The organism is Leptolyngbya sp. AN10, from assembly GCF_050565645.1.
Classification (GTDB): Bacteria; Cyanobacteriota; Cyanobacteriia; order Leptolyngbyales; family Leptolyngbyaceae; genus Leptolyngbya.
Map to the genome: position 1 here is coordinate 56,781 of NZ_JBNXVP010000021.1, position 57,671 is coordinate 114,451.

General features: G+C 47.3%; 49 protein-coding genes and 1 other RNA gene (2 of these 50 cut by a window edge). 29 read left to right on the forward strand and 21 right to left on the reverse strand.

Translation table 11 applies throughout. The features are described 5' to 3' along the window. The 7 genes from ACQ4M5_RS25990 to ACQ4M5_RS26020 form a co-directional block, all read left to right on the forward strand. A protein-coding gene (locus tag ACQ4M5_RS25990) for a methyltransferase domain-containing protein (RefSeq protein WP_430678628.1) crosses the window boundary here: on the forward strand, window positions 1–869 show its 3' portion. It extends 364 nt beyond the left edge of the window; 869 of the gene's 1,233 nt are visible here — the last part of the coding sequence; the start codon falls outside the window, past its left edge; the stop codon is at window positions 867–869. A gap of 66 nt (window positions 870–935) precedes the next feature. After that, window positions 936–2,117, forward strand: a complete 1,182-nt coding sequence (locus tag ACQ4M5_RS25995; RefSeq protein WP_430678629.1) for an NAD-dependent epimerase/dehydratase family protein — start codon at window positions 936–938, stop codon at window positions 2,115–2,117. Next, complete coding sequence (locus tag ACQ4M5_RS26000) at window positions 2,118–3,455, forward strand: UDP-glucose dehydrogenase family protein (RefSeq protein WP_430678630.1); 1,338 nt, start codon at window positions 2,118–2,120, stop codon at window positions 3,453–3,455. A gap of 128 nt (window positions 3,456–3,583) precedes the next feature. Beyond that, the gene (locus ACQ4M5_RS26005) at window positions 3,584–4,903 is read left to right on the forward strand and encodes a DUF4910 domain-containing protein (protein ID WP_430678631.1); all 1,320 of its coding nucleotides are present in this window, start codon (window positions 3,584–3,586) and stop codon (window positions 4,901–4,903) included. Window positions 4,904–4,979: 76 nt separating this feature from the next. After that, window positions 4,980–5,768 carry a glucose-1-phosphate cytidylyltransferase gene (locus ACQ4M5_RS26010; RefSeq protein ID WP_430678632.1) on the forward strand — a complete coding sequence of 263 codons (789 nt, stop codon included), beginning with the start codon at window positions 4,980–4,982 and terminating at the stop codon, window positions 5,766–5,768. A 19-nt stretch (window positions 5,769–5,787) separates the two neighbouring features. Next, complete coding sequence (locus ACQ4M5_RS26015; protein WP_430678633.1) at window positions 5,788–6,441, forward strand: PIG-L deacetylase family protein; 654 nt, start codon at window positions 5,788–5,790, stop codon at window positions 6,439–6,441. 225 nt (window positions 6,442–6,666) lie between these two features. After that, on the forward strand, window positions 6,667–6,843 hold the full coding sequence (locus ACQ4M5_RS26020; RefSeq protein WP_430678634.1) for a hypothetical protein: 177 nt from the start codon (window positions 6,667–6,669) through the stop codon (window positions 6,841–6,843). Here the strand turns inward: ACQ4M5_RS26020 and larE are convergent. Both larE and ACQ4M5_RS26030 read right to left on the reverse strand, forming a co-directional pair. Next, a complete protein-coding gene (larE, locus tag ACQ4M5_RS26025; protein WP_430678635.1) occupies window positions 6,835–7,647 on the reverse strand; it encodes an ATP-dependent sacrificial sulfur transferase LarE in 813 nt (270 codons plus the stop codon). The two genes, ACQ4M5_RS26020 and larE, sit on opposite strands and share 9 nt — an antisense overlap. Window positions 7,648–7,748: 101 nt before the next feature. Beyond that, the gene (locus ACQ4M5_RS26030; protein ID WP_430678636.1) at window positions 7,749–7,979 is read right to left on the reverse strand and encodes a Calvin cycle protein CP12; all 231 of its coding nucleotides are present in this window, start codon (window positions 7,977–7,979) and stop codon (window positions 7,749–7,751) included. 317 nt (window positions 7,980–8,296) lie between these two features. Between ACQ4M5_RS26030 and ACQ4M5_RS26035 the strand changes: the two genes are divergently transcribed. Together ACQ4M5_RS26035 and trmB are read left to right on the forward strand one after the other, a co-directional pair. Beyond that, window positions 8,297–9,559, forward strand: coding sequence for an FIST signal transduction protein (locus ACQ4M5_RS26035; RefSeq protein WP_430678637.1), 1,263 nt, complete (start codon window positions 8,297–8,299; stop codon window positions 9,557–9,559). Window positions 9,560–9,562: 3 nt separating this feature from the next. Then, window positions 9,563–10,198 (forward strand): tRNA (guanosine(46)-N7)-methyltransferase TrmB, encoded by a 636-nt coding sequence (trmB, locus tag ACQ4M5_RS26040; protein ID WP_430678638.1) that lies wholly within the window; start codon window positions 9,563–9,565, stop codon window positions 10,196–10,198. Here the strand turns inward: trmB and ACQ4M5_RS26045 are convergent. The 3 genes from ACQ4M5_RS26045 to ACQ4M5_RS26055 all read right to left on the reverse strand — a co-directional run bounded on the left by ACQ4M5_RS26045 (window position 10,195) and on the right by ACQ4M5_RS26055 (window position 14,740). Then, window positions 10,195–10,569 carry a phosphomannose isomerase type II C-terminal cupin domain gene (locus tag ACQ4M5_RS26045; RefSeq protein ID WP_430678639.1) on the reverse strand — a complete coding sequence of 125 codons (375 nt, stop codon included), beginning with the start codon at window positions 10,567–10,569 and terminating at the stop codon, window positions 10,195–10,197. The genes trmB and ACQ4M5_RS26045 overlap by 4 nt on opposite strands. Before the next feature lie 55 nt (window positions 10,570–10,624). Next, window positions 10,625–12,115: an MBOAT family O-acyltransferase gene (locus ACQ4M5_RS26050; RefSeq protein WP_430678640.1), complete on the reverse strand. Its 1,491-nt coding sequence runs from the start codon at window positions 12,113–12,115 to the stop codon at window positions 10,625–10,627. A 342-nt stretch (window positions 12,116–12,457) separates the two neighbouring features. Beyond that, a complete protein-coding gene (locus ACQ4M5_RS26055; protein ID WP_430678641.1) occupies window positions 12,458–14,740 on the reverse strand; it encodes an FG-GAP repeat domain-containing protein in 2,283 nt (760 codons plus the stop codon). Here ACQ4M5_RS26055 and ACQ4M5_RS26060 point away from each other — a divergent pair. Then, window positions 14,739–14,900 carry a hypothetical protein gene (locus ACQ4M5_RS26060; RefSeq protein WP_430678642.1) on the forward strand — a complete coding sequence of 54 codons (162 nt, stop codon included), beginning with the start codon at window positions 14,739–14,741 and terminating at the stop codon, window positions 14,898–14,900. The genes ACQ4M5_RS26055 and ACQ4M5_RS26060 overlap by 2 nt on opposite strands. Window positions 14,901–15,028: 128 nt before the next feature. On the opposite strand, the gene ACQ4M5_RS26065 is transcribed toward ACQ4M5_RS26060, so the two are convergent. Beyond that, window positions 15,029–15,391 (reverse strand): DUF4870 domain-containing protein, encoded by a 363-nt coding sequence (locus ACQ4M5_RS26065; RefSeq protein ID WP_430678643.1) that lies wholly within the window; start codon window positions 15,389–15,391, stop codon window positions 15,029–15,031. Window positions 15,392–15,491: 100 nt separating this feature from the next. Here ACQ4M5_RS26065 and prfC point away from each other — a divergent pair, with 100 nt between their 5' ends. Beyond that, window positions 15,492–17,120 (forward strand): peptide chain release factor 3, encoded by a 1,629-nt coding sequence (gene prfC / locus ACQ4M5_RS26070; RefSeq protein WP_430678644.1) that lies wholly within the window; start codon window positions 15,492–15,494, stop codon window positions 17,118–17,120. Window positions 17,121–17,409: 289 nt separating this feature from the next. Here prfC and ACQ4M5_RS26075 read toward each other — a convergent pair whose 3' ends face one another. Together ACQ4M5_RS26075 and ACQ4M5_RS26080 are read right to left on the reverse strand one after the other, a co-directional pair. Then, window positions 17,410–18,330, reverse strand: a complete 921-nt coding sequence (locus ACQ4M5_RS26075; RefSeq protein ID WP_430678645.1) for a HetZ-related protein 2 — start codon at window positions 18,328–18,330, stop codon at window positions 17,410–17,412. A gap of 154 nt (window positions 18,331–18,484) precedes the next feature. Beyond that, window positions 18,485–18,751 (reverse strand): hypothetical protein, encoded by a 267-nt coding sequence (locus ACQ4M5_RS26080; RefSeq protein WP_430678646.1) that lies wholly within the window; start codon window positions 18,749–18,751, stop codon window positions 18,485–18,487. Window positions 18,752–19,015: 264 nt separating this feature from the next. On the opposite strand from ACQ4M5_RS26080, the gene ACQ4M5_RS26085 reads away from it, so the two are divergent. Then, window positions 19,016–19,687: a sugar transferase gene (locus tag ACQ4M5_RS26085; RefSeq protein WP_430678647.1), complete on the forward strand. Its 672-nt coding sequence runs from the start codon at window positions 19,016–19,018 to the stop codon at window positions 19,685–19,687. Between the two features lie 150 nt (window positions 19,688–19,837). Here the strand turns inward: ACQ4M5_RS26085 and galE are convergent, their stop codons facing one another. Continuing rightward, window positions 19,838–20,836: a UDP-glucose 4-epimerase GalE gene (gene galE / locus ACQ4M5_RS26090; protein ID WP_430678648.1), complete on the reverse strand. Its 999-nt coding sequence runs from the start codon at window positions 20,834–20,836 to the stop codon at window positions 19,838–19,840. Between the two features lie 571 nt (window positions 20,837–21,407). Between galE and ACQ4M5_RS26095 the strand changes: the two genes are divergently transcribed. From ACQ4M5_RS26095 to ACQ4M5_RS26115, 5 genes are all read left to right on the forward strand, one after another. Beyond that, window positions 21,408–22,619: a YdcF family protein gene (locus ACQ4M5_RS26095; RefSeq protein ID WP_430678649.1), complete on the forward strand. Its 1,212-nt coding sequence runs from the start codon at window positions 21,408–21,410 to the stop codon at window positions 22,617–22,619. Between the two features lie 98 nt (window positions 22,620–22,717). Continuing rightward, window positions 22,718–24,472, forward strand: a complete 1,755-nt coding sequence (locus ACQ4M5_RS26100) for an ABC transporter ATP-binding protein (protein WP_430678650.1) — start codon at window positions 22,718–22,720, stop codon at window positions 24,470–24,472. Between the two features lie 46 nt (window positions 24,473–24,518). Further along, on the forward strand, window positions 24,519–26,120 hold the full coding sequence (locus ACQ4M5_RS26105) for an MHYT domain-containing protein (protein ID WP_430678651.1): 1,602 nt from the start codon (window positions 24,519–24,521) through the stop codon (window positions 26,118–26,120). Window positions 26,121–26,166: 46 nt separating this feature from the next. Continuing rightward, a complete protein-coding gene (locus ACQ4M5_RS26110; RefSeq protein ID WP_430678652.1) occupies window positions 26,167–26,505 on the forward strand; it encodes a DUF6883 domain-containing protein in 339 nt (112 codons plus the stop codon). 18 nt (window positions 26,506–26,523) lie between these two features. Then, window positions 26,524–26,853: a DUF4926 domain-containing protein gene (locus tag ACQ4M5_RS26115; protein ID WP_430678653.1), complete on the forward strand. Its 330-nt coding sequence runs from the start codon at window positions 26,524–26,526 to the stop codon at window positions 26,851–26,853. Between the two features lie 37 nt (window positions 26,854–26,890). Here ACQ4M5_RS26115 and ACQ4M5_RS26120 read toward each other — a convergent pair whose 3' ends face one another. From ACQ4M5_RS26120 to ACQ4M5_RS26135, 4 genes are all read right to left on the reverse strand, one after another. Continuing rightward, on the reverse strand, window positions 26,891–28,513 hold the full coding sequence (locus ACQ4M5_RS26120; RefSeq protein WP_430678654.1) for an alpha/beta hydrolase: 1,623 nt from the start codon (window positions 28,511–28,513) through the stop codon (window positions 26,891–26,893). Window positions 28,514–28,640: 127 nt separating this feature from the next. After that, window positions 28,641–29,801: a glycosyltransferase family 2 protein gene (locus ACQ4M5_RS26125; RefSeq protein ID WP_430678655.1), complete on the reverse strand. Its 1,161-nt coding sequence runs from the start codon at window positions 29,799–29,801 to the stop codon at window positions 28,641–28,643. Between the two features lie 169 nt (window positions 29,802–29,970). After that, entirely contained in the window at window positions 29,971–32,187 is a 2,217-nt protein-coding gene (locus ACQ4M5_RS26130) for a GumC family protein (protein ID WP_430678656.1), read from the reverse strand. A gap of 249 nt (window positions 32,188–32,436) precedes the next feature. Next, a complete protein-coding gene (locus ACQ4M5_RS26135) occupies window positions 32,437–33,243 on the reverse strand; it encodes a WecB/TagA/CpsF family glycosyltransferase (protein ID WP_430678657.1) in 807 nt (268 codons plus the stop codon). Window positions 33,244–34,313: 1,070 nt separating this feature from the next. On the opposite strand from ACQ4M5_RS26135, the gene ACQ4M5_RS26140 reads away from it, so the two are divergent. Further along, on the forward strand, window positions 34,314–35,417 hold the full coding sequence (locus ACQ4M5_RS26140; RefSeq protein ID WP_430678658.1) for an acyltransferase family protein: 1,104 nt from the start codon (window positions 34,314–34,316) through the stop codon (window positions 35,415–35,417). A 9-nt stretch (window positions 35,418–35,426) separates the two neighbouring features. Here the strand turns inward: ACQ4M5_RS26140 and ACQ4M5_RS26145 are convergent, their stop codons facing one another. Continuing rightward, window positions 35,427–36,041 (reverse strand): serine O-acetyltransferase, encoded by a 615-nt coding sequence (locus tag ACQ4M5_RS26145; protein WP_430678659.1) that lies wholly within the window; start codon window positions 36,039–36,041, stop codon window positions 35,427–35,429. A 33-nt stretch (window positions 36,042–36,074) separates the two neighbouring features. Then, complete coding sequence (locus ACQ4M5_RS26150; RefSeq protein ID WP_430678661.1) at window positions 36,075–37,340, reverse strand: glycosyltransferase; 1,266 nt, start codon at window positions 37,338–37,340, stop codon at window positions 36,075–36,077. 433 nt (window positions 37,341–37,773) lie between these two features. Here ACQ4M5_RS26150 and ACQ4M5_RS26155 point away from each other — a divergent pair, with 433 nt between their 5' ends. The 3 genes from ACQ4M5_RS26155 to ACQ4M5_RS26165 are packed head-to-tail and all read left to right on the forward strand — an operon-like array spanning window position 37,774 to window position 41,106. Further along, complete coding sequence (locus ACQ4M5_RS26155; RefSeq protein ID WP_430678662.1) at window positions 37,774–38,832, forward strand: Gfo/Idh/MocA family protein; 1,059 nt, start codon at window positions 37,774–37,776, stop codon at window positions 38,830–38,832. After that, window positions 38,829–39,872 (forward strand): NAD-dependent epimerase/dehydratase family protein, encoded by a 1,044-nt coding sequence (locus ACQ4M5_RS26160; protein ID WP_430678663.1) that lies wholly within the window; start codon window positions 38,829–38,831, stop codon window positions 39,870–39,872. Before ACQ4M5_RS26155 ends, ACQ4M5_RS26160 begins: the two co-directional genes overlap by 4 nt. Next, complete coding sequence (locus ACQ4M5_RS26165; RefSeq protein ID WP_430678665.1) at window positions 39,790–41,106, forward strand: glycosyltransferase; 1,317 nt, start codon at window positions 39,790–39,792, stop codon at window positions 41,104–41,106. Before ACQ4M5_RS26160 ends, ACQ4M5_RS26165 begins: the two co-directional genes overlap by 83 nt. A gap of 13 nt (window positions 41,107–41,119) precedes the next feature. On the opposite strand, the gene ACQ4M5_RS26170 is transcribed toward ACQ4M5_RS26165, so the two are convergent. After that, entirely contained in the window at window positions 41,120–42,421 is a 1,302-nt protein-coding gene (locus tag ACQ4M5_RS26170) for an O-antigen ligase family protein (RefSeq protein WP_430678666.1), read from the reverse strand. Between the two features lie 652 nt (window positions 42,422–43,073). On the opposite strand from ACQ4M5_RS26170, the gene ACQ4M5_RS26175 reads away from it, so the two are divergent. From ACQ4M5_RS26175 to ACQ4M5_RS26200, 6 genes are all read left to right on the forward strand, one after another. Then, window positions 43,074–43,331: a DUF7219 family protein gene (locus ACQ4M5_RS26175; protein ID WP_430678667.1), complete on the forward strand. Its 258-nt coding sequence runs from the start codon at window positions 43,074–43,076 to the stop codon at window positions 43,329–43,331. Between the two features lie 132 nt (window positions 43,332–43,463). Beyond that, window positions 43,464–43,886: a DUF1348 family protein gene (locus tag ACQ4M5_RS26180; protein WP_430678668.1), complete on the forward strand. Its 423-nt coding sequence runs from the start codon at window positions 43,464–43,466 to the stop codon at window positions 43,884–43,886. Between the two features lie 127 nt (window positions 43,887–44,013). Further along, window positions 44,014–45,516: a hypothetical protein gene (locus tag ACQ4M5_RS26185; protein ID WP_430678669.1), complete on the forward strand. Its 1,503-nt coding sequence runs from the start codon at window positions 44,014–44,016 to the stop codon at window positions 45,514–45,516. 255 nt (window positions 45,517–45,771) lie between these two features. Next, a non-coding RNA gene (gene ssrS / locus ACQ4M5_RS26190) (6S RNA) lies at window positions 45,772–45,957 on the forward strand. A 308-nt stretch (window positions 45,958–46,265) separates the two neighbouring features. After that, the gene (locus tag ACQ4M5_RS26195; RefSeq protein WP_430678670.1) at window positions 46,266–47,612 is read left to right on the forward strand and encodes a M16 family metallopeptidase; all 1,347 of its coding nucleotides are present in this window, start codon (window positions 46,266–46,268) and stop codon (window positions 47,610–47,612) included. A gap of 29 nt (window positions 47,613–47,641) precedes the next feature. Further along, the gene (locus ACQ4M5_RS26200; RefSeq protein ID WP_430678671.1) at window positions 47,642–48,925 is read left to right on the forward strand and encodes a M16 family metallopeptidase; all 1,284 of its coding nucleotides are present in this window, start codon (window positions 47,642–47,644) and stop codon (window positions 48,923–48,925) included. 37 nt (window positions 48,926–48,962) lie between these two features. On the opposite strand, the gene ACQ4M5_RS26205 is transcribed toward ACQ4M5_RS26200, so the two are convergent. From ACQ4M5_RS26205 to ACQ4M5_RS26220, 4 genes are all read right to left on the reverse strand, one after another. Further along, complete coding sequence (locus ACQ4M5_RS26205) at window positions 48,963–49,652, reverse strand: pentapeptide repeat-containing protein (RefSeq protein ID WP_430678672.1); 690 nt, start codon at window positions 49,650–49,652, stop codon at window positions 48,963–48,965. Between the two features lie 246 nt (window positions 49,653–49,898). Beyond that, the gene (locus ACQ4M5_RS26210; protein ID WP_430678673.1) at window positions 49,899–50,078 is read right to left on the reverse strand and encodes a hypothetical protein; all 180 of its coding nucleotides are present in this window, start codon (window positions 50,076–50,078) and stop codon (window positions 49,899–49,901) included. 239 nt (window positions 50,079–50,317) lie between these two features. Further along, window positions 50,318–52,879 carry a GAF domain-containing protein gene (locus tag ACQ4M5_RS26215; RefSeq protein ID WP_430678674.1) on the reverse strand — a complete coding sequence of 854 codons (2,562 nt, stop codon included), beginning with the start codon at window positions 52,877–52,879 and terminating at the stop codon, window positions 50,318–50,320. A 146-nt stretch (window positions 52,880–53,025) separates the two neighbouring features. Continuing rightward, the gene (locus ACQ4M5_RS26220) at window positions 53,026–54,639 is read right to left on the reverse strand and encodes a cyclic peptide export ABC transporter (protein ID WP_430678675.1); all 1,614 of its coding nucleotides are present in this window, start codon (window positions 54,637–54,639) and stop codon (window positions 53,026–53,028) included. Window positions 54,640–54,721: 82 nt separating this feature from the next. Between ACQ4M5_RS26220 and ACQ4M5_RS26225 the strand changes: the two genes are divergently transcribed. Then, a complete protein-coding gene (locus tag ACQ4M5_RS26225) occupies window positions 54,722–56,059 on the forward strand; it encodes a sensor histidine kinase (RefSeq protein ID WP_430678676.1) in 1,338 nt (445 codons plus the stop codon). A 139-nt stretch (window positions 56,060–56,198) separates the two neighbouring features. Next, complete coding sequence (locus ACQ4M5_RS26230; protein ID WP_430678677.1) at window positions 56,199–56,873, forward strand: carbonic anhydrase; 675 nt, start codon at window positions 56,199–56,201, stop codon at window positions 56,871–56,873. On the opposite strand, the gene glyS is transcribed toward ACQ4M5_RS26230, so the two are convergent. Next, window positions 56,870–57,671, reverse strand: the 3' end of a protein-coding gene (glyS, locus tag ACQ4M5_RS26235) for a glycine--tRNA ligase subunit beta (protein WP_430678678.1). Its footprint extends 1,373 nt past the window's final position; only the last 802 of its 2,175 coding nucleotides appear in the window; its start codon lies beyond the right edge, outside the window; it ends in the stop codon at window positions 56,870–56,872. The genes ACQ4M5_RS26230 and glyS overlap by 4 nt on opposite strands.

Consider the following 57,671-nt stretch of genomic DNA (forward strand, 5'->3'; position numbering starts at 1 on the left):
TTCCGGTACTAGGTGTTGAACCTGCGGTGAATGTTTCCCAAGTTGCAAAAGATAAGGGAATTCCAGTAGTAAATAAGTTCTTTGGAGTGCAGACTGCGACTGAACTAGCAGCCGATGGGAAGGCAGATTTGCTGTTAGGAAACAATGTTCTCGCTCATGTGCCCGACATCAATGATTTCGTCGGCGGCATGAAGATTATGCTGAAACCCGATGGTGTGATCACGATGGAGTTTCCCCATCTGATGCGCCTGATGAAAGAGAATCAGTTTGATACGATTTATCACGAGCATTTCTCTTATCTGTCATTCATGGCTGTGAATCGGATTTTTGCACACCACGGTTTGACACTGTTTGATGTGCAGGAAATTCCAATTCATGGTGGTTCTCTGCGAATCTATGCACGTCACACTGAGGACGAATCGAAAGCAATTAGCGATCGAGTCACTGAGCTTCTAGAGCGAGAAAAGACCGCAGGGTTTGACAAGCTCGAAACCTACGCGAACTTTACTGAGCAAGTGAAAGAAACCAAGCGCAAACTGCTGGAATTCTTGATCACAGCAAAGCAAAAAGGAAAGACGATCGCGGGCTATGGTGCGCCCGGAAAGGGAAACACCTTGCTGAACTACTGTGGAATTCGGACGGATTTTCTCGATTACACCGTCGATCGTAATCCTTACAAGCAAAACAAGTTCACTCCTGGGACTCACATTCCCATCTATTCTCCGGACAAGATCCGAGAAACAAAACCAGACTATCTGTTGATTCTTCCCTGGAACGTCAAAGACGAAATTATGGAGCAAGTCTCCTATATTCGCGAGTGGGGCGGTCAGTTCGTGGTTCCTATCCCTGAAGTTAAAATCTACGCCTAGTGCGTGTGTTGCCAGTCTTGTGTTCTTGATGATGAGCTTTGATCCTGATGTTGTGGAAACGAATCTATGAGTGCAATGAGTAGTGTAGGCGTGAGCCTCAACAATGAGAGTTTAATGACCAATCAAACCAAGACCCAACAACGCGCAAAAGATATCATTGCTGAAGATCTGGACTATATCTGTGGCAATCTTGCTGAAGAGTTTGGCGCGATGGCAGGCAAGAATCTGCTGATTACAGGTGGTGCAGGCTTCTTGGGCTATTACTTTGTACAATCTGTTCTGCATTGGAATCAGAAGAAAGACGCATCCCAGCAAATTCGCCTCACCGTTTACGATAACTATTCGCGGGGTGTTCCGACCTGGTTGACCGATTTGAAAGATGATCCGACTTTGACGCTGTTAAAGCATGACATGACACAGCCGTTGCCTTCGGACATGGGCGACTTTCAGTACATCATTCATGCAGCCTCGATCGCTTCTCCCACGTTCTACCGCAGAGATCCGATCGGCACAATGGATGCCAATGTAAACGGACTGCGTAACTTGCTGGAATACTTCAAAAACCAGCAAGATCAAGGAAAAGAAGTCGGTGGATTCCTCTTCTTTTCTAGCAGTGAAATCTACGGCGATCCGACTCCAGAGAACATTCCCACACCTGAAGACTATCGCGGCAATGTTTCCTGTACGGGACCTCGTGCTTGCTACGACGAAGCAAAGCGCTATGGTGAAACTCTTTGTGTGAACTTCGCGCAGCAATATGGTTTACCGATCAAATCTGCTCGTCCGTTTAATAACTATGGACCTGGATTAAAAATCACCGATCGACGTTTGCTTCCAGATTTTGCTCGTGATGTATTCAGTGGTCGAGACATTACGATGCTGTCTGATGGCTCACCCAAGCGAACATTCTGCTATTCAGCCGATTCGATCACGGGATACTACAAAGTTCTTGTCAAAGGTCATCCAGGCGAAGCTTACAACATCGGCATCGAGACACCAGAAATCTCGGTGGTGGAACTCGCAGATCGAGTAGTTGCAATCTCGAAAGACCTCTTCGGATACACAGGCAGAGTCGTTCGTAAAGTGAGTGAAGACAAAGACTACCTTGTTGATAATCCGAATCGTCGCTGTCCAGTGATTGAGAAAGCGAGAACACATTTGGGCTACAATCCGACGATTTCGATCGAGGAAGGGCTTCGTCGATCGCTGATTTGGTATCAGGACAACCAAGAAGCGGAGGACGCATAAATGCGAGTTTCGATTATTGGAACAGGCTATGTCGGTCTAGTCTCAGGAGTTTGCTTCGCTGAGAAAGGACATGAAGTTGTTTGCGTTGATGTGGATCAATCGAAAGTAGACAAGATCAATCAAGGCATCTCTCCTTTTTATGAACCTGGATTGAATGAACTTTTAGAGCGCAACATTCATTCAGGTCTCAAAGCAACAACTGACTTTAAACAAGCAATCCTAGATACTGAGCTTTCTTTGATTGCTGTTGGAACACCATTTGATGGAAAAGAGGTAGACCTTACCTACGTCAAGCGAGTTGCTCAACAGATTGGTGAAGCACTTAAAGATAAGTCAACTTATCATCTGGTTGTAGTTAAAAGTACGGTGGTTCCTGGAACAACAGATCAGGTTGTACTACCGATTCTCGAAGCTGCTTCCGGCAAAAAAGCAGGCGTTGATTTTGGTGTAGGAATGAACCCGGAATTTCTCACCGAAGGAGAAGCGATCGACGATTTTATGTACCCCGATCGCATTGTGCTAGGCGGTATTGACGATCGCAGCATCGATCAATTAGATGCGCTCTACACCGGATTTGAGGGAGTCGATCGACTCAGAACGAATAACTCAACTGCTGAGATGATCAAGTACACCTCAAATTCATTGTTAGCATTGCTGATCTCTTTCTCGAATGAGGTTGGCAATCTCTGTTCTGCGATCGGCAATACCGACATCGTAGAAGTGATGAAGGGTGTACACAACAGCCGTTACTTGACGACTGTGCTACCAAACGGGGAGCGTATTGTTCCTCCAATTACAAGCTTCCTCGCCGCTGGTTGCGGATTTGGTGGAAGCTGCCTACCCAAAGACGTGAAAGCTTTGATTGCTCATGGTGAGAAACATCAAAGCCCGATGCCCTTGTTAGACGCGGTGATCAAAGTCAATCAATCTCAACCTCAGCAAGTGATTGCTCGGTTAAACAAGCACTTTCCGTCACTTGATGGCGTGAAAGTTGCAATCTTGGGGCTTTCTTTTAGACCCAACACGAATGATATGCGCGAAACGCCAGCAATTCCCTTGATCAAGGCATTGAAGGCGCAGAATGCAACACTCAAAGCTTACGATCCGGTTGCAAATTCAGAAGCAGCAAAGCTACTCAATCCCAATGAAGTAGAACTCTGCAATAGCTTACAGAGCGCGATCGAGGATGTTGAGGCGATCGTACTTGTCACTCGTTGGGATGAGTTTCGCGCTGTTCCTGAACTGATTGCCCAACTCAATTCACAGCCTGTCTTTGTCGATGGTCGTCGGATGTTAGATAAACATTCGATCGAGCGTTACGAAGGTATTGGACTCTAAACAAGACATCGATCAGAGATCAATGATTCTCTTGATGTGCGAAGTCAGTGGCGTAATCTTACTCTCCGCTGCACAGATGCACTCAACTGTCCTCAATACTTCTGTGCTCTAATGTCCTACTAGGAACAATGAACATTACTGATCTCAAGACAGTTCTAGTACCCGAAGCGATCGGTAAAGATCTTCATCGTTTTGCTTCTGAACTTTATCCGATTTGTCGCAGTATCACAGGCGATGGATTTCGGGAAACGCTGCGTCAGATTGAGCGCGTCATTCCACTAAAGCGCTTTGAAGTGCCCACGGGGACACAGGTGTTTGACTGGACAGTGCCGCGTGAGTGGAACATCCGGGATGCGTATGTGAAGAACTCAAACGGCGATCGTATTATCGATTTCCAAAACCACAATCTTCACGTTGTGAATTACAGTATTCCAGTGCATCAGACGATGTTACTGGAAGAGTTAAAGCCGCATCTTTTCAGCTTGCCGGATTATCCTGATTGGATTCCTTATCGCACGTCTTACTACAAAGACACCTGGGGATTCTGCCTCACTCACAAACAGTTGCTAGAACTGCCAGAGGATCAGTATGAAGTTTGCATCGATTCGAGCTTAGAACCTGGATATTTAACTTACGGGGAGTATTACTTGTCCGGTGAGATTGAAGATGAAGTACTGATTTCTTGTCATGCCTGCCATCCATCTTTGGCGAATGATAACTTGTCAGGAATTGCGATCGCAGTTCAACTAGCTAAATTATTAAGCGAGATTGCTCATCGCTATTCGTATCGCTTTATCTTCATTCCAGCGACGATCGGCTCAATTACTTGGCTCAGTCAGAATGAGGATCAAGTACACCGAATCAAGCATGGTTTGGTGTTAAGCTGCTTGGGTGATCCTGGAAAGTCCACTTACAAAAAAAGTCGTCGCGGAGATGCAGAAATCGATCGAGCAGTCAGTCATGTCCTGAAACATTCTGAGCAAGACCATAACATCATTGATTTCTTCCCGTATGGCTACGATGAGCGGCAGTTTTGTTCACCTGGATTTAACTTGCCTGTCGGGTGCTTTATGCGATCGCCAAACAGTAAGTTTCCCGAATATCACACTTCAGCCGATAATCTAGATTTCATTCAACCTGAACATCTCGCTGATTCATTTTTCAAATGCTTGAATGTGTTGTCAGTGTTAGAACATAACCGAACCTACATCAATCAAAATCCGAAGTGTGAACCACAATTGGGACGACGAGGACTTTATCGATCGATTGGAGGAACATCTGGAACCGGATTGAATGAACTTGCACTGTTGTGGACATTGAATCTATCTGATGGACAGCATTCATTGTTAGACATAGCAGAGCGATCGGGGTTTGAATTTGATGCAATTCGGCGAGTTGCAGAAGCATTGATCGACACAGATTTGCTGAAAGAAGCGATCGATTTGTGAAGCTACAGCAAGCAGCGAACATTACCCAGGAAACTAAGGGAAGTCTAAGAGCAATTCATTAAGAGGGATAATCTGCATGAAAGTTGTATTGTTTTGTGGCGGTCTAGGCACCCGACTGAGAGACTATTCGGAAAAGATTCCGAAACCAATGGTTAACATCGGGTATCGTCCAATTTTGTGGCACTTGATGAAGTACTACGCGCACTATGGGCACAAAGACTTTATTCTGTGTCTCGGTTACAAAGCAGATTACATCAAAGAGTACTTTCTGAACTACAACGAATGTCTTTCCAATGACTTTGTACTGTCGGCGGGTGGAAAGCAAGTGCAAATGATTGGCAGTGACATTCACGATTGGAGAATCACTTTTGTTGATACGGGGTTGAACTCCAACATCGGACAACGCCTGAAAGCAGTCGAGAAGTATCTCGAAGGCGAAGAAATGTTTCTGGCAAACTATAGTGATGGATTGAGCAATCTGCCGCTCGATGATTTTATTAATCACTTTATGCGGCATGACAAAATTGCCAGCTTCTTGTCTGTGAAGCCAACCCAAACCTTCCACGTTGTCTCAGCGCAGGAAGATGGTTTAGTGAAGAGCATCGAACACGTTAACAATGCTGACCTTCGCATCAATGGCGGCTTCTTTGCGCTCAAAACCGAGATTTTCAGATACATGAACGCTGGTGAAGAGCTAGTACTAGAACCATTCCAACGATTGATCGAGAAAGAACAATTGGTTGCCTACAACTATGATGGCTTCTGGACTTGCATGGACACATTCCGAGATAAGCAGAACCTTGATGATTTGTACTCTCAAGGAACTCCACCTTGGGAAGTTTGGAAGACTCGCAAAACGACCTAAGTGAACTGAGGAGGTGAAAATGCTGAAGTTGATGTTCGATCGAGGAAAAGATGCAGAATACAAAATTCTGTGTCTTGGCGCTCACTGTGATGATATTGAAATCGGTTGTGGTGGAACCATTCTGCGACTGATTGAAGAGTATCCGAATGCGGTCTTTTACTGGGTTGTGTTTAGCTCTAGTGAAGTTCGATCGAAAGAAGCATTCGAGAGTGCCGATCGATTTCTAGCAGGCGCGAAGATTGAGAATATTGTAGTGAAAAATTTCCGCAATAGTTTCTTTCCGTTTGTTGGTGCTGAAATCAAAGAGTACTTCAACGAACTGAGCCAAGCATTTTCACCGGATTTAATCCTGACGCACTATAAACACGATGCTCACCAAGATCATCGACTGATTTCTGATCTGACTTGGAATAGCTATCGGAATCATCTGGTTTTAGAGTACGAAATTCCGAAATACGATGGCGATATTGGCAATCCAAATTTCTATGTGCCGATCAGTGAAACGATTTGTCAGCGGAAGATTCAAACCCTAATGGAAGTGTTTGAAACGCAGAAAAAACGACAGTGGTTTACTGAGGATACCTTTGAAGCAATTTTGAGATTGCGTGGAATTGAATCGAATTCACCGAGTAAGTTTGCAGAAGCATTTTATAGTCGTAAATTAGTGTTCTAAGTTCTAGCGATCGATTCACACTTCAGGTATAGGTTGCTCTGACAATCGTAGGATCAGGATTCGCGATCGTACCCAGCAGATTTCTTGCTAAAAAGCGACAGTCAAGAGATAGAAAATAAGCCAGAAATTCTCAATCATTAAATCGGCAAAAACGAATACATCGACGAAAATACTTCGCGGTAAACTTACAGGCAAAAATGTAACTCTACCAAACGGAGCAAGTTGATGATGTATCACAACCGCTGTAAGCGGCGAATGCTGATCCGGCTCTTTGCAGTGCTGTCGATCACAGGCATTTTTGCCGCAATTCTTCCCCTACCTCACTTTGATTCGCAAGCTCGTACCGTTGACACCATGTCTCCGTTGCGTAAATCGCTCTCCGGCTTGTACGGATCACAATGACTTGAATTGCAGCACTTGATTGAGTTTTCCGCTGCGATACCCTTCTAGATCGAGGGTGACATACAGAAACCCATAGGACTGAAATGCCTCCGTTAATTTCGGCAGATCCGTATGTACCACAAATTCCTTCACCTGATCCGGCAGCACTTCAATCCGGGCAGTGTCACCTTCCGATCGCACTCGAATATTCTGCCAGCCTAATTTTCTCAAATACACTTCTGCTCGTCCGACACGCTGGAGTTTCGCGATCGTAATCTCTTCACCATACGGAAACCGCGAACTCAAACAAGGTTGAGCAGGCTTATCCCAGTAGGGCAATCCCAAATGTTTCGCGATCGCTCGAACTTCGAGTTTCGTGATCCCCACTTCAGCTAAAGGCGATCGCGCTCCTCGCTCTTTTGCCGCCTGAATTCCCGGACGATAATCGTGCAAATCATCCGCATTCACGCCATCAATCACATACGGATAGCCCCACGATTGAGCTAAAGGCTTTAAAGTGTCATGTAACTCGCTTTTGCAGAAATAGCAGCGGTTTACGGGATTTGAGGCGTAATTAGGATTGTCTAATTCGTGGGTTTGAACGACTTTATGAAGAATGCCGATTTCTGCGGCTTGAATCTTCGCATCTTCGAGGTCTTCAGGTAAGAGTGAAGGCGATTCTGCTGTAACTGCGATCGCGCGATTTCCCAACACATCAAAGGCAACTTTGGCAACTAATGTACTATCGATGCCGCCGGAATAAGCCACCAAAGCTTGATCGAGTTCGACAAACAGCGCTTTTAACCGATCTAATTTCTCGTACATTGCGGGGAAAGGGGGTTGAGGACTGATCTCCGTTATCGCATAAAAAAACAAGCAACGATCGCTGCTTGCTTTTGCTCTAGAAATGAGGCGTTATCGAAGCCTTATTCGTCGTAAACGCGGCACTCCAGTGCATCAGGATTGTCGTCGCAGTACAGCTCAAGCGAATTTTTTGGCTTCACGCTTTGACGTTGGTGAGCCGCTTCAGCCTGCAATTCTTCGACTGCATCCCAAGCCGCAGCACACTCGCCCGAATTTGAACCACTGACATCACAAGTTTCGCGAGCATTCTGACGCTCGACTTCAATCTGCTTTTCAATATCGTTAATCGCCATAGGATTCTGTCCTTTTTTTCAAATCAAAAACAAAACGCTGTGAGAGAGTAGAACCAAAATCTGTAGATCCCGAACGATTTACAGACTTACCCAACATAGCACTCTAGGACATTCATCCCGCTAATTCTGCTAACTAGAAGACATTTCCAGGTGAGTGCTGACTCATTATTTTGTATACCCATCTTAACTCGCGAAGATCGCCCCTGACGATCTACCTGGAGTGCGGTCTTCCGATCCGTCTTTCTTCCGATCCGCAACGGTGTTCTACACTAGAGCTACTGCGAAGTTTCTTTAGTCCTGATACGGAGCGATCGCACATGACAGAAGCCTTAAATTCAATGCAGTGGGCAAGCGCACTCTCGACGCGCCCATTTTTAGAAGCGGCAGTCGAGGAGGTGGTGTCTCAGGCACAATCGTCTCTGCAAGCTTCGGCTGATTTGGGGTTTGTGTTTATTTCGTCGGCGTTTGCCAGTGAGTATTCGCGATTATTGCCGCTCCTGCGGGATAAGTTGCCGGGGGTTGCGATCGTTGGTTGCAGCGGGGGCGGAATTGTGGGAATGACGCAGCGAGGAAAGGCGCGAGAGGTGGAGGAAGAACCCGCGCTTAGTCTGACTTTGGCGCATTTGCCGAATGTGAAGGTGCAGCCGTTTTATGTGTCTGCCACCGATTTACCGGATCTCGATAGTCCGCCAGATACTTGGACAGAGTTGATTGGAGTTTCGCCTCAAGAGTCTCCGAATTTTGTTTTGATGGCGGACTTGCAGCGGGTGAATGATTTGCTGCAAGGATTGGACTTTGCTTATCCAGGAGCGCCCAAGGTTGGAGGATTGGCAAGTTCGGGAATGCTGGGTAGTGGCGCGACGGGGCTATTTTGTGGCGGTCGATTTTATCGAGAAGGAGCCGTCGGAGTTGCGCTGAGCGGGAATATTGTGCTGGATACGATCGTGGCTCAAGGATGTCGCCCGATCGGACAGCCGTATTGGATCACGGAAGGCGAGCGCAATATTTTGTTAGCGATGCAAGAAGACGATGGATCGGGGTTGCCGTCCGATCGCTGTACTGTGAAGCGATCCCCGCTGGAACAATTACAGGAATTAGTTCAAAACTTGAGCGAGGACGATCGACAACTTGCTCAACAAAATCATATTTTCATTGGAGTTGCCCAGAATGGATTTAAGCAAGCTTTGGAGCCAGGAGATTTCTTGATTCGGAATCTGTTGGGAGTTGATCCGAGAGTCGGGGCAATCGCGATCGGGGATTTAATCCGTCCAGGTCAGCGTATCCAATTCCATCTCCGAGATGCGGAAACTTCGGCGGAAGATTTAGATTTATTGCTGCGACGATATGTTCAGGCGAAACCGTCGAATCCGGCTCCCGTTGGTGCTTTAATGTTCTCCTGTCTGGGACGAGGGGAAGGACTGTACGGGGAACCGAACTTTGATTCGCAATTAGTGAACGAATATTTGAAAGAGTTACCGATCGCAGGCTTTTTCTGCAACGGTGAAATCGGTCCGGTCGGTGGCAGTACATTTCTGCATGGTTATACGTCTGTATTTGGAATTTGTAGGGAGAAGCAATAATCTGTGGCACTGGTTCGAGTTCGAGAGCACGTCAATCCGCTGAGTCGAAAATATCAAACGCCTACGGCTCCGCCCGATTGGAGTCAGGTGTTTGCTGATCCGTCGCGTCCGTTGCACCTTGATATTGGGTGCGGTCGGGGAGTCTTTTTGCTGAAAATGGCAGAACAGGAACCCGATTGGAATTATTTGGGTTTGGAGATTCGAGAACCGATCGTTGATCAGGCACTTGAATGGCGCGACGAAGCAGGCTTAAAAAATCTGCACTATATTTTCTGCAATGTTAGTAATTCGCTGCATCCGATTTTGGCATCGTTGCAACTAGGAACATTGGAGCGAGTTTCAATTCAATTTCCCGATCCTTGGTTTAAGCGCAAACATCAGAAACGGCGAGTTGTACAACCGGAAATGGTGGCAACTTTGGCGGAATTTTTGAAACCGAATGCGATCGTATTTTTACAATCGGACATTTTAGAAGTGGCGAAAAAAATGGTCGATCGATTTGCTGAATCGCCCCATTTCACCCGTGAAGGTTCCGACTGGTTGCCAGACAATCCGATGCCTGTTCCAACCGAGCGAGAACTGATGGTGATGTCTTTTGGCGATCCGATTTATCGAGCGGTTTTTCGTAAGAACTCCTAAGCGTTCGGATCTTTCTCAAATCGAACAATGTCATCCTCGCCGAGATATTCACCGTTCTGAACTTCAATCATCACGAGCGGGATTACGCCCGGATTCTCGACTCTATGCGGCGTTCCCATCGGTACATACGTCGATTGTTTCTGCATGACGACCTTTTCTTCGCCGTTGCAGGTGACTTTCGCTGTTCCTGAAACAACGATCCAATGCTCGCTCCGGTGATAGTGCATCTGAGTGCTAATATGCGCTCCGGGCTTAATTTCGATGCGATTAATTCGATAACGTTTCGCATCTTCTAAAAGCGTAACCGTTCCCCAATGCCGAATCTCTGTGACATCAGAAATGCGGGGTTCCTCAGTTTGTTGGTTTTTCATGGCGATTTCAGTGACTCTATAGTTCAATCATGCAAGAAAAAGCGGCTTCGTCCGTCTAAAAATCGAAATAAATGTATCGGCTTCCCGCTTCTGGTGCAAGCAGCCAAACAACGTAGCAAAACAGCGGAACCATTAAGAGTTTCAGATGCCAAGTGAGATTGAGTTTCAGACCGCGTTGAAAGGTATAAGTCAACAACATCACAAAGACGATCGCACTAAATAGCATCAAAATCTGAGGCGGATACAGTCCTATGCCTTCCCCGTAAACTTTCTGGGCATATTGCACATCCGCAGAATAGCCCCACAATCTTTGCAGCACTTTCCAAGCTGAGTCCACATTTGGCAAGCGGAAGAACACCCACGAGACGAATACAAGCGATTGAGTCAGCGCCCATCCGACAATAATTCCGGGCAAACTTGACCAAACCACCTCGATCCACTCGAATCGTTTCGCGATCGCATCATTCAACCGATGAATCGCCAACCCTAACCCGTGAATGCCACCCCACGCGATGAAGCCCCACGCCGCTCCATGCCAGATTCCCGCGATCAGCATGACGATAATCAAATTGATGCAAGTCCGAATTAAGCCTTGGCGCGATCCGCCCAACGGAAAGTAGAGATAGTTCCGCAGCCAATCTCCAAGCGTCATGTGCCAACGTCGCCAGAAATCCGCCAAACTCGTAGTCAAATAAGGAAAATTGAAGTTTTCGGGCAGTTCAATTCCGAGCAGTAAAGCACATCCACGCGCAACATCCACGTAACCGCTGAAATCGAGATAAAGCTGGAACCCGTAAGCGACGATCGCAATCCACAGATCGGTACTTCCGGCTCGTTGAATATTATCGAAACTGAGATTGACCAGACCGTTTAATCGATCGGCAACCAGTCCTTTTTTAATCGCACCACAAGCAATCAGCCACAATCCTTCAGTAATCTGCGGCATTTTCGGAGCTTGAAGCGCGTGAAACTGTCCAATAAACGGGTGATAGCGCGTAATTGGACCCGAAATCAGTTTGGCAAAAAACAACTTATACGCTGCAAAATCGAGAAATCCTTGAGCAGCAGGCGCACCTCGATACACATCCACCAAGTAAGCAATGCACTCAAAAGCAAAGAAACTCAGACCTAAAGGCGCAATTAAGTGAATATCCGCCCAATTTGCACTCTGTTGTAGGGCTGGAAGATTAAACGTTGTGCCGATCGTAGAAAAGATAAACGGCACATACTTAAATCCCAACAGGAGCAACACATTGAGAAAAATCCCGCCACAAAGCACTCTCAACCGTCGCTGATTCCAATCCGCTTGAGCAAACTGCCAGTCCTCAATTCTCCAATCCGGAGGCACACCCAAAGCTTTTCCAAGCCAATAGTTCACCACCGTCGCAACGAGCAGCAGCGGAACGTATTGAGCTTGCAATGAGGAATAGAAAACCAGACTGGTGAGAAAAATCAGCCACGATCGAAGCCAGGTCGATCGAACTGACCAAAACACCCCAACGACACAAAGGAAGAAAACGGCGTACAGCGGGGAAAGAAATTGCATGACGGGGAAAAACTTGATTCCGCGTCTAGTGTACTGGCAAAATTCGATCTCAGTGCCATTGCCAATAAAAAAGCAGCCCGAAAGCTGCTCATCTAAACATACGAAGGGGTTATTTGCACACTGCTCAAATACACGATGAAACTGAGCGAGTATATCTCAGGACTCCAGCCCACACTGGTTTTCCTAGTGTGCGGGGTGAAAGCGCGATCGCACTCATTGAATGGACACTCCAACAACCGTCCCAGACTGATCGCTTGATCTTGAATTTGCCTCGCCATAATGAACATAGCGTTTAACTGTCCCTTGCCCTGTGACTCTTTTGAGTTCAGGGCAGTTTTGTTTTTAGGCAACCAGATCGGTTAGTTGAGGAGAAAGCGTCTCGGTGCGAATTGCGCTCAAACAGCGACCACAGCCACATTTATAAGCCGCGCGACCAGCAGTTTGTGTCGCGTCTCCAGGAACACTCGATAGTGCTGCCGTTCGCACCGCAGGCAGCGTATAAGGTTGGACTGCCCCAAAATTCACATTCCAACCCAGATCGCGCAAGGCTCCGAGCGTTAAACTGCTCATCGGCATTGGAGTGCCCGAAGTTTCCGCAAATGGAGTCATCAGTTCTGTATCAAAGCGGGATTCATCCCAGTGGAAGAAGATCTGAGGCTCGATCGGGATTGCAGTCGGGGTGAAAGTTCCTAACAACTCTCCGTAAGCCCATCCTGCGTAACTGTCCGCTCGATAAGTCGCGTTTGTGCGATTAATCCAATTCTTGCCTGCCAGCAGCGTTGAGCCATCTGTAAACGAGAATTCCAACGGTTGCCAAATCGTCCCAAATCCGAAGACATGGGTGAATTCATGAATCATGATGTCCCGCAGGTAAAGCGGATTCGAGTTGAATTCGGCAATTCTACGGAGATTGAGTGTACTGCGACCGCGTGTAATTACGATATTATCCGCAGCATCTAAAGTCAGCGAAGGACCTGATAACGCGAGCGTTCCGGTATCGGCTGCCCCATCTTGAGCGGTGAAACTCTGACCATCCAGCGCGATCGACAAAATATTCGATCGTGTAATCGCACTCGCCCCCAGAATTACGCCTTCCCAGAATCGTGCGGCTTGAGCGATCGCATCTCTCGCGGCAGAGTTTAATCCGGTGAGAGACTCTGCAAAGGTTAAGTCAATTCTGAACTGCTGAGGATCGCTGGCAGCCGCCGTAAAAGTTGTAGACAGCGTAAAATCAGCAGTCTGATTGTTATGGCTGACGACTTGAATCAAATAAGTTCCAGTCGCTAGAAATCTCCGAATCGATTCGTTTGCGGCTCCGCGCTCCCACTGCCATGCGAGAATTTCACCGTTATCTACCGTACCATTGCCATTCGTATCCTGAATCAGCCGCACATCGGCATCTCCGCTTAATCCGGTGAGTCCTGCGGTGAAAATTCCAGATTGCCCGATCGTAAACCGATAGAAATCGCTGCTATTTCCCGCATCAACGCGATCGCTACGAGTGAAAACAGGCGCTTGAATTTCAGCGGTTGTGATCGTGCCGTTGCTTGTTAGAGTTGCGGGACGAACCGTGATTTGAGTGGGCGTGATTAAAGGAGAGGTCGATCGTTCGAGTGATGCGATCGGTTGCCAATCTAAATCGCGCTCGGTCAGAACCGTTGCAGAACTATTGAGACTGCCATTTTGCACAAACCAGGCTAAAAGTTCTCCAGTCGATGGATTGCGCCAGAGTAAATCTGTTGTGCGATCGCCATTCAAATCAGTCGCGCTGATGGCTTGCCACGAAGATGCGATCGGTGTTCCTGATCGAACCTGCGTTCTTTGTGTCCCGCTGTAGAGCCAGAATTGCGTTTCACCTGTACGATCGTTGCGCCAAAACAAATCGGAACTGTTATCTCCGTTGAAATCTCCAATTCCCGCAATTTTCCAATCGGTGCTTGGAGCCTGATTTAGTAGTGCTCCGTGGAATGGTCTGCCATTGCTAAACAGCCAGTAAACCGTCTCAGCACTGCTTGTGTTGTACCAGACGAGATCAGGATTGCCGTCGTTGTTGAAATCAGTGATGCCTTGAATGTGCCAGTTGCTTGCTCCCGTTGAACCGACGATCGACCCGGAACTGACACTGGTTTGATTCAGAAACCACAGAACGACTTCTCCGCTGCGCCGATTCTGCCACAGAATATCAGACGAGCCATCGTTGTTGAAATCGGCAAGTCCGGTAATCTGCCAGCCTAAATCGCTAACTGTTCCGAGCGAAATTGTCTGAGCCGTATCGTTATTCACCTGCCAGATACGGACGGCTCCCGTTCCGACATTGCGCCATAAAAGGTCTTGCTGTCCGTCGCGATTGAAGTCGGCAATGCCCGCAACTTGCCAGTTTTGATCGGATTCGGTGGGCAAGTCGCGTCGAGTGGCTGAATTGAAGCCATTTACCGACCAGACCTGGGTGGAGCCATCAGAAGCTTTTCGAGCTAGTAGATCAACCGTTGCCGTAGAACTACCGAGTTGAAAGGCTGCGAGGCGAGTTTGTTTACCGATCGCATTTCGGGATGGAAAAGTTTCTAGAGTGCTATCCGGATTCAGTAAAGCGGCTGATTTGTCATTGGGAAACGCAGTCACACTCATGAGTGCCTCCCAACTAATTCAACTCTGTATTCTCCGGACAAAATTCGACCAAAAAGAAGGCAACCGGGTTGCCCAAGACCTGTATCCACTTGTTAATCACGCCTCGCTAGAAAAGACCGCAGTTGCGATCGCTCAGAACCGTCTTTATTTTTGCTGGTAGATTCTGACAAGCACCCAGTCTGAGAGTAGATTTACGTAACCCTCGGCGATCATTTTATGCGGAAAGTTCCGTGATCAGCGATCTCGGCGATAAAGATTTCACAAAGCGTTCACAAATAGTGCGTAAAGTTACAGCAGCCGTAAAATAAATGGGTAACGATACGGTTGACTCGGACGATCGATAACTCTAATGATAGCCACGATCGGCAATAACCAGCTACAAATTGCCAATCCGATCCCGATGACGATCGCAATTGGAATGCCGACCACAGATAAGAAAAAAATCCCTGCTAAAGCCGCATATACGTATAGATTGATATGAAAATTCAGTGCTTCACGGGCGTTATCTTTTATCACCCAATCGTCTGTGAGTAATAAAATCGCGATCGGGATTCCGACCGAAACGAGAGTAGCACTGAAGAAGACTGATCCGTGACACAGCGCAGAAAGAAGTTTTTGCTGTCCAGTATTTTGCATAGCGATCAATTCCATTCGATGCTTCTGAATCTAGCTACAATCCCGCCGAATTTGTCGCTACATTTAAACTAATGTGATGTATTGGAATGTCCCGCAATCTATCTGAGAGAACAGCATGGCGATCGAATTGGAATCTGACTTGCAGCAAGCCGTAGAGCGGCGACGAAATTTTGCGATTATTTCGCACCCGGATGCCGGAAAGACGACTCTGACCGAAAAATTGTTGCTGTACGGGGGTGCGATTCACGAGGCGGGAGCGGTGAAAGCTCGTCGCGCTCAACGTCATGCAACTTCGGACTGGATGGCGATGGAGCAGCAGCGGGGGATTTCGATTACTTCAACGGTGCTGCAATTCGAGTATCAGCAGTGCCAGATTAACCTGCTCGATACGCCCGGACACCAAGACTTTAGTGAAGATACGTATCGGACTCTGGCAGCGGCGGATAATGCCGTGATGCTGATCGATGCTGCGAAAGGTTTGGAGCCGCAAACTCGGAAATTGTTTGAAGTGTGTCGGATGCGATCGCTGCCGATTTTCACGTTTGTCAATAAGCTCGATCGACCCGGACGTAGCCCGATCGAATTGATGGACGAGATCGAGCAAGAATTAGGGCTGCAAACGTATGCGGTGAATTACCCGATCGGGATGGGCGATCAGTTTAAAGGGGTATTCGATCGACGAACTCGCAAAATTCACTTATTCGAGCGGAGTTTGCACGGGAGCCGAGAAGCGCGAGATACCGTAATCGATTTGGGTGATCCGAATATTGAAATGCTGTTGGAAAAAGATCTTTATTACCAGTTCAAAGACGAATTGGAACTAATTGAAGGCATTGGTTCTGAGTTTGATCTTGATGCGATTCATCAGGGTCAAATGACTCCGATTTTCTTTGGGAGTGCGATGACCAATTTCGGGGTCGAATTGTTCTTGAATTCGTTCTTGGACTACGCTTTGAAACCGGGAGCGCACGTCAGCACTAAAGGTGAAATCGATCCGACGTATCCAGAGTTTTCGGGATTTGTGTTCAAACTTCAAGCAAACATGGACCCCAAACACCGCGATCGTGTTGCATTCGTTCGCGTCTGTTCTGGCAAGTTCGAGAAAGATATGGTCGTGAGTCATGCCCGGACTGGGAAAACCGTTCGGCTCTCTCGTCCGCAGAAATTATTTGCTCAAGACCGGGAAGTGATCGAAGAAGCGTATCCAGGCGATGTGATTGGCTTGAATAACCCGGGCGTTTTTGCGATCGGGGATACAATCTACAACGGTCAACGGCTCGAATACGAAGGGATTCCTTGTTTTTCACCTGAACTGTTCGCGTTCTTAAGAAATCCGAACCCGTCGAAGTTCAAGCAGTTCCGCAAAGGTGTCTCCGAATTGCGCGAAGAAGGTGCAGTTCAGATCATGTATTCCGCAGACGAAGCGAAACGCGATCCGATTCTTGCAGCGGTTGGACAGCTTCAAATGGAAGTGGTGCAGTTCCGATTGCAGAACGAGTACGGAGTCGAAACGACGCTGGAATATTTGCCGTATACGGTAGCGCGTTGGGTTGATGGCGGTTGGGAAGCGCTCCAGAAAGTGGGGCGAATTTTCAATACGTTAGCGGTAAAAGATAGCTGGGAGCGTCCGGTTTTACTGTTCCGCAATGAGTGGAATTGTCAGCAGTTGCAAGGGGATCACCCGGAATTGGGACTCAGTGCGATCGCGCCCGTGGTGTCTGGAAAACAACCTGTTGATATTTAACGGACAGTGCATAGAGACGCGAAGTTCAGTCGTTCTAATCGCGTCTCGGCTCTTATGCAATTGGAGAAATGCGATCGAGACTGGTGAATTTTGGTGTACTCGTTCACCCGGCATCCCGCCCGGCGCTAAACCGTCCGGGCTAATTGAGAAAACCCCTCTAAAGAGGGCTGAAACTACTGTCTGAGGGGGCTTCAGCCTCCTTTCTCCCATTAGCCCGGACGGTTTAGCGCCGGGCGGACTGTATCGTAGCGACAGTTCTTCATCGACACAAAGTTTTGAACATACGTACTCAACGACCGAGCCATTCCGTCACCAATTCGGGCTGATTCTTCTGAGCAAACACCCGCACCGCGTGATAATTCACCTTTTCACGCAATCGATACACCTGCTTAATCGGCATATCGAGCATCTGCGCGATCGCTTCTTGGGTCTTGCCCTGTAGATACAGCCGCAACCACTGAGCCGCATCGCTTCCAACCTTCTCGGTAAGATAATCCTCGAACTGTTTGACGATCGCGTTTCGGAGTTCTTGCTGTTGCTGCTGAGTTTGTTCCTCTTGGAATTGCGCGATCGCTTCTCCATCCAGCAAACTCACTGAGCCTTCTGAGTCATCTGGTGCAATTTCTTCTGAAACTAATCGAATGAAATCCGCAGCGGGAACTTGTGTCATTCCGCCGCGCTGACTGCGTTTTTGATAATTCACAAAGCGATACACCAGAAGCGGTTGGTTGCGAATTGGACGCAGGCAATACTCTTCTGTTGCGGTGAGTACGATCGCATTGCGTAATCTCGCATCGTCCGTACATTGAGCAATCCAGCCGACTTGCTCCTGCATATATTTATCGTTTTGCATTAAGTCCTGGATGACTTCTTGTAACACATCGATCACCGTCGTTTGACGATCGCGGGATAACGCAATCCAGGTACTAATTTTGTTTCTTATGACAAACATACTGCCCAAGCGCTGAATTAAATTCTTATATGCACGTTGGGGCGGCGTTTCAAAATAGCGCTGTATGAGAATGCGATAGCGGTAATCCATCGCCTGCACTTCGATATCGAGGCGTTCAGGCGTGTACTCGTCAAATCGGGTTAAATCTTCGCCCAGCAACCATCGGACAATACTCTCGCGGGTTGTGTCACTACTCCGTGAAAGTTCGGTCTTTAGCCGCGATCGCCAATCGGCTGCAATTTGTTCTGCTCGTGTCATGGTTGCCGTCCTCATTACCCTGATATAGAGTGTGCCGCAGAGTTGACGAGAAAATCACTTACCCGTTCGGGTAAGAGTGCAAGTCATAATCCTCAACTCCTGCCCGACTCGGCTGAGGATTTAGTATAAAACGTTTCTCAGGGTTTTCCACTGCTTAGGAAACACTGCGGTTGCTCGTCTCCAAAGACGCTGCGATGCGCTCTAGGGTTTCGGTCAGGTGAGCAATGTGAGAAACCAGTGTGGACTGATTATCGGTCAAGGTTTGCAGCGCGTCTGTTAATGCAAAGATTTGTTGCCCTTGCTGATCAACTTGAGTGGTGATCGTCTCGACACGATCGCTCAATTGCTCGATCGTTTCCGATGCCGCGATCGTTGTTTCTGCCAGTTCCTGCACGATTTCCGCCAAAGCTTGCGATTCCACAAATCTCTCCTCACATAGGGTCTTTACTTACATTTTACGATTTATTTCTAACGAGCGTTTCCGTGGCTTTCCGGGCAAATTTTGCTTTTTTTGAAAATAAGCTTCATCAAAACTTTATAAAAGTGGGGATCGAGCAGACGAGTAAAAAGTTTTGAGGAAATCTCGGTAGAAAGACTATTAGAGTATTCGCGGTTTCGATAGGCTTACAGTGAAAATGCACGACTTGACTCGGTGAAAACCCAGTCCTGGTCTTTGATTTAAGCTATGTTTAATCCTGCGGTTGACTCGTCGATTTCCGATTCTCAGATTGCATCTTCTTTTAAAGTTCCACATCGATCGACGACTTCAGTTTTGAAGCGCTTTATTGATATTTTCGGCAGTTTAATTGGCTTGCTGATTGCTGCGATCGTGTTTATTCCGATTGCGATCGCGATTCAGTTGGACAGTCCTGGACCGATTTTTTATAGCCAAGAACGGCATGGACTATTGGGCAAAACGTTTCGCATGTACAAGTTTCGATCGATGGTCGATGGGGCGGACGCGCTCAAATCCCAGGTCGAGAATGAAGCGGACGGTCTGATTTTTAAGAATAGCCGAGACCCGCGTGTGACTCGGATCGGGCACTTCTTACGCAGAACGAGCCTGGATGAATTGCCTCAGTTTTGGAATGTGCTGCGGGGCGATATGAGCTTGGTCGGAACTCGTCCACCGACCTCGGATGAAGTGGCGCAGTATGCGGATCATCACTGGCAGCGACTAAATGTGAAACCCGGATTGACTGGGGAATGGCAGGTTAATGGTCGATCGACCGTGAAGGATTTTGAGGATATCGTGCAGATGGATTTGCGATATCAAGCGATCTGGTCACCGATCTATGATGTGGTGCTGATCTTCAAAACGATTTATGTGATTTTGATAAGACGAGGGGCGTTTTAGGGAAGTCGATCGTACTTCCTACAATTCAGGGGCGAATGTGACAGGGGTGAATGTGACAGGGGCGAATGTGATCGGGCTTGCATTCATTCCGCTCGGAGAGACGCGAATAAGAGCAGTCGTCTAATCGCGTCTCTACAGGGTTCACGATAATTATCCGTGTCGTTTTTGATGCCACGCCCACGCATGAGTGAGAATCTTTTCGAGATCCGCATACTGAGGATTCCAGCCCAAAATTGATCGCGCTTTTTCCGCACTTCCGACTAATGCAGGGGGATCACCCGGACGACGATCGCATTCGACAGCGTTAATCGATCGACCTGTAATTTTTCGTGCCATCTCGATCACTTCCCGCACCGAGAACCCGTTGCCGTTGCCTAAATTAAAGCGATCGGAATCGCCTCCTTTCAGCAAATAATTCAAGCCGAGAACATGCGCCTCTGCTAAGTCGGTCACGTGAATATAATCTCGAATACAAGTCCCATCTGGGGTTGGGTAATCGGTTCCGTAAATTGAAATCGAGTCCCGTTTGCCGAGCGCCACCATTAACACCAATGGAATCAGATGCGTTTCCGGTTGGTGGTCTTCGCCCAGTCGTCCTTCGGGATCGGCTCCCGCTGCATTGAAATAACGGAAAGCCACGGATTTGAAATCATAAGCTCGATCGAAGTCTGCCAAAATCCGCTCCACCATCAACTTCGTTGCGCCGTAGGGATTAATCGGATCTTGCGGATGATCTTCAGGAATTGGAACGGTTTTCGGAACGCCATAGGTCGCGCAAGTTGAAGAAAACACGAATTTCTGAATACCAGCCGCCACCATCGCTTCGAGTAAGGTCAACGTTCCGGTCACGTTATTGCGGTAATACTTATCCGGTTGACTCACCGATTCGCCCACATACGCATACGCCGCAAAGTGCATCACCGCGCTAAAAGGACGAGATGCAAACACTCGATCGAGCAATTCACGATCGTTCGTATCTCCCTCGATCAGTTCCACCTTCAGCACCGACTCGACGATATCGCGATGCCCGTACACTAAATTATCGAAAACAACGACTTCATACCCTGCCTGTTGCAGTGCCAGAACAGCATGAGAACCGATATATCCGGCTCCACCTGTGACTAAAACGATCGGCTTTTCAGATGACACAATAAATCCTCACCCAGCAGTGGACAATTCCCATTTCAGAAGCGGACTTTGCAATTCAGGAACCTTTTTGAATGCGATCGCGCTACTTAACAAACAGACTGCGGGTCAACATAAATAGGATCACAGCAAATACGATTCCTGCCAAAATCAATTCCACGGTTGATTCCTCCAATACACCCGATCGACAAATTAGAAACTCTAATCTTGCATTTTGCCTGATTTTTGATTGCCAAAACGGGTCTAATCGAATTCATTTTAGAAAAAATGGTTTTAAGACCCCTAAATTTCAGGAAAAATTTGAAATTCGTCATCAAAAACGCCCTACGACCGATGAATTTTCGGTACAATCCTAGTCTTGAAACAGGTTATTTCTAAGTGCAAGACAAAGTTTAGGGAGTTCGATCGTCATGCACCAAGTTGTTCATAATTTGAACAACTTCCGTGTGCAAAACTGATACCTGCGGGTAATCTTGAAGCGATGAAGTTTCACCTCCAATTGAATCAAAATGCGATCAAATACGATCGCATTTATGTGGTGAGGAGGATAAGCGCGAGACAAGGGATTGAATAAATGGTTTTATTAGTAACTGACGTATTCGTTCTATTAACCCAAGTATTGCTCTGGGTTGTAGTCGGTTTATTTGCCTGGTATGTTCTATTACGGCTACTACCGAGACCGTTTTTAGGGGGATTAGTTTTGCTGCTCTTTCTAGGAGTAGCAGCCTTTACCTTCTACACCGGGTCGCCGGATCAAGGCATTATCGGTAATATTTTCCGAGTGATTGCCATACCGTTTAGCCCACTCGGTATTATTTTGATTCTGCTGCTGATTGCGTTTTCTCAATTGCTCAGGGGCGGCAAATTATCTGGAACAGGAGTTTTGGTACTGCGAATTGCGATTCCTGCACTCCTGATTCTCAGTATTCCAGCCGTATCTTACTTCTTGGCACAACGAGCGGAGGCAGAAGCGATCGAGATTGCGCGTCCGGTTGGGGCAGACACGCTTCCCGCTGGAGCACGACGAGTGATTGTCACTTTGGCACAGGATACGACTCGATTACAATTGCGACCGAGAACGCAACCTGCTCCTGCTGCTCCTGCTCCCACGGCTCCTCAACTGATTCCGCCTCCTTCTCCGATTCCGCCTGGTTCATTTGCGCTCTTAACCGATCAGCCCGTTCAACTCACCGAAAATGGCGACATTTTGACTTATACACGGCAGGTGTACGAAGAGGAACGGGCACGGGGAACGGCTCCACTGATTATTGTGAGCGCGGGCGATCGACCAGAGCGATTACGTCGGCAGGGAGAATCTATCAACGATGTCTCTGAGGCGGCAGATGCAAGACGGTTTCTGCAAGATATGGGAATTCCTGAAGGCGATATCATTGGCGATTCCAATAGTCCTACGATGCAGCAAAGTGCCGTGAATGTGCGCCAGGAATTGCAGCGTCGAGGAATCAATTTCGGCAATCAGCTAGTCTTGATCGAGTCTGCAATTCAGATGAATCGAGCTGCTCTGACGTTCCGGCGAGAATTTACGAATAACAACGTTCCGGTCACGATCATTCCACGTCCGACGAATTTCTTTACGCTGCCGCCACGGGAGGCGCTACGGGGTCGGGCACAAGGACGAGATTTGGTGGAACGGAATGTGCAAATCGCGGATCTCATTCCCAGTATTGATGCGTTGGCGCTGAGTTCCAGAGTGGTTAACGAGTACCTGGCATCGATCTATTACTTCTTGAGGGGATGGATTCGACCCGTTCGTACAACACTCTAAAGGCAGAAGGGTAGAAGCTTTTCACTTCTACCCTTTTCGTTTGGAATTAACTTTTTCTTTCGCGCTACCATGAGAGGGTTTCGATAGTAGGGATAGTCATGGCTCGATCGCGGGGGCAGCTTCAAAAACTAGGGTCTTATCTTCGTCCACATTGGCGGAGTACAACTTTAGGGGTTTTGGCGTTGCTGGTGGTGAACTCGATCGGCATTTATATTCCGCTGCAAATTCGTGATGCGATCGATAAACTCAGCGTTACGTTTAGCGTTAACGAAATTCTGCTAGATGCGCTTCTGATTCTAGTATTGGCATCGGTGATGTGGGGGATGCGGATGGTATCTCGCACTCTACTCTTTGGCGTGGGTCGTCAAGTTGAATTTGATCTAAAACAAAAGATTTTTAATCATTTACTCAAGTTAGAACCTGCGTATTTTGCAGCGAATACTGTTGGTGATTTGATTAATCGTGCCACAAGTGATGTAGATAACATTCGCCGCTTGTTAGGGTTTGCGGTTCTCAGTTTGGCAAACACAGTATTCGCGTATGCGTTGACTTTACCTGCGATGACGGCGATCGATGCTCGATTGAGCTTGATGGCATTATCGGTTTATCCGTTCATGTTGATTCTAGTCAGTCTGTTTAGTAACCGACTGCGATCGCAACAATTAACCGTTCAAGAAGAACTCTCGACTTTGAGCGAATTGGTGCAAGAAGATATGAGCGGAATTGCCCTGATTAAGATCTACGGTCAGGAAGAAAACGAACGACAGGCGTTTCGTGGCTATAATCGATCGCTTTTGAATGCGAATCTCAAACTCGCTCTCACTCGGAATATTCTTTTCCCGATCTTGCAAGGAATTGCTTACGGAAGTGCATTAATTTTGCTCTGGTTTGGAGGCGGATCGATCGCACGGGGTGAAATTACAGTCGGAGATTTTATTGCACTTTTGCTGTTTGTGGAACGATTAGCGTTTCCGACTGCATTACTCGGATTCACGATCACGGCATATCAGCGTGGAGAAGTGAGTATCGATCGGATTGAGGCAATCTTATCGGTTGAACCAAAAATTAAAGATGCTAAAGACACGATTCCGTTACCAGTAGCGCAAGTGCATGGAAAATTGAGCGCTAAGGATTTAACGTTTCATTATCCCGGTAGTTCTCAACCGAATCTCGATCGGATTAATTTTGCGATTTCTCCCGGTGAAACCGTTGCGATCGTCGGTGCGATCGGTTCTGGTAAATCTACACTCGCGAACGCATTACCGCGACTATTAGATATTGATCCAAACCAACTCTTTCTGGATGGTTATGACATTACGAATTTGCGATTAGAAGATTTGAGAGGCGCGATCGCGTATGTGCCACAAGAAAGTTTTCTCTTCAGCACTACGATCCGAAACAACATTCGATACGGTAAACCTCTGGCTGAACAAGATGAGGTCGAACTGGCTGCAAAGATTGCTCAAATTCACGGAGAAATTCTGAACTTTCCGCAGCACTATGACACGATCGTGGGTGAGCGCGGAATTACGCTATCCGGTGGACAACGCCAGCGAACCGCATTAGCGAGAGCGCTTTTAGTGGATAGTCCGATTCTGATTTTGGATGACGCGTTGTCGAGTGTGGATAATCAAACGGCAACTCGAATTTTGAAGAATTTATCTGAAGGAACTGTTCGCAAAACGGTTGTATTTATCTCACATCAACTTTCAGCAGCGGCAATGGCGGATCGAATCTTTGTGATGGATCAAGGGCGAATCGTGCAAATGGGTTCACATGGAGAATTGTTAGATTACCCTGGACTGTATCGATCGCTCTGGGATCAGAACAAGCTGGAAGAAGCCCTGCAATAGATCTACCGTCTTAGGAAGATGTCGATCGCGCCTGATTTGTCCTTCGATGAATAAGGCTGCATCTGCGATCGAGATCCTGCCGCGCTTATTTATCTTTTATAGAATGCCTGCCATTGACATTATTGCGACCTCAGACTTTCGCCTGATCGTTTTGTCGGTTCTGATTTCTTTTATTGGTTCTTACACGGCGCTTGATATTGCTGAACAAGTCCAGGTCACGCAGGCAAAGCCGCGTCAATACTGGCTAATTGGCAGTGGAATTGTCCTGGGATTAACGATCTGGGCAATGCACTTTACAGGAATGCTGGCGCATATTTTACCGATCCCAGTTGGATATGATTTTCGGATCGTTCTGCTTTCGATCGCGGTTTCGCTCAGCGGCTCGATCGTCGGAATTTGGCTGGCTTATCAACTCGATGACGTGTGGTGGACGATTGGCGGACTTTGTATCGGCTGCACCATTATTGCAATGCACTACATCTCAATGGCAGCACTGCAAATTGCAGCCCGTCAAATTTATGATCTGCCGATCGTGTCGCTGTCTGGTGCGATCGCGATCGTGGCTTCATGGGGGGCACTTTGGCTATTGCGATTTCGCGATCGCACGACGATTGTGGCTCAGTGTCGGAAAGTGATTGATAGCGCTGGATTAATGGGAGTTGCTATCTCTGGAATGCACTATATGGCAATGAGCGCAACTCACATTCGAGTCGCCGCGATCGCACCTCCACCGATCGAGCCGATTTCTAGTCGAGTTTTAGCGATCGTGATCGGAGTTGCGGCACTGCTGATTTTGACAGCGGCACTCCTTGCCTCATTTGCTGGGCGGCAATTGAGCGCGGAACGAGCTAGAGTTGAAGCGTTACAACTTGCAGAAGCTCGACTAGAAGAACTGGTACGACAACGAACCCAAGAATTAGAACAGGAGAAACTGGCATCGGAAACTGCCAATCAAGCAAAAAGTGCGTTTCTCTCTAACACAAGTCACGAACTGAGAACTCCATTAACAGCAATTATCGGGTTTTCGAGTGTACTGCTGGAACAGGTATTTGGAGCCTTAACGCCTCGACAGCTTGACTATGTTCAAAGAATCTCTGTTGCAGGGCATCAACTTTTAGAACTGATTAATGATTTATTGGATTTAGCCAAAATTGAAGCTGGGCGTGAAGAGCTTGAGATTCGTCTGGTTTCGGTGGAAGCCGTTTGTGAAACCTGTATTTCTACGCTTCGAGACCAAGCAAGGCATCGAGGATTGGAGTTTTCTTACTCGATCGATTCTGAGATTACGACTTGTACCGCTGACGATCGGCGTTTGAGCCAAATTTTACTGAACTTACTCTCAAACGCAATCAAATTCACGGAGTCAGGGTCGGTCACACTCACCGTTCGACAAGTTGAAGACGGAATTGATTTTGAGGTTCGTGATACGGGAATTGGAATTACTCCAGCGGATCAGGAGAAACTTTTTCAACCGTTTCAGCAGCTTGATCCAGGCTTGACGCGCAGATATCAAGGGACGGGATTAGGATTAGCACTGTCGCAGAAACTAGCTCAGCTTCAAGGCGGCAATATTACGGTGAAATCAAAGCAGGGTGAGGGAAGTTGCTTTACGCTGCATTTACCACGGGGCGCGGGTGGTGCGGGTTAGTCGATCGACGAAATGCTAAAGTAGCTCATCCAGAATAGAGAGCCGAATGAAGCTTCGAGATGTTGTCAGTCAAATTGAAATTGACCCTCGCAAACTGACAAATTATGCCCTGAATTTAGACAGTCCCAAGGGAGCAGACAAAGCGATTGTCTTTCGCTCTGCACTTGGCTTTACAGGGGAGAACTACACACTTTTAATGCAGCAAATTGTTGCAATGGCGTTGGACGCGGAGGCGAGTATCAGAGAACTTGATGAACATGGACAGCGCTATCGTGTTGATTTAGAGATAATTGGAGTAGAAGGACAACGTGAAATAGTCCGTACAGGTTGGATTGTGGCAGAAGGAAGTGATATTGCTAGATTGACGACGCTATACGTACCGTAAGGACGAGGAAAGTAGGAGATGAAACCAGAAGTATTTGACGTGGTGGAGCTTCTTGAAGATATGCCAGCAAGAAATCTGAAATCGGGAATGCAGGGCACGATTTTAGAAGATTACGGAACGGCGTATGAAGTTGAGTTTGCGGATGATCAAGGAGCCACGATCGAGATGTTGGCACTTAAGCCGGATCAATTTGTTGTAGTTTGGCGATCAACAACTCAGTCTTGGCTCCCGGTGTCTGATCAAGTGGCTGCGATCGTGGAACAACTCCCGGACGATCGACGCAAGCAAGTTTTAGAATTTGCACGATCGCTATGGAGTCAAAACAAATTAGAGGAAGCTTTACAGTGATTCTCTATGACTTGATTCCATCGCGATCGCCCTTAACTCAAAACATGGTTGCCAAACTCAACCAACGAGTCACATTCTCAGGCAGTTCGGTGTTGAGCCGCAAAGGTAAATCCGGTTTCGAGAGCGATCGTGCATATCCCGGAGTCAAAAACGGCTGATAGGTTTTCGCCTCGGAGGTCGTTTGCTGAATAAACGCCAAACTTACACCCTGCAACAATCGACGTAGTGGTTCAACTTCTGCTCCCCTACGCTCTTTCACCAGTGTGCCTTGCGCGATCGCACCTGTGAAATTTCCTGGATCGCTCACGCTCAAATGAGTCGTCCCGATCGCCGTTAACAGATACTTCGGAGTCGGCAACTGCAAGAATGGCTGGAGTTGTTGACTAAAAGCAGGCGCTAACGTGTCATCAGTGCTGGTCAAAATCAGAGTGGGGGTGGCAACCGATTTCAAGCCTGACTTCCCAAAGATTTGTCCGATCGCTGGATTGAGCGCGACTGCTTGCACCACTCTTGAATCACGCAAACTCAAACGATTCTTCGGTTGCTCGATCGCGGCGCACTGGAGCCAATCGGCTGGAACTCGATCGAGTAATCCACTGGCGCGACAAAACTCTCGCAGTTCATCAAACCGGAGTTCTGCACCCGCTAATGCCAACGCTTCATACCCGCCCAGAGAATGTCCGATGACTGAGACTTTCCGCGCATTCAGCTTGCCTTGAAGGTCTCCAGGCTGTTGATTTAATCGCTCAAATTGATCCAGCAGATAACTAATGTCTTTCGGTCGATCGATAAACTCACTTGCTGGAATCAATCGATCCAGATTCAAGGACGATAGCGAACTGTTTCGGGCGACAAACGGATGCTCGATCGCGGCGACCGTCACTCCATGCGAAGCTAAGTGTCGCGCTAAATATGCCAAAAATTTCCGATTTGCTTCAAATCCAGGAACTAGAACAACTAGAGGCGCATCCGGTTTGGTCGTCGCACTCCAGTAGAAATCGACTGGTAATCGTCGATCGCGCTGAGCATCGTAAAACGAATAGAACGATTCTTGAACTGTTTGCGATCCGGCGATCGACGGATCAAACGAAGCTCGAAACGTGGAATTGCCAGAACTCAAACTACGCTCTAACAGCGATCGAATTCCTTGCGTTTTCCAATTCGAGAAATTCAATTGCGAGGCGATCCCAACCGCTTGCGTCACATCGATCGTCACCGTATCTTGAGGAATCGCTCGAATTACCGCGATCGCATCGAGTCCATTTGCCTGCCGCGCTGCTAACCAAAACCCTGCCTGCAACGTTTCCAAACTCAATTCCGGTGCAGCTTGCCGAATCGAATTCAAAACTTGCTGACCCGATGGCGATTTCAGCAAATCCTCGACAATCTGCGTTCCCAAATTTGGATCAAGCTGTAAACGACTCGTCAATGCTCGTCGCAATTCCGGGGTTAGCACTGCCGAATAGAGTTGAAGTGCAGGAGGAACGTTCCCCGTTTTCGCAAATTGTTCTAAATCCGAAACCGCGATCGATTGTTCAAAAGGTCCAAGCCGCAAATTTAATCGCTCTGCTGCGGCACTCGGAGACGCGCCTGAAAAAGCAAGCGCCACCCCAGTCAAAAATCCGCAGCCGATCGTTTTCCAAGAAATATCTCGCTTCACCGTAAAAAATTCCCGTAAAACTCTCAATCAAAACGAGGTGCGACATTGCGTTGCACCCCGTATTCCGTCTACTCCAATTGTAAATATGACGTAAATTCTCTACCTGAGTTCCCCAGTAAATTTACCGTTAATCTCGTGCTGTCCGAATCCAAGCTTTCTGCGGGCGAATTAAAAACCGCAAATAAACCGGAATTTTCCACAATATATAGAGTGGGATAGCCAGCAACTCTCTCAAAGGTAAATCTTCGCGCCCGAATTTGCTCCAAGCTGCGAGCACTGTCGTGATTAAACACACTCCAGCAACGATCGCTAAAATTCCCGCCGTCCAGAATCCAGTCAAAATCCCCCAAAGAATTGCGATCGCGCTGACTCCCATCCAACTCATCACAAATAAAGACAGCGGCGGCACACTCAATTCGATCGCAAGTACGATCGCGGCAACATTGAACGTCTCGATCGCAGATTTAATCAGAGCAGGCACATACATCAAGATCGATTGTAAATGCCCATGTTCCCATCGAGTTCGCTGGCTCTGAGCCGCACTACTTTGTTGCGGTAAAGTTCCAATCACACGCACCGCTGGACAGTAAACAGGCGGATATCCTGCGATCGTCAAATCCACACTCAGCTTCATATCCTCAACTAAATGCCCGCTGGCAAAATTCACCGCTTGAATCGCCGCCCAAGGAAACGCCATTCCTGTCCCAGTCAACAAACACGGCAGTCCCAATCGCCAAAGTCCCAACGGTCGCACCAAATTCTTCACGGTGAACGCGAATGCCGAAACGGAATCTTTCGCGCTCGGTTGGGCAGGTTTCTTCATTAAATAAGTCGCTTGTGCGGGTCGATTCTGCTCGATCGCGGTTTCGGTCAAGATCGCGATCGCATCTTTCTCGACTCGACAATCCGCATCAATCACAATCACTACATCCGGCGGCTCATCTGCCAAATATCGCAAGCCGTAATCCAAAGCGTATCCTTTCCCTTGATGCGTCAAATCTTCGCGTTCGAGAACGATCACGCCGTGCTGTCGCGCAATGTCCGCCGTTGCATCCGTACAATTATCCGCGACCACAATTAAGCGATCGCCGGATCGCAACTGTGTCGTCACATCTGACAACGTGATGCCTAGTCCAGTTTCCTCATTGTGAGCCGGAATGAGTATTGCCACCCGTTCCCCTGCTCTGGTCGCACGGCGAGGCTCTGGACAATTAGAAATTAGCGCAAAACTCGTTTCTGCTCCAGTCCAAACACTCCATCCAAGAAGAACTCCGATCAGTCCAATCAAAGATGCACTCAATATCCACATAACAATCTGAATCGCTTAGTGTGGTCTGTGAGCAATTTTTTCACAGTTCCTTAATTTGTAACAGTGTCTTAAGACAGGTGTTGGCGCGAAAAAACGCGATCGCACTAAGCACGATCGCGCAATTTCCTCTTTATTTCACGAACTGAAGCTATTTCGTCAACAGCGATCGCGTCCGTTCGCCCCGTTCACTCCGATCTGCGACTGGTTCACGGTTAGTGTAGTAGAAGTAGCTGTCCGGTTCGTACCGCACATTCACACCGTTTGCCACGAGTCCAAGAATGTTCGGCTCTGAGCGAGCGAGCAGTGATTTTGCTGCCGCGACACTTGCTGCATCTGCCACACCCGGACGAACCGCAATCAAGACCCCATCTGCCATCTTGCCCAACACTGCTGCATCTGCGGTTCCTGCCAGCGGTGGTGTGTCAAACACGATGTAATCGTAGTCTTTCGACACCGTTTCCAAGAAGATGGTCATCGCTTCCGAATCCAGAATCGATAATGGGTTCGGCGGCATCACGCCTGCGGTCAATACTGAGAGATTGCTGGTAATCGGTTTCACAGCTTGACGCAGTTCGCTTTGATCCACGACCACGTTACTCAAACCAACCGAGTTGACTAATCCCCAGAGGTGATGCTGCGACGGATTTCGCATATCAGCATCAACTAGCAGCACTTTTCGACCAGATTGTGCCATCGTTGCCGCCAAGTTTGCAGCCACTTCAGACTTGCCTTCCCGTGGAACGGCGCTACTGATGACGATCGTTTTGACTTTCTTATCGAGGCTCATGAACTTCAGATTGGCTTGAAGCATCTGATAGGCTTCATGAATCATCGATCGAGGTGAAGTCATCGCGATCACCCGTGGCGAAATATCGTCCGCGCCAGGGGACAGAATCGTTGGCGTGTCGCTGGTTTCAAAGCGTGGCACCAAGCCCAATAGCGTGTAACCGTATTGCGCTTCGGCATCTTTGACCGTCTTAAGCGATTTGTCGATCGAATCCACCAAGAAAGCTGCTGCAATTCCCAACAGCAATCCGACCATCGCTCCCGCTGCCAGAAGAATCAACCGCATCCGACTGGCAGGACGAGTTGGAACCATTGCGCTTTGCAGGACTCGTGCGTTACCTACCTGCTGGTTCTTCGCCACTTCAATCTCTTGTTTTCGAGCATTGAGGTTTTGATAAGCGGTGAGCGCAATTTCTTGTTTGCGTTGCAGTTCGCTTTCTTGTTGAATCAGGGCTGGTGTTTGCGCCGCCCGACTACGATAGTTCGCAAGTAGTCCAGAAAGTGTAGAAATCCGACCTTCAAGACCGACACGCTGAGATTGCAGAGTGGATAATGCTGCTGCTAGGCTTCGCTTGATATCGCCAACTTGCAGCGCTCCAGGCGCAACCGAGACATTCGCACCGACTGCATCGCTGACTCGCGCTTGCAACAAAGCATTCAGGTCATCGCGCTGCTGCTTCAAGGTTTGAATCTGCGGAGTCGTGTCTTTAAATCGAGCTTGCTCTGTGACCAACCGCGACTCCACCGATTGCAGTTGAGCGAGTGCATCTTGAACACCTGCGGATTGACTCAAAGATGCCAGGTCGATCGCTTGTCCGAGTTCAAGTCCCAACTGATCTGCAACAGCTCTTTCTTGACGACCTACATCTGACAATTGTGCACGGGTTTGGCTCAACTGATCTTGTAGAAGGGCGGCTGAGTTAATATTTGCTGCTGATTCCCGCTCCAAGTCAACAATGCCATTCCGTGCCCGGAAGTTCCGTAGCTCCTCAGAGGCTTTGTTCAGCGCTTCTTCTGCGGCTGGAATTTGGCTGTCGATGAAGCGTCCTGCTTTGTTCGCTTCTTCCTGATTGGTGTTCAGATTGTTGTTGATGTACGCTTTGATGATCTGATTGATCACGTTCGCTGCCATTTCTGGATCATCGTCTGCGTACTTCAGTTCCAGAATGTCCGTAGTAGGAACCGCTTCAACTTTGATCTGGCGGCTCAACTCTTCTGGCTCCATCGGTCGCCCTTGAGTGTTCTTCAATTGCAGCGTATCAATCACGCGCTGCAAAATCGGATAGGAAGTCACCACGGCTGCTTGGGTATCGAGCGGGTTACCTTCGCGTCTTAAGGCTTCAAGGGTTCCAACTCGTTCTCCAACTCCCGTCAGCGATGTGGTGCGATTGGATTGAACGAGCACTCGTCCGGTAGCTTCGTAGTTGGGGCGTTGCAGAGAGGTGGCAAGTCCAGCAAGTCCAACGGTTGCGGCAAAGACACCCGCAGCAACGAGCCAACGACGTTTCAGGACGAGCCAATAGCTTTGAAGATCGAAATCTTCAGAGTAGCGCTTTGTCTCAATGTTCATGCTTGTCATAAAGAGGAATCTCAGAGAATGGGTTGCTCAATACCTTGGAACATACGAAACCGGGAGTTGAGAGCGTTCGGATCGGTCAAAACTAGATGCAGCCCCTGGGTACGTTCTTCTGTACAGTTCGCTAGATGGTATCTTGATCGCACTCTGTTGTCAGTAGATCTTCCCATCACTATGCCATATCTTGTACTTGAAGAAGTTCGTATGAAGGCTCAACTAGACGAAATCTTTAAAAAAGCATCCGTAATCTTGCTAGATTGTTTTCATTAGCGATCGCGGCTTCTTTGGCGAAGTTTGTGCAAGTTCGGCTGCCCAGGGATTGTGATAGGCGTGGAACCGCTGCTGCAAGATGAGCCAGAAGAAAGGCAGATCGTGGATGAGATAGCGCTTCCAAAGCCGTTTTGGTTCACAGATCATTCGGTACAGCCACTCTAGCCCGACCTCGCTCATCCAGCGTGGTGCACGCTGGACAGTCCCCGCTTCAAAATCGATCGTCGCGCCGATCGCGAGAAAGGTTTTGACGTTGGGGAGTTGGTCTTTGTACCGAGCAATCCAGAGTTCTTGCTTAGGTGCGCCGACTCCGATGGCGAGAACGGTTGCTCCAGAGCGATTAATCATTTCGACGATCGCTTCACACTCTGCTTCGTTCTTCTCGAATCCGAAGGAGGGAGAGTGAGCAGCGACAACGATTTCGCGTCCGACTTTGGCGTTGATCCGGCTCCGGGCTGCTTCTGCAATTCCGGGGGCAGATCCTAATAAAAATATTTTTACGCTGGGGTCATTGCGGTAATACGTATAAAACGCTGGAAATAGGTCAGATCCAGAAATTTTTTCTTGAACCGGAGTTCCTAAAAAATACGAAGCATAGACTAACAATCGACTGTCACAGACCTTGAAATCCACACCTTGGTATGCCCTGTAAAATTCAGGGTCGTGCTGCAACTTCATCAAGTGATCCACGTTGGGCGTGAAAACGGTTCCTCCGAGTCTCAGCTTTTCGAGTAGCTCGATCATCGTAAGGTTGTGAATTCCAATGTTAAGAAGGTGAACCTGTCTCATTACTTTGCCCGAAAATCTCTACTACGGCTCCCTCTCAATAGAGCCAAAGCCCTGATACGTACGATCGTCTAAACCAGACAATCTATTCCACTGTTGTTGGCTCATGCTGCACCCAATCGTCTTTCAGTTGATTTAAGAAACTGCGTCCGCTCTGTCTAACTTCGAGGTGGCTTAATACGTAATCTAAGTGGCTTACCGGAGGCGCGTCTACCTGCTTCACTGAATCTTTACGCCATCATCAAGGGATTTCCTGAGTGAAAACCGTGGAACTACGGAAAATACTACCAGAAGATCTAGGAAAAGATCGGTGGTTTGTTGCAAAGTGCTGACAAGATGAAACTGATGTTTAGTACTCAGGATAATCGATCAGAGAGTGATTAAGAGATTAAATTGATTTGAATTTTGTATGAAACAACCAGTTCAGAAAATGTCAGTTGAAAAATTGACATTTTTCTTTGTACCTTTGCTTATAGTAGGTTCTGTTTCTTTGATGCTCTAGATAGGCTCGAATCAGCAGAAAGAAGTCAGTGTCTTTGCAATTAGAAATTCTGTTGACTCTTGTTTTGATTCAATACTGGTATTGTAATTTCCATTGAACCTATAAATTAATTATTTCAACTAGCAAAGGATACACTAATCTATCGCTTTTTTTGTGAGGTAGAACGTGAAAAGCTTCTTCTACAAGCTTTATGCGTTTTACACTCTTGTTATTAAAACTATAAGTACAAGGAAACAATTAGTTATTTCTCAGTACTTTCTCACGGTAATTCTTTAATAATTAAGTTCAGATAAAACTTGCTCCTGATTTTAGAAATATGGCAAGTGTGAGTAAACTTACGCCCTTGTTCGGTAAGTTCTCTGAAATTACGATCGCACCTTCCAATGAAGTTAGGGTCCCATGATTTAGAGTGGTGAATTTTGTAAAAATCCATGGTAGATTTTAGGGTGAAAAACGAATGTGAAATAAGCGAAGGTTGAAACTGAATCTAATTACTTCTTGTGGCGAAGTTGAGATTTCTACAAGCTGAAATTTGCAGATTGATTAACCCTATCAGTGAATATATGGAAGGATGACTCAGACCCTGATTTCATCGTCAAAAGTACGGTTCTACTTCATCGACGCTTTACGCGGATTGGCTGCACTTTGGGTTGTCTTGTTCCATGCTCACCTTGATGAGCGTCTGGATTCTCTAGAACAGCTTTTACGTGGCTGGGTAGATACCGTTCTGTTTACCTGGGGGAGTTTGGGTGTTGCAGTCTTCTTTGTGCTTAGCGGGTTTGTGATTGCCCATTCACTGAGAAATGCAACGATCGATTTTCCCTACTTGCGTCAGTTCACACTGCGTCGATTGATTCGCTTAACGCCGCCGTACTATGTTTCGATCGTGATTACGCTTGCGTTTGCGCTTCTAGCGGCTTACGCGAAGAATGAACCGTTTCAACCAATGGGACAAGCCTTTTCCACAGAGCGATTCATTACTCACTTGTTTTATGTTCAAGAACTGATTGGATTTACTAATTTTAATGATGTCTACTGGACATTGGGATTAGAGATCCAATCTTATTTACTTTTGTGTCTATTAATTGGATTTGCTCAGCGACTACTTTATCAATATCGAATTCAATCCGCTTTCGCGATCGTATTTGTTCCCACTGCGTTAATTGCAGCGATATTCCCGATTGCGATCGCACCGAATTTAGGACGTTCGATCGTGATTCTTCCTCTGCTTTACAGCTTTCTACTTGGCGTATTTGCTCACTGGTGCTGGCAGCGAAAATTTTCGCGTCTCTGGTTCTACCTCTACAGCGGAGTTCTACTCACGGCTGGCATCATCCATCAAGCAGAATTCACGATCGTTAGTGTCGCGATCGCGCTATTACTTCTAGAAGTCGGACGCGCAGGAAAATTGGCTGAACTATTGAAAGGTTCAGTCTTGAGGTTTTTTGGAGATGTATCGTACAGCTTATTTTTGACTCACACTCCAGTGATGGGAGTTGTGTTCTTTATTGGACAGCGGATTTTAGGCATCTCTGCGGTTTCGGATGCCCTATGTTTAGTTGCAAGTATTCTGGTTAGTTTGGGATTTGCGACGATCGTATGGATTAGCGTTGAAAAACCTGCGATCGCGTGGAGCCAGTCCGTTAAATTGCCAACGACCGCAAAGGCTGTTTAGAAAATTTTTCTACTCTTCGACGGGAGCCGCAGGAGCCGCCATTGCGACCTCTAAGCTCAAAACATCGCTGCTAGAAATCATGTGCTCAAGGGCGGACTTGCGTTTGAGAATTTTTGCGGGAATCCCGATCGCAGTTTCTCTCGCACCAACATCTGACAGCACGACCGCATTCGCGCCAATGCAAGCATCATCCCCAATGTGAACGCGACCGAGAATTTTTGCACCCGCACCAATATTGACACGATTTCCTAAGATGGGAGCCTCTTCTAATCGATCGAGATAGCGATTTCCCAATGTGCAGCCTTGACGAATGACGCAATCATCGCCGATCACACAGTTGCCGTGAATGACGATCGCGCTTTGATGCTCGATGATCACTCTGCGTCCGACTTTAGCGCTGTAAGGCAACTCAATTCCGTAAGTGTTACGGACTTTGCGGAACATCATGCGATACAAAACGCTGAAGGGTGCACGTAAGATTAGCGGCTGAATTCCCATGCGCCAGACTCCAAAGCGATAAACCGCGATCGCTCTAAATCCAGGCTTTGTCCAGTCGCGTCCATGAGCGTTCCAATCTTCGACAATTTGCTGCCACAAGTTGAGGGAATGGGTTCTGTCGTTCACTGTTTGAGTCCTTTGTCTATCACCAGAGTTGAGTTATTGCGCGATCGAGACGGCGGCAGGTTGCACCTCGGTCAAAACTGATTCGACGATCGTGGGCTGAATCACTTCCATGAACAGCGCTGCAAGTTTTTGTGCTTCGGTAGCAGCATCGTGATGTCGAACAACCCGCTCCGCACCTGTTCTTCCCATTTGTTCGAGAACTTCAGGCGGGAGTGTAATTGCGCTCTTAATGGCTTCAGTTAGATCCGCGATCGAGCCTGATGGCACAAGCCAACCGGATTGATTGGGAGTGACTAGCTCAGGGATGCCCGCGATGTAGGTGCTGATGACGGGACGATGCAGCGCGAGAGATTCCATCAGCGCAACGGGTAAGCCTTCAGCAAAACTTGGAAGCACGAGGGCACGAGCAGCGAGAATCTGTTTGCGAACTTCCTCGTTACTCGCCCATCCAGTGATTTCGACGTGATCTTGCAAGTCTGCGGCAGCAATCATCGCCTCGATTTGAGGGCGGATTACACCATCTCCAACCAGAACGAGTTTGATTGGAATGCCTGCGGCGACGAGCGGTTTAATGGCTTCGATTAGGAGTAGTTGCCCTTTCGCTTCGCAGAGTCGCCCGACACAGACGATTTGGGGTTCTGCGGGAATGGGGGTGATTTCGGTGAAAAAGCTTCGATCGACTCCACAGTGAACGATTTTTACTTTGTTCCACTGGGATTGGTCGCACCAGCGATACAGTTGGCTTTTGCTAAAGGAACTAACGGTGGCGACGAAAGACGATCGCTCAACTTTTTCGACGATCGATAAAGCTTGAATCGTGTCAAACTCTTCCGGTCCGTGAATTGTAAAGCTGTAAGTGGGTCCACCTAAAGCCGTACACAGCATTGCGACTGTCGTGGAATTCGTGCCGAAGTGGGCGTGAATGTGCTGAATGCCGTCTTCTTTGAACCAATCATTGAGAATACAAGCTTCCGCAAGATAGATCAAATGATGGAACACGCCGCGATCGGAACGTCGCCCAGATTTCACAGCCAGCTTGAGTGCCTGAAACACTTGAATTGGGCGCGTCAGAACTGCTTTTGTCAGACTTTTTAAGAGTGTCCCAGCACCGCTTTCTAAAACGGTTCGAGTTAACGCTAATTCTTTTTGGTCTGCTTCATCGACTAATTCGGATCGGCACGATCGAATGGCATACCGTCCAACCGGGAGACCACATTTTTCGATCGCATGAATTTCACGACGAATAAAACTATGACTAACCTTCGGGTATTGATTAATCAGATATGCAATCTTAGGCACATCTTTCTTCATAAAGCGCGTACTATTACTTACGTATGAATGCTGAAATTAGTATAGGAATTTGTTGTTAAAGAGCAAAAACTTTTGAACAGTCTTCTCGATTCTTTTTCGCAACCCGCTGAAATATAAAGCCTTTATGAAAAAATAGAATTAATATCGAGATATTACTGGAATCGTGCGTGGCGCGTATTCAGACGAATAAGCAGATTGAATCTTCTCTATGATGAAATAGATTTGTTACAACTTGCTCGATCGAGCACCTAATTCATTTGGCACACAAAGGCTTGTAGCTCTCACTACATAAAGCTCTTCATCTGTCCGGAGGGAGAGAAACAATCTTAACAATTTTGGTAGTTATAGATTGTTTTAGGAAAACGTCATTTTTCTGACTAGACCTAACAAACTCGGCTCACGGATTTGGTGGAGGATCGGCATGGCAACCGCGTTGAAAGCTGCGGTCATCGGAACGGGTGTGATTTCTAAAGAGCATTTGAGTTTTTTAGAGCGATCGCAAAATGCGAGATTAGTTGGGGTTTGCGATCTTTCCAAAATTTCAGCGCGATATGCGGCAGAACGGTTTCACGCTGAGGCAGCTTACACAGACTATCGGCAACTTCTAGCGGAAACCCAGCCCGATGTCGTTCATGTGCTGACTCCTCCTCAAACGCATTCGTGGATTGCGAAAGATTGCCTCGAATCGGGGGCACACGTCATTTGTGAAAAACCAATCGCGCCAACGTATGAAGAATTCAAGCAGCTTTGGTCGATCGCTCAAGCGAATCAGCGTTATTTGATCGAGGACCAGAACTACCGATTTAATCAGCCGATTTTAGCGATCGAACAGTTAATTGCTCAAGGTCGCCTTGGTGAAGTGGAAGAAGTCGAGGTGCGAATCTCGCTGGCGGTGCGGAAAATGGCGGCATTTGCGGACGAGAATCTACCGAATCCCGTTCACAAACTGCCTGGAGGTGTGATTCACGATACGATTACGCATCTGGCGTATTTGGTGCTGCGATTTTTGCCTGTAGAGTTCGATCGGATTCGTGCAAGCTGGAGCAACTACGGCGGCGGTGAACTGTTCAAATATGATGACCTGGATGCTTTGTTAGTTAGCGGCTCGAAGCACGCTCGAATTCGATTTAGCTCTACAACCTTGCCAGAATGCTTTGAAATCATTGTACGTGGCTCTAAGGGCTATGTTCAGACTGATTTATTTCAACCTTATCTCCGCGCAGTTTTACCTCGAAAAGTTGGGAAGCAGCTATCGCCCTTAGCTAATCACTTCATCAATGGTGCGGAACTGATGCGCTGTAGTGTGCGGAACTTTAGCTGGAAAATCATGCAGCGAACGCCCTACGAAGGATTACATGGATTGCTCGATCGAACCTATACCGCATTGCTCAAGGGTGATCCCCCTCCGATTTCTTATGAAGATATGGAGCGCACGAGTCGATTGGTAGAAGCATTGTTGGCAGAGGAGAATCAGTTATGAAGCTATTGATCACAGGTGCGTCCGGTTTTTTGGGGCAGTATGTTGTCGCGGAAGCATTGAGACGAGGACATCAAGTTCGTGCGATCGTGCGTCCAGTGACAAACATCGAGAAGCTCTCCTGGCATGGTCACCCGAATTTAGAGCTAGTTCGATTGGATCTGCGGCGTAAGGATGGATTAGTTGAAGCACTCGACGGAATTAGTGCCGTGATCCATTTAGCTGCGGCGAAATCGGGTGACTTCTATGCTCAGTTTGCAGGAACTGTGCTGGCAACTGAGAACTTGCTTGAGGCAATGAAAGCGGCGAATATGCTGAGATTGATTGCAATTAGTACATTCTCGGTTTATGACTATTGGAATTTACCGATCGGGTCTGTGTTGACTGAAGATTCAGCGGTCGAGAAAAATCCCCTAGAACGCGACGAATATGCCCAAACGAAACTGCTTCAAGAACGATTGGTGCGCGAGTTCGAGCAGGAAAATCAGGCTCCAGTGACGATTCTTCGACCTGGAATGATTTACGGGCGCGATGCTCTCTGGAATCCTTGTCTCGGCGCAGAGTTGACTGATACTCTGTGGCTGCGAATTGGGGCACGAGCACAGATGCCATTGAACTATGTTGAAAACTGTGCAGAAGCGATTTTGCTTGCTGCTGAGAAAGAAACCGCGATCGGGCAAACCATCAATCTTGTTGATGACAATCTCCCCACTCAGCGCGAATTTGCGAAGAAACTGTTTGCTCGACAGAAAGATTTCCCGCCGATTGTTCCGCTCAATTGGACATTCATGCGGGGAATGACTTGGATTCTATGGTTATATAACAAAAAAGTGCTGAAAGGACAGGCAAAGTTTCCGGGCATTTTTGTGCCTGCAAAACTTCATGCTAGATTCAAGCCTTTGATCTATCAGAACGATCGAGCGAAAGAACTCTTGCAGTGGATTCCGCGATATAGCTTAGATGAAGCTTTCGATCGCAGTTGTAGCTCGATCGATTTGCTATCGGTTCCCGCTCCCAGTCCTGCACTCTCCAACGCTCGATAGCTTTATGCGAATTGCGTATCTCACTGGCGAATATCCCAGAGCAACGGACACGTTTATTCAGCGAGAAGTGGCTGGATTAAGAGCTTTAGGCGTGGATGTGCAAACCTTTTCAGTGCGTCGTCCAGGCATCGAACAATTAGTGGGAGAAGAACAGAAAGCAGAATTCGATCGTACAACTTATTTATTGCCGCCCAATCTACCACAACTGATTAGTTCACATCTAAAGTTGATAAAGAGTGGACGATATTGGCGATCGCTAAAACTAGCTTGGAAAACTCGACAGCCCGGATTGCGCGGCTCCCTCTATCAATTGTTCTACTTTCTAGAAGCAGGCATCTTAGCTCGACAGATTCAAATCCGTCAGATTCAGCATCTACACAATCATCTTGCGACTTCTAGCGGCACAGTTGCAATGTTGGCGGCAGAACTCGGAGATTTCACCTTTAGCTTTACGCTACATGGACCTTACATCTTTTTTGAGCCGTATCAGTGGCACTTAGCAGAAAAAATCGATCGAGCTTTGTTCGTGTGCTGCATTAGTCACTATTGTCGCAGTCAGGGAATGGTGTTTGCATCGATCGGGGCTTGGAATCGAATGCACATCATTCACTGTGGGATTGATCCAGCATTGTTTCAACCTGTGTCGCATCAGGGTAGTGGAAATCGGTTGCTTTATGTTGGACGATTAGCAGCGGTAAAAGGCTTACCGATTCTGCTGGAAAGCTTAGCGAAATTAGTCTCAAGCTATCCCGATTTAGAATTAACGGTCGTCGGAGATGGCAGCGATCGAGAACCGCTCGAAACGTTGACCGATTCGCTCAATCTACGATCGCAAGTCAAATTCGTGGGCTATCAATCTCAAACCGAAGTTCGTCACCATCTTCAGCAAACAGATATCTTTGTGATGGCAAGTTTCGCAGAAGGAGTTCCCGTTGTTTTAATGGAAGCAATGGCAGCAGGAGTTCCGGTCGTTGCGACCCAAATTGCTGGCGTAAGTGAACTCGTAGAACATGAGATCAACGGCTATCTCGTTCCAGCCGGAGATGCGGAAACATTAGCCGATCGCATTGGAACTTTAGTTGAAGATTCAGAACTACGATCGCGTTTTGGACTAGCTGGACGAGCAAAAGTCGCCGCAGAATTTAACATTAAAACAGAAGCGGCGCGACTCCACCAATTGATGAGCCGCGCCCTAGAAGGAAAATCTGAAGCGATTCGTCCAGCGATCGATTAAAAGTCTGAAAGTTCTAAACCTGCTCCCTAACTTTCCCGACTTGAGGCAGTTCCCGATACGATCGCGTCAACAGCGGCAACTCTGGCTCATCCTCAAAGATGGGCATTCGCTGTTTCACCGTTAACAATGTTGCAATAAACAGCACCCAATAGATATTTGCCAACCGCAGCATATAGCTCTCGGTCATGTTATTGAGCGCGAGAAACGTCAAAAATCCGAGTGACCAGATGTGCTCTGGATGCTTAGAGCTATAAGCCCGCATCAAAGCTTTAATAAAGCCCGACACATAGCAAATCAAGAACAGCGTTAATCCCACCAAGCCGACATCTAATGCAATCTCAATAAATCCATTGTGGGCATGTGGCGCTCTAAAAGCTTGAGATAGGTACGAGCTAATCGCTCTCGGATAAGGACTATCCGGAGACCAGTATGCGCTTCGACCAAATCCAAACAAGGGTCGATCGAGTAAATGATGGAGCGAAACTTGCCAGATATAAGTTCGTCCAGTCAGGGTTGGATCTCTTCCTAATGCGGTTAGCAGTGCCACCCAATTCGTCAGAACCGCAACAACCGCTGCACCTCCCGCTAGAACTCCTAAGCTTCCCAAGACAATCGATCGCTTTCCTTGCCAACGGTAGTTCCGGTAGAACCACATCAGTGCCAACAAAGTAAACGCCAACACTAGAGCAGTTCTAGAAGTCGAGAGCAAGATCAATGCGGCTGCACTGCCAATTCCAATTCGCTTAATCCAGCGATCGAGGGGTCGTTCTACAGGCAGCGCGAAAAAGGCAAGAAACGCCATCACCATCATGCTGCCAAAGGTATTCTTGTGTCCGTAGACTCCCCGCCACGCCCCCTCGTGATCAACATCCAACCCGACCGAAGGTAGCCCGATCGCAAACGCCGCACTCGCGATTCCACCGATCGCAAACGTCAGAGCATAGAGCTTGATCTGTTCTCTGAGAGAAAATCGAGTCGCAATATATAGCCCAAAGCACGTCATTTGCGCCATTTCACGATTTGCCAGCAGCGTCCATTCGGGGAAATCTGACCAGGCGAACGAGAACAGAACCAGGAACGTCAGAATCCACAGAACCCAATCTCGCCGCATCGTGATCAGCGTTCGCTTTCCATTTAGAAGCAGCAAGAGAGCACTGACAAACCAAATAAAGTATCGGATTGTCGTCACGATAATCTCTGGGACGAGACCCGTATCTACTCCGTCCGTACTCGCACCAGGCGTAAGACCCCCACTAAAGAAGATCAAACCGAAGATGGCAAAACAAGTTTCAGCAAATAAAAGCAGCTTTTTCACACTAATCCGCCCCTGAGTTAAGTGCAAGGGTTCGATCGCAACACGTTCATGCCATGCAGTTTAAACGGTTATTGCTCTTTCTATCGCGGTCTGCCTGCGAAAATCCGCAGAATCTTGATATTTGGATCTCAAATTGTGAGGAAATTGACAGCCGTAGAACTCAGGAAATTTAGATCCTGAACTCCGGATTTTTACGAACAGTACTGATCGCGAGCCTTTATAGACTCCGGATTATTTATTGCGGGTAGCTCGGTTTTTCCGACAGCGGGCTATGCGAATCCGACTCTGATGATTTTGGCAATATCACTGCGACTCGCTGACTGATTGAAGTCCAACTACTTGCCGGAGAAGACGACAGGACAAGTTGTGAAATTGCAGCAATCCGTAGCTTAGATTGCAAGGTTAAAAGGAATTTATCCCAAAGGGTGATGTGTAGCAACGCGACTCTGTCTAATCTAGGCAAAGTCGTGTTTTTCATTACAGCTTTTTCCGAAAGCCTAGGTTAACATTTGGTTAAGGTAGGTTAAAGTAAGAATTCGCTCCGCTCGAATTTCCTTCCTCTTACACAGGAGAAAAATTGCACCGTGCAACCCAGTGATTGACACCCACTGAAGCGCAAACACCAACACCGTTTTTAGCAGGAGATCCAAAGATGGCAGACCAACACAATTTCTTATACCCGCGCAGCCGCTACCGGGGGCAAGTCAAACCAGAGAACTTGGTGTTTAATGCGAATTTGCAGGAGTTTTCTCAGCGAGTGACGTATATTTGCTGTCTTGAAACAGGCGGTAAGATCACCCCAGAAGAATCGTTTCAAGAAATTCGATCGTTATGGAAGCAACTGAAGAAAAGTCACAAACAGCTTGGAATCTCCCCAGGACAGAATCCCCCTGAGGATCTCGTCGGCTAATTTCGGAACTTTGAAGCGCATCGGGTTGAGTTTCGACTGGTGCGCTTTGTGCTGTTTAAACTTAAGAATTTCGTCCATTGTTCGATCGACTTTGCCACCTAGAATAAGCGATCGATTGTCTGGTTCGATGTGATGGAAACGAAACCTCCTTTACCGCCGTTTACGCTTGAGACGGCAAAGATCAAAGTTCAAGCGGCTGAAGATGCTTGGAATACTCGCGATCCAGAGCGGGTTTCCCTGGCATATACGGAAGATTCTGAATGGCGAAACCGCTCAGAATTTCTAAGTGGACGCGAAGCAGTTCGGGAATTTCTCAAGCGCAAATGGAATAAGGAACTCGATTATCGACTCAGAAAAGAGTTGTGGAGTTTTACGGATAATCGGATTTCTGTGAAGTTTGAGTACGAATGGCACGACGATTCAGGCAACTGGTTTCGCTCTTATGGAAATGAGCAGTGGGAATTTGCTGAAAACGGCTTGATGCGGCGACGAGAAGCGAGTATCAATGATTTGCCGATTCAGGAATCAGAGCGCAAGTTCCGCTGGGAGCGCTAAAAAGTTTTGAGCGATCTCTACTCACAGAGCTTTTATATCAGTGAAGACACGATCTCCACGGTTCAGATCCTTGGACAAGAGCGCTAAACTCTGACTCTGAACCTGTCGAGTTCATCAATGTGAAAGTATGAGAGTAATCTCTTTTCGGAATGGCTTCGTTTTCGCGATCGTGACTGCCAGTCTCATTGCTCAAGGCGTGTGGCGCAATGTGGCAAAGGCAGATTTTCTTCCGTACTGCCAGCAAACTTCGGACATGATCCGCCAGAAGGATGCTGCCCGTCGTGAAGCGCTCAAGGGTGGAGCGGAAGCGCAACAAAATTATCAAACTCTGATTCGTCAACACTCGGAGCAATTGCGGCAATGTCGGAACCAAAACTGGCTGAAAACTCAGGGACTTTGGCTACGACTGTATGCGTGTGATGCGCGACCAGGCGCGATCGAGGAAGTGTTGGATCGGATTGTCGATCGCGGCTACAACGAAGTTTATGTCGAGACTTTCTATAACGGACAGGTGCTTCTGCCAGCAAATGATAATCCAACCGCATGGCAATCGGTAATTCAGTCAAGCAACGTCGATCTGCTGGCTCAAGTGATTCAGAAGGGACGCGATCGCGGTTTGAAAGTTTACGCCTGGATGTTCAGCATGAATTTTGGCTACACCTACGCGAACAAGCCAGAAAAGCAGGTTTCTCTCCTGCGGAATGGGCGCGGACAGACTAGCTTAAATGCCAATACGATCGCGGGATTGAGTACGGATTTGGGCGCATTGAACCCGGATGAAGCATTTATTGATCCCTACAGTTTGGCGGCGAAACAGGACTATTACCGCATGGTGAAGGAAGTTTTAAAACGCCGACCGGATGGACTGTTGTTCGATTACATCCGCTATCCGCGTAGTCGGGGAAAAGGATCAGTTGCAACGAACGTTCAAGATCTATGGATCTTTGGAGAGGCATCGAGAAAGGCACTCATCGATCGAGGATTGAATAATAAAGGACGGGAATTGATTAAGCGGTATATCGATCGGGGTTCGATCAGTGCCAATGATGTCGCAGCAGTCGATAAACTGTTTCCGCGTGAGAAAGTTCCGATGTGGCAGGGACGAATTCCGAGTGCGATCGACACTCGTGGAACGGCTGGACAACGGGCGAGAGTGCTGCAATCGGATTTATGGCGATTGAGTGTGGCTCATGCGATGCAAGGCGTTGTCGATTTTCTCAACGTCGCGATTTATCCGGTGCAACAGGCGGGATTACCAGCGGGAGCCGTATTTTTTCCAGAAGGCAATCAAGCGATCGGACGGGGCTTTGATTCGCGCTTGCAGCCTTGGGATCGTTTTCCCAAGAATATTTCCTGGCATCCGATGTCTTATGCGACTTGTGGGAATGCGGATTGTGTGGTGAAACAAGTTCAGCGAGTCTTGGCGCAAGCTCCTCAAGGAACTGAAGTCAGACCTGTTTTGGCGGGAATTTGGCAAGAACCGATTAGCAATCGTCCGCCGCTTGAGGTGCAAATGGAAGCCTTGAAATCTCTTTCACCGAGAATTTCTTCGGTGAGTCACTTTGCTTATTCTTGGCAGGAACCTCGATCGGATCAAGACCGGAAAGGCTGTGTGGCAAGGCGATTGTAGAATTAACCTAAGAGCATGTTTGAGCAGTATAAGAAGCAGCTTTACTCCGTTGCTAGTCCGCCCGGAAATGAATCTCCGGGCTAATGGGAGAAAGGAGGCTGAAGCCCCCTCAGAACAAGATGTTAGCCCACTTCAGTGGGGTTCCCTCAATTAGCCCGGAGATTCATTTCCGGGCGAGATAGCGGGTAAACCAACACACTAAAGCACTCTCCAAAAACTTCCCAACTCTAAATAGAACCGCTACAATGATTGAAGGATTTGCTGCGGCGTTGGTGACTGCCAACAATGTTTTATGATCTATGTTTTTTGAATCTGGGAGTCCAACAAGGCTGATGGCAGTAGACCGAGCTTGTACTCGGAAACTTTAAATCCGCCACTATCGACACCCACCTGGTTTTAACCAGGTCAAAAGCTGAGGTAAGACGGCGCTGCGGTATCCTACTTCTTGATCCCTTGCTAGTTTAGTGAGGGAATTTTTATTGCCAAAATAGTGAGTGTTAATAATTATTGTAGAAACGAATTTCCGAGCAAGCTTTGTGTAGAGAATGTTTCAATCAAGAACTTAGTAAAGATCTCTCGATCGAGTCACCTAATTTCTGCATTTTGGCGCAAGAAATCCAGGATAAATTATTACAACAATGAATTACTCGTGCTAATTCTGTCACACTTATCTTTGTCTTGTAAGTTAACAGGATTACATTCGATTTTTCTGCAAGAATTACCCCCACATTCGTCTTTCAGTTAATCCCTTGAATATTCATCGATCGCCCCAACTTTCTTTCCCGCTCCCTGCGACTGTGCATCGATTAGACAATGGTTTGACGCTGATTCACCATCATCTTCCCGCGACAGGTGTGAGCGCGATCGATGTCTGGGTGAATGCAGGCGCGATCGTCGAACCCGATGACTGGATGGGGATGGCGCATTTCCTCGAACACATGATTTTCAAGGGAACGCACCAGATTGCACCCGGCGAATTTGATAGTGCGATCGAGAATCGGGGCGGAATGACGAATGCTGCTACAAGTTACGATTACGCTCATTTCTACATGACCACGGCATCGAAGGATTTTTCGGAAACGCTGCCTTATTTGAGCGAGTTACTGTTGAATGCAGCGATCCCCGACGAGGAATTTGATCGGGAACGGGATGTTGTTCTGGAAGAAATTTCGCAAACGTATGATGATCCCGATTCGATCGCGTTTCAGTTTCTTTCGGAATTAGTTTATCAGCGGCATCCTTACGGGCGACCGATTTTGGGGACCGAAGAGAGTTTGATGCCACGATCGGCTGACGAAATGCGATCGTTCCATCGTGCTCATTATCAGCCAGAAAATATGACGGTTGTTATTGCAGGTGATGTCGATCTTGATCAGGCAAAACTTCAGGTAGAGAAAGCGTTTGGTAAGTTTCCTAATCCCGGTTCCTGTGTACGTCATGAAGCCGAAGCAGAACCGCCAATTACCAGTATTCGCCGCGAAGAAGTGTACCTTCCGAGACTCGAACAAGCCCGATTATTAATGGCTTGGATCGCTCCAGGAGTTGAACCCTTGATCTGGCAAAACGAAGAAGAGTTATTGCCTTGGCAACGAGTGGAGCGATCGAATCAACAAGATCCGATCAAATCTGCTTGCGGACTTGATTTGCTCTCAGCCGTTCTTGCTTCTGGGAGGACTTCTCGCTTTGTTCAGGAATTTCGTGAAGAACGGCAAATTGTCCAAGCGATCGACTGTAGTTTCTCACTTCAACGTGATTCGAGCTTATTTACGATCGCCGCTTGGCTTGATCCAAAAGATCTAGAACGAGTCGAGGCTTTAATCTGCGATCGCCTTTCTCATTTAATGACGACTCCGATTTCTCAGGCAGAACTCGATCGAGCAAAACGATTACTTTGTAACGATTACGCTTTCTCAACCGAGACTCCGGGACAGCTTGCAGGGCTATACGGCTATTATCATTCGCTGGCAGAAATTGAAGCTGCGATCGCATATCCTCATTGGATTCAGTCTTTCACGACCGAAGACTTGCGGGATTTAGCCAGTCATTATCTTTCGCCGTATCACTACGCCGCGATCGTGGTGAAGCCAGATTGCTAGAATCAACAGATGTATTTTTAAGAACGATCGTGACCTCTTCAATTGCCTCGCCCCAAAATCGAAAGATTCATCGGACTGTGTTGAACAATGGCATCACAGTGCTAGTGACTGAAAATCCATCTGCGGATATTATTGCTGCACGTCTCTTTTTCAAAGCTGGAACTCGCTGGGAGCCATACGATAAAGCGGGTCTGTCACATCTGGTTGCAGCGGTGATGACAAAGGGAACGGAACGGCATTCGTCGCTGGAAATTGCAGAACGAGTGGAATCGATCGGGGCAAGTGTCAGTACGGATGCGGCATCGGATTACTTCTTAGTCAGCTTGAAAACAGTTTCGGCGGATTTCCCTGAAATGCTGATGTTGGCAGGGGAACTTTTACGATCGGCAACTTTTCCAGAATCCGAAGTTGAGCTAGAACGCCGTTTGACACTTCAAGCAATTCGATCACAGCAAGAACAGCCGTTTACAGTGGCACTCGATCGCTTACGTCAGGCAATGTACGGTCAGCATCCTTACGCGCTCTCAGGATTGGGAACGATCGAAACCGTTGAGAAATTAACTCGCGAAGATTTGCAAACTTACTATAAAACTCATTTTCGCCCGGATAATTTGACGATTAGCATTGCGGGTCGAATTACTCCAGAGCAAGCCGTATCGCAAGTTGAGGAAGTTTTAGGAGATTGGAAAGCGCCACTTACGCCGCGAGTTGAGTTAGATTTACCGATCGTCACTCCGAATCCGATCCGAAGTGCAGTTCCACAAGATACCCAGCAATCGATCGTCATTCTCGGCTATCACGCTCCCTCGATTCAATCGAATTCGATGGAAGATTATGCAGTACTCAAATTACTAAATACTTATTTGGGAAATGGATTATCGAGTCGTTTGTTTGTGGAATTGCGAGAAAAACGGGGATTAGCTTATGAAGTCTCAGCGTTTTATCCGACTCGATTAGATACGTCTTATTTTGTCACTTACATGGGAACGGCTCCGAGCAATACCTCGATCGCGCTTTCGGGCTTGAAAACCGAAGTCGATCGTCTGTGTGCCGCACCTTTGAGCCAAGAAGAAATCCAAACCGCGAAAAACAAACTCCTCGGACAATACGCGCTTGGAAAACAAACAAATTCGCAACTGGCACAAATCTTCGGATGGTATGAAACGCTTGGATTAGGAGTCGAATTCGATACGCAATTTCAGGACGCGATCGCTCAAGTCGCAGCCGAAACCGCTCAAGAAATCGCTTGTCGATATTTTGGCGAACCGTATATTTCTTTGTTGGGACCTGCGGACGCGATCGAGCACGAATAGAAAAAAGGAGACGCAATCCCGTCTCCCCTTGCATCTTTTAGACTTCAAAAATTGCGCCTCGTTGAGTCAGATCCCGCTTCGCTTCTCTTGAAAACCAGCGAGGCTCATTGAAGCGTGTTCTTTCAACGTTCGCACCCGCAAAATCAGTGTCAGACAGAATCGCACCTCTCAAATCTGCGCCCGTTAAATCTGCACCACAGAGACTTGCACCACTCAAGTCGGCATTGATCAGATGGGCGCGTTTTAGGTTGGTATAGCTCAAATTCGTTTCGCTCAGTTTCGTACCGTTCAAATCGGCGCTTGTGAGGATCGATCGACGAACATCGGCATAGCTCAATTTCGCATCGGTCAAGATGGCTCCTGTGAGGTTTGCACTATCGACAGTTGCATTCACCAAGACCGCACTTGAGAGATTGGCATTAATTAAGGTAGCTCCGGTCAGCGTGGCATCAGTCAGGTTTGCATGAGTCAAATTGCTGCTGATCAGTCGTGCTTCGGTGAAATCGGCACTGATCAAACTGGCTCCAATCAAGGTGGCTTCGATCAGATCTGCTTTTGCCATGTTTTTCGATCGCAGATCGATGCCTGTCAGATTGGATTCTGAAAAGTCCCGAAGCGGATTCAGTCCAGCGATATTTGCGAGTGCAAAGAAGTCGTCGGTATCAGCGGTCTTGACTTGTTCGATTAAGTCTAGGAGAGTTTGAAGAGTTTGATCTTTGGTCATCATATTTGCCTTGCCTAACTGAGACCAGGTGGGGACACAGGACGCTGCACAGTTAGGAATACAAAACGGCTCTGACGCATTTCGCAAATCGTCAGAAAAACCGATGATGATTTTGCAGAGGGTTGTCTGTCTCAGTTCGTTTAACGACAACCCCAAACCCGTCCAGGAGCTAGGAACTACATTGTAGTATACTGGCAAGGCAAACTTGTCTTGTTTTTGACAAGACTCACTCTAAAGGCATAGAGCGATTTAGCGATCGCTGTTGTTTTGTTGATACAGTCTTACCAGTCGCTCGATCACGGCTTTTTTGTTCGGGCTGAGATTTTTCGAGATCAGCGTTTCGAGTTTTGCCAAATCGATCGATCCTTCCGGTAACTGCTCGTTGTGGATGGCAGTCGCAGCTTGACCGTTGTGGTTAGAAGAGGACATGATAAGACTGGGGTGAAAAACTACAAATTGAATGTCGGTCAATGAGGCTCAATTGAGTCATTGACAGTATGAAAGTCATACTTCCGATAGTTCCACTATAGCCTGTGCAATGGTAAAGTCGCACCCCTAATCGGGTAGTGGTATCTGGAAATATGTACCCTGCTGATTCCTTGCCCAAGGATAGCATCGTCGTTCCGAGTGCGCGTCGGTTATATGAAATTTTAATCTCGATGTGAAGTTTACTTTTCAGTCAGCGACCAAGATCCGTCCCAATGGTCTGGCGGAGGTGTTCTTAACCAGTGTTGGCAGCGCTCCATGTGTAAAGAGGCGGCTTTGTCAGTGTGATCAATTTCGAGAACGGTGGCGAATTCTGCGACCGCAAAAGCAAATTTTCGATTCAAATAATGCTGGCGAGCGTTGTGATAATGTTCGATCACGCGCTTTTTCTCATCCGGGATTTTGTTCGATCGCAGTCCCACAAGTTCGTAAACCGCGACGGGCTTGTTTTTGCCTTTGACTTTAATAAAATCGAGTTCCCGCGCCCAAATTCGATCGGCACAAGGTCGATACGTACTTTCGCTCATCACAATGTCAGTCCCGTAGAGCTTGCTTGCACCTTCAAGCCGAGAACCCAGATTGACTCCATCCCCGATCGCAGTAAATTCCATCCGCTTACTGCATCCAATATTTCCGCTGATTACGGTATCTGAATTAATCCCGATTCCGATCGCGATCGTTTTTTCATTCCGACTCGATCGCGCTTGATTAAATGCCGCTAGTCGATGCCGCATTTCTAGCGCCGTTTGAACTGCCATCCATTCGTGATCATCTAACGGCAACGGTGATCCAAACACTGCCATGATTGCATCCCCAATATATTTATCGAGAATACCTTTGTGCATGAATACCGCTTCGACCATTGATTCAAAATACTGATTCAGCATTTCGACGACTTCTTCAGCTTTGAGTGTTTCAGTCAAGGTCGTATAGCTGCGAATGTCCGAGAACAGAACGGAAACATCTTTGCGATCGCCACCCATTTTCGCGGCATCCGGATTTTCAAGTAGCTGTTCTGCCAATTCCTGAGTCATGTAGCGGTACATCGTACTCTTGAGCCGCTTTTCGTCGCTGATATCATCCATCACGATCAGCGCTCCGGATACCCGGTGACTATCATTCGCATCTGCGATCGTATTAATCGATAAGTTAATACTATGTTGCTCTTCGCCGCGAATCGGTTGCAGCGTTTGATCGGGATAGTACTGTTCGCGGTTACGAGCAGTAATCGCTTGGTTAAACCAGTTATAAAAGCTGCCTTTTTCGAGCTTGATTAATTGAGTAATTGGATGACCTTCGATCGCATCTTCTTCGCTCAGTCCCAGTAGCTTTTTCGCGCTTTCATTCGCAGCGATAATATTGCCTTCTTTATCGGTCGAAATTACGCCATTGGTCAGCGATCGTAAAATATCGCGCTGCATTTGTTCTTGTTGCTTCACGGTTTCAAACAATCGCGCATTCTGAAGGGCAACCCCAGCCTGAATGTTGAAGGTTTCCATGAATTCTTGATCGCTGCGGTTGAAACTCGCTCTCCAGCGTTCGGGAGCTTGGGGAAAATCTTGGGGATCATAAGGCGGAAAATCACCTTGCTTGGTTTTATTGACTAACTGAGTTACACCAATGAGTTCCCCATCTGCGTTCCGAACAGGCATACACAGCAAGCTACAGGTTCGATAGCCGTTCGCTTGATCGGTTTTTTTGGCGGTTTCGGCTCCTTCTTGTTCGTAGAGATCAAATGAAATATTAATCACTTCTCCAGAAGCCGCAACCTGTCCCGCGAATCCGACTCCGATCGGTAAACGCAATTCTTTCATCGTGCCTTCTGCGGTTGAAATCCGAGTCCAGATCTCATTGCGATCGCGATCGATCAACCAAAGCGTACTGCGATCGGCATTCATCAGCTTCTTTGCTTCATCCATTACCCGCTTCAGCGTGTCGTCCAGATCCAAACTGCTTTGGCTTAAGGATTGAGTTGCTTTGATCAGGGCGTTTGCTGCTCGTTGTTTCTGAGTGGCAATGTAGAACGATCGAGAAGATTCCAGAATTAATCGGATCGAGGGCGCAAATTCTCGGAATAGTTCTTCGTCTTGGAGAGTGAAGCCTTCGATCGCGATCCGTTCATTGAGGGGAAGAGATCGATCACACCTTGGCTGAAGTTTATTAATTAATTGCACCACTGCAACTAAGTCGCCTTCGTCATTCAACAGAGGCATTGTCAGCATCGTATACGTGCGATAGCCTGTCTTGTTGAACTGGATTTTGGCTTGAGTCGATCGAGGATCATTGAAAAAATCGTAGGGAATGTTAACCGGACGCTTGAAAGTCGCGACTTCTCCAGCGATCCCTTGATCCGCTGGAAAGCGAATCTCGATCGAGCGTCCTGATCCCTCGGTGACAGTCGTATAGAGTTCGTTCTTCTCTTCGTCTAGGAGATAGATTGTTGTGCGATCGGCATTCAGTAACTCTCCAGTTTTTGCTGTAATCGAGTTCAGCATCTCCTCCAAGATCGTGTCAAACCCTTGCATATCGAGCATCGATAGAGTTTGATTTACGATTTTGAGCTTGTGTTCGACTTCGTGAACGACTTCTTTAAATTTCTCCTGGGTCAGCGGCGCGAGAAACGAGGAGAACTTGCCCTTGGTCGCGAGTGCATGATTGGATGCAACTGCGAGATTTGAAGAGGGTTTAGCATTGAGGGTAATCGTTTGGGGCGGGTCGGGCAGATGCGAGGAGAGAGAAGTCATATCGGCATCAAGTTCAGTTAAGAGGACTTATAACCAGGTCGATCGGCTGTAAACCGACGCAAAAGCACAGTAAAAAACGTACTTTCAGGATTCCCCAAAGCTGAAGATTTGATGCGGTTGTGATGAAGTTTTCTTGAAAGGTGGGTCTAGCGTGTTAAGCGATCGAATTCAATTCGCCCATAGTCGAGTTTGATCACGCGATCGCTGTATTGAAAATAATGATCATCGTGGCTGATTACCCAAACCGTTTTGCCCCGGTGCTTCAATTTCGGCAAAAACTCGGTGTAGAACAATTCCCGGAAGGTTGGATCTTGATCCGATGCCCATTCATCGAATAGATAGATCGGACGATCTTCAAGATACGCGGTTAACAATGCTAATCGCTTTCTTTGTCCTTGTGATAGTTCAGTTGTTGAGAACTGACCATCTTTGATTTTAACTTTGTGGTCTAGCTGTAATTGGTGCAGATAGTTGAATGCGTCTTGGTCAGTTGCATCTAGTCCGAGTAAGCGATCGAATAAATAAAAGTCTGCAAACACAGTCGAAAAGTGCTGTCGATACCATTCTCGGTTGGCATCTGTGATCCGAGTTCCATCGAGTGTGAGTGTCCCCGATTCAGGTGCGTACAATCCAGTGAGTAGCTTTGCAAGTGTCGATTTACCACTTCCATTACCACCCACAATAAACACAATTTCGCCTGCATTCAGTGTGAGATTGATTTCACCGAGTGTGAACTGCGTATCTTCGGATTGATGATAGCTGTGAGCAACATGACGAAGCTCAATACTTTGCCAATTTTGGTGAATGTTATTGGGAAGGCTCGAAGCTTCTGCACGACTTTGTAAAGATAGTCCCAAGGTTTCGATCTTTTGTAGTGAAACACTTGCCTGACTGAGAATCGGGAGCTTTAACACTAATTTATCTAATGGCAACATCAAATAAGTGAAGGTTAGAACATAGCCTGACAGGGTTTCGAGCGGAATTGAGAGTAGATTCGGCAGCGCGAACAACACAAAGCCGATCGCAAAAAAGAAAATTAGCTTTCCCCAACTTCCAGCCGCAGCAAAAAGAATCAGCGCATCCACGTTATGACGACGATAGGATGCTGATGTCGTTTCTAGTTCTTGAGTCAAAAACACCTGACGACGCGGATAGTGCAGTTTCATTTCCTTGATGCCATCGGTAATCGATCGAAAATGTCGGAACAAACTATCTTGATCTTCCCGCGCATAGACCATTCGCCGACGAGCTTGATTTAGCATCCATTGACAGGTCGAGAATGCAAACACAAACAAGCCCATCACCATCGCAAACACGATCCAAGACAGCGATCCAATATAGATAAAGCAACCGACAACCGTTGCTAAATCAATGCAGAGAAATGGAAATGAAGAAACCGCATTCGCGACAGCTTGCACATCTTCAGTTAAAGTTGCCATCATCCGAGCATTTCCAAGCTGTTCTAGATGGCGCAACTCAGAAGAGAGAATCTGTCGGCTCAACTGTAATCGCAAGTTAAACACAGCATCTTGAGCAAGGCGAATCAGGACGACTTGAGAAATCACACTGGTGACGAGTGATAGCACTGCAAGCCCAATGAATGCTCCTGCAATTTGTCCGATCGCTGAATTTGGATTGCCCAATCCTCGACTGATTAGTGCAATCAATCCGGCGCTGCTAATCCCGCTTAAGAAACCTGTGAAAATAGCGATCGCGACGAGTTTGCGGGACGAGCGGAGCAGGAAAGAAATCAATTGCATATCAGGGTACAGGTGGTGTCTGGTAAGATAGACGCAAATTTGGGCAGTGTAGATTCAGCAAGTAACCTGGACGACTGCCCTTGTGTTTACAAAATCTGAGTCTCGATCGCAACTAAGCATCCCCGTTTTGAGCAGCGGAAACGCGCAATCGATTCAGCTTGAATCGACTCTAAAAGATTTGCCTCTGTATGATTTTGCGGCAGAGTTGGACGTTTTGGGAACGGAAATTGCCCAAATCTTTGAGCAGTATTCGCTACTTCCGGGAGTGATCTTGAAAGAACAGGGACGATTTTTGGGGATGTTGCCGCGCCATCGGTTGCTTGAATATTTGCTACGTCCGTATGGAATTGACTTATTTCTCGATAAACCGCTGCGGATTTTGTACAGCTACGATCGAACTTCTCCCTTAATTCTCAGCGGTAATACTCCGATTCTCAGTGCCGCACAACAGGCATTACGTCGTCCCTTTGAGCGGTTGAGTGATCCGATCGTCGTCCAGATCGATTCGGATCAATACCGAATTCTCGATCCGCATGAGTTGAATATTGCTTATTGGCAACTGCGCGGGATTGAGACTCAGGTGAGAGTGGAACGGCTCCAACTTCAAATGGTTCAGACCGAAAAGATGGCAAGCCTAGGGCGGCTCGTCGATGGTGTGTCTCATGAAATTCTTGATCCGGTGAGTTTTATCTGGGGAAATTTGAGCCACATTGCGGAATATAGCAGGAGTTTGCTTGAGATTATCCATGTGTATGAAAAGTGCATCGTGCAAGAGCCGCAAAAAGTTACGGATTTGAAAGATGCGATCGAGTTCGATTACATCCGCGAAGATTTGCCCAAAACCCTCGACAGTATTAGAACGGGAGCCGAACGCTTATCTCGATTGGCAAATAGTCTGCAAAATTTCTGCCATATTGATGAAGTTTATCCGCGTCCGGCAAATTTGCACGAATGCTTAGATTCGGTCTTGTTGCTATTGAAAAGTCGCCTTTCGAGCGAGATTCAAGTGGTGAAAAACTACGGGCATTTACCGCCTGTGCCTTGTTTTATCAGCCAATTGAGTCAGGTCTTTATGAATATTTTGAACCGATCGATTGATTCTCTATTGAGTCAAGCGGCGCGTTCAGAAATTCGATCATGCGAGGCTCCGAAAATTACGATCGCGACTGAAGTTTGCTCGATCGATGGAACAGGAAAGCGCTGGGTCTCGATTCAGATTGCGGATAATAATACGGAAATGTCGATCGAGACTCAGAATCAATTAATGCAAGCCTTCTCAACGGATTTGGTTCGCGAAACCAGTCTTGCCATGAGTTATCGAATCGTGACCGGAAGACACAGCGGCAAATTCCGCGTCTATTCCAATATCGACTCCGATTCGCGTGGAACCGTGTTCGAGATTCTACTGCCGTTGAACTAGAGAAATACGAAATTTGGCGGAAGAGAATTTCTTTACAAAAATTCGGAAAGTGTTACATTAACCTTGTAGAAACGGAAGAATAGAATCGATTGTTAATCCTGAGTTGGCTCTATCGTTCACCACATCCAGGGACAGAATCATGTCGTTAACCGGACTTGTTCAAGGCGTAAACTCATTTCACACGAATTACTTCAACGATCACCGCGAATTATTTGAACGGCTTTCTGGTGGACAATCGCCTGATGTGTTGTTTATTACTTGTTCCGATTCCCGGATCGATCCCTGTCTGATCACTCAAGCTCAACCCGGTGAATTGTTCGTGATGCGGAATGTGGGCAATATCATTCCATCGTATGGGGCTGCAAGTAGCGCAGAATCAGCAGGCATTGAATATGCAGTACAGGCTTTGGGAATCAAAGACATCATTGTTTGTGGTCATTCCCACTGTGGAGCCATGAAAGGATTGCTGCAAATTGGAACATTGGCGGAACAAATGCCCGCAGTGTATGACTGGCTAAAGCGACATGGGGAAGCGACTCGACGAGTGGTGCAAGATAACTATGCAGGACTTGATCCGGATCGCTTGCTGAAAATTGCGATCGAACAAAATGTCCTCACTCAAATCGAGAACTTAGAAACCTATCCTGCTATTCGATCAAAGCTCCACGGCGGACAGCTTAATCTTCATGCTTGGATGTACGAGATCGAAACGGGAACTGTGTTTGCGTTCAATGCCGCGAAACGATGCTTCATGCTGATGGAAAAGCGATCGTTCCCCGTTCCCGATCCACTGATTACAACAATGGTGAGTTAGCTTTTCACGATTGCTCCAAAATCCGCTAGTACTCTTGCATGATTTCGCAATACGCCTAAGAGATTGAGTCGGTTTTGCTTGATCTCAGGGTTAGAATCCATCACTAACACACTGTCTTCACCATCAAAGAAAGCACTAACAGTTGGTGCAATTTGGCTTAGAGCTTCGACTAGCTTGGTGTAGTCCGCTTGTCCTTGCATCGTTTGATTTAATTGTTGAAGCGCAGCAAAGAACGCTTTCTCTGAGTTCTTCTCGAACAGTTCAGGGCGAATCACTGGAACAGGATCAAGTTGTTGTTTATCTAAGCTTCCTTGAACAGCTAGGCGAGAGGCACGATTCACAGTTTCATAGATAGTTGCAAGGCGTTGATCGTTGCGAATGGTTTTGAGAAATTCTGCTCGATCGCGTACATTCAACAAGTTCTGCAAAGCTCTCGCTGTATAGTCTGGATCGTTCTCACCCAAGACAGCATTAACTAAATCATAATCAATAGAGCGTTCATCTTTTAGCAATGTTTCAACGCGCTGCAAGAAGAAGTCTTTTAGCTGTTTAAGCAAATCGGGTGCTGCTAATTTCTGAACTTGTGCATAGTTCGCACTGAAGCTCGAAACAGTCTGTTCTAGAAGTTGATTGAGATCAAGTTGTAGATTAGCTGCCCAAGTAATGTTGACGATCGCGGTTGCTGCCCGTCTGAGTGCAAAGGGATCAGAGGAACCAGAGGGAATCAATCCTAAGCCAAAAATGCAGACTAAAGTATCTAAGCGATCGCTAATTCCGACAATCTGCCCTGCTAAGGTT

Excerpts from the sequence above, each read along its gene's own strand:
- ACQ4M5_RS25995 (WP_430678629.1), top strand. The coding sequence starts at position 936 with ATGAGTGCAATGAGTAGTGTAGGCGTGAGCCTCAACAATGAGAGTTTA.
- ACQ4M5_RS26000 (WP_430678630.1), top strand. The coding sequence starts at position 2,118 with ATGCGAGTTTCGATTATTGGAACAGGCTATGTCGGTCTAGTCTCAGGA.
- ACQ4M5_RS26005 (WP_430678631.1), top strand. The coding sequence starts at position 3,584 with ATGAACATTACTGATCTCAAGACAGTTCTAGTACCCGAAGCGATCGGT.
- ACQ4M5_RS26010 (WP_430678632.1), top strand. The coding sequence starts at position 4,980 with ATGAAAGTTGTATTGTTTTGTGGCGGTCTAGGCACCCGACTGAGAGAC.
- ACQ4M5_RS26015 (WP_430678633.1), top strand. The coding sequence starts at position 5,788 with ATGCTGAAGTTGATGTTCGATCGAGGAAAAGATGCAGAATACAAAATT.
- ACQ4M5_RS26020 (WP_430678634.1), top strand. The coding sequence starts at position 6,667 with ATGATGTATCACAACCGCTGTAAGCGGCGAATGCTGATCCGGCTCTTT.
- larE (WP_430678635.1), bottom strand. The coding sequence starts at position 7,647 with ATGTACGAGAAATTAGATCGGTTAAAAGCGCTGTTTGTCGAACTCGAT.
- ACQ4M5_RS26030 (WP_430678636.1), bottom strand. The coding sequence starts at position 7,979 with ATGGCGATTAACGATATTGAAAAGCAGATTGAAGTCGAGCGTCAGAAT.
- ACQ4M5_RS26035 (WP_430678637.1), top strand. The coding sequence starts at position 8,297 with ATGACAGAAGCCTTAAATTCAATGCAGTGGGCAAGCGCACTCTCGACG.
- ACQ4M5_RS26045 (WP_430678639.1), bottom strand. The coding sequence starts at position 10,569 with ATGAAAAACCAACAAACTGAGGAACCCCGCATTTCTGATGTCACAGAG.
- ACQ4M5_RS26050 (WP_430678640.1), bottom strand. The coding sequence starts at position 12,115 with ATGCAATTTCTTTCCCCGCTGTACGCCGTTTTCTTCCTTTGTGTCGTT.
- ACQ4M5_RS26060 (WP_430678642.1), top strand. The coding sequence starts at position 14,739 with ATGAGTGCCTCCCAACTAATTCAACTCTGTATTCTCCGGACAAAATTC.
- ACQ4M5_RS26055 (WP_430678641.1), bottom strand. The coding sequence starts at position 14,740 with ATGAGTGTGACTGCGTTTCCCAATGACAAATCAGCCGCTTTACTGAAT.
- ACQ4M5_RS26065 (WP_430678643.1), bottom strand. The coding sequence starts at position 15,391 with ATGGAATTGATCGCTATGCAAAATACTGGACAGCAAAAACTTCTTTCT.
- prfC (WP_430678644.1), top strand. The coding sequence starts at position 15,492 with ATGGCGATCGAATTGGAATCTGACTTGCAGCAAGCCGTAGAGCGGCGA.
- ACQ4M5_RS26075 (WP_430678645.1), bottom strand. The coding sequence starts at position 18,330 with ATGACACGAGCAGAACAAATTGCAGCCGATTGGCGATCGCGGCTAAAG.
- ACQ4M5_RS26085 (WP_430678647.1), top strand. The coding sequence starts at position 19,016 with ATGTTTAATCCTGCGGTTGACTCGTCGATTTCCGATTCTCAGATTGCA.
- ACQ4M5_RS26095 (WP_430678649.1), top strand. The coding sequence starts at position 21,408 with ATGGTTTTATTAGTAACTGACGTATTCGTTCTATTAACCCAAGTATTG.
- ACQ4M5_RS26100 (WP_430678650.1), top strand. The coding sequence starts at position 22,718 with ATGGCTCGATCGCGGGGGCAGCTTCAAAAACTAGGGTCTTATCTTCGT.
- ACQ4M5_RS26105 (WP_430678651.1), top strand. The coding sequence starts at position 24,519 with ATGAATAAGGCTGCATCTGCGATCGAGATCCTGCCGCGCTTATTTATC.
- ACQ4M5_RS26110 (WP_430678652.1), top strand. The coding sequence starts at position 26,167 with ATGAAGCTTCGAGATGTTGTCAGTCAAATTGAAATTGACCCTCGCAAA.
- ACQ4M5_RS26115 (WP_430678653.1), top strand. The coding sequence starts at position 26,524 with ATGAAACCAGAAGTATTTGACGTGGTGGAGCTTCTTGAAGATATGCCA.
- ACQ4M5_RS26130 (WP_430678656.1), bottom strand. The coding sequence starts at position 32,187 with ATGACAAGCATGAACATTGAGACAAAGCGCTACTCTGAAGATTTCGAT.
- ACQ4M5_RS26135 (WP_430678657.1), bottom strand. The coding sequence starts at position 33,243 with ATGAGACAGGTTCACCTTCTTAACATTGGAATTCACAACCTTACGATG.
- ACQ4M5_RS26140 (WP_430678658.1), top strand. The coding sequence starts at position 34,314 with ATGACTCAGACCCTGATTTCATCGTCAAAAGTACGGTTCTACTTCATC.
- ACQ4M5_RS26155 (WP_430678662.1), top strand. The coding sequence starts at position 37,774 with ATGGCAACCGCGTTGAAAGCTGCGGTCATCGGAACGGGTGTGATTTCT.
- ACQ4M5_RS26160 (WP_430678663.1), top strand. The coding sequence starts at position 38,829 with ATGAAGCTATTGATCACAGGTGCGTCCGGTTTTTTGGGGCAGTATGTT.
- ACQ4M5_RS26165 (WP_430678665.1), top strand. The coding sequence starts at position 39,790 with ATGAAGCTTTCGATCGCAGTTGTAGCTCGATCGATTTGCTATCGGTTC.
- ACQ4M5_RS26175 (WP_430678667.1), top strand. The coding sequence starts at position 43,074 with ATGGCAGACCAACACAATTTCTTATACCCGCGCAGCCGCTACCGGGGG.
- ACQ4M5_RS26180 (WP_430678668.1), top strand. The coding sequence starts at position 43,464 with ATGGAAACGAAACCTCCTTTACCGCCGTTTACGCTTGAGACGGCAAAG.
- ACQ4M5_RS26185 (WP_430678669.1), top strand. The coding sequence starts at position 44,014 with ATGAGAGTAATCTCTTTTCGGAATGGCTTCGTTTTCGCGATCGTGACT.
- ACQ4M5_RS26205 (WP_430678672.1), bottom strand. The coding sequence starts at position 49,652 with ATGATGACCAAAGATCAAACTCTTCAAACTCTCCTAGACTTAATCGAA.
- ACQ4M5_RS26210 (WP_430678673.1), bottom strand. The coding sequence starts at position 50,078 with ATGTCCTCTTCTAACCACAACGGTCAAGCTGCGACTGCCATCCACAAC.
- ACQ4M5_RS26215 (WP_430678674.1), bottom strand. The coding sequence starts at position 52,879 with ATGACTTCTCTCTCCTCGCATCTGCCCGACCCGCCCCAAACGATTACC.
- ACQ4M5_RS26220 (WP_430678675.1), bottom strand. The coding sequence starts at position 54,639 with ATGCAATTGATTTCTTTCCTGCTCCGCTCGTCCCGCAAACTCGTCGCG.
- ACQ4M5_RS26230 (WP_430678677.1), top strand. The coding sequence starts at position 56,199 with ATGTCGTTAACCGGACTTGTTCAAGGCGTAAACTCATTTCACACGAAT.